Annotated in this window: 52 protein-coding genes and 2 pseudogenes (2 of these 54 cut by a window edge); 28 read left to right on the forward strand and 26 right to left on the reverse strand. The window is 60.0% G+C overall.

Annotation, left to right across the window (positions count from 1 at the left end; genetic code table 11):
- Window positions 1–165, forward strand: the 3' portion of a protein-coding gene (locus BLU48_RS02175; RefSeq protein WP_057023862.1) for a YciI family protein. 183 nt of this gene lie to the left of the window's left edge; only the last 165 of its 348 coding nucleotides appear in the window; the start codon falls outside the window, past its left edge; its stop codon occupies window positions 163–165.
- Window positions 165–1394: an RNA polymerase sigma factor gene (locus BLU48_RS02180; protein WP_057023863.1), complete on the forward strand. Its 1230-nt coding sequence runs from the start codon at window positions 165–167 to the stop codon at window positions 1392–1394. Before BLU48_RS02175 ends, BLU48_RS02180 begins: the two co-directional genes overlap by 1 nt.
- A 123-nt stretch (window positions 1395–1517) precedes the next feature.
- Here BLU48_RS02180 and BLU48_RS02185 read toward each other — a convergent pair whose 3' ends face one another.
- Window positions 1518–2372 carry a LysR family transcriptional regulator gene (locus BLU48_RS02185; protein WP_057023864.1) on the reverse strand — a complete coding sequence of 285 codons (855 nt, stop codon included), beginning with the start codon at window positions 2370–2372 and terminating at the stop codon, window positions 1518–1520.
- Window positions 2373–2460: 88 nt separating this feature from the next.
- Between BLU48_RS02185 and BLU48_RS02190 the strand changes: the two genes are divergently transcribed.
- Window positions 2461–2898 (forward strand): multidrug/biocide efflux PACE transporter, encoded by a 438-nt coding sequence (locus BLU48_RS02190; RefSeq protein WP_057023865.1) that lies wholly within the window; start codon window positions 2461–2463, stop codon window positions 2896–2898.
- Window positions 2899–2908: 10 nt separating this feature from the next.
- On the opposite strand, the gene BLU48_RS02195 is transcribed toward BLU48_RS02190, so the two are convergent.
- Window positions 2909–3667, reverse strand: a complete 759-nt coding sequence (locus BLU48_RS02195; RefSeq protein ID WP_056847670.1) for an SDR family NAD(P)-dependent oxidoreductase — start codon at window positions 3665–3667, stop codon at window positions 2909–2911.
- Between the two features lie 106 nt (window positions 3668–3773).
- Here BLU48_RS02195 and BLU48_RS02200 point away from each other — a divergent pair, with 106 nt between their 5' ends.
- Window positions 3774–4670: a LysR family transcriptional regulator gene (locus tag BLU48_RS02200; RefSeq protein WP_056847671.1), complete on the forward strand. Its 897-nt coding sequence runs from the start codon at window positions 3774–3776 to the stop codon at window positions 4668–4670.
- Here the strand turns inward: BLU48_RS02200 and BLU48_RS02205 are convergent.
- Window positions 4667–5584: a LysR family transcriptional regulator gene (locus BLU48_RS02205; protein WP_056847672.1), complete on the reverse strand. Its 918-nt coding sequence runs from the start codon at window positions 5582–5584 to the stop codon at window positions 4667–4669. The genes BLU48_RS02200 and BLU48_RS02205 overlap by 4 nt on opposite strands.
- Window positions 5585–5689: 105 nt before the next feature.
- Between BLU48_RS02205 and BLU48_RS02210 the strand changes: the two genes are divergently transcribed.
- The 3 genes from BLU48_RS02210 to BLU48_RS02220 are packed head-to-tail and all read left to right on the forward strand — an operon-like array spanning window position 5690 to window position 8354.
- A complete protein-coding gene (locus tag BLU48_RS02210) occupies window positions 5690–6448 on the forward strand; it encodes a 5-oxoprolinase subunit PxpA (RefSeq protein ID WP_057023866.1) in 759 nt (252 codons plus the stop codon).
- Window positions 6449–6504: 56 nt separating this feature from the next.
- Complete coding sequence (locus BLU48_RS02215) at window positions 6505–7383, forward strand: 5-oxoprolinase subunit B family protein (protein ID WP_057023867.1); 879 nt, start codon at window positions 6505–6507, stop codon at window positions 7381–7383.
- Window positions 7380–8354 (forward strand): 5-oxoprolinase subunit C family protein, encoded by a 975-nt coding sequence (locus BLU48_RS02220; protein WP_057023868.1) that lies wholly within the window; start codon window positions 7380–7382, stop codon window positions 8352–8354. Before BLU48_RS02215 ends, BLU48_RS02220 begins: the two co-directional genes overlap by 4 nt.
- Window positions 8355–8392: 38 nt before the next feature.
- On the opposite strand, the gene BLU48_RS02225 is transcribed toward BLU48_RS02220, so the two are convergent.
- The 3 genes from BLU48_RS02225 to BLU48_RS02235 all read right to left on the reverse strand — a co-directional run bounded on the left by BLU48_RS02225 (window position 8393) and on the right by BLU48_RS02235 (window position 11727).
- The gene (locus BLU48_RS02225; protein ID WP_057023869.1) at window positions 8393–10006 is read right to left on the reverse strand and encodes an inorganic phosphate transporter; all 1614 of its coding nucleotides are present in this window, start codon (window positions 10004–10006) and stop codon (window positions 8393–8395) included.
- A 238-nt stretch (window positions 10007–10244) separates the two neighbouring features.
- Window positions 10245–11267 carry a transporter gene (locus tag BLU48_RS02230; RefSeq protein WP_057023870.1) on the reverse strand — a complete coding sequence of 341 codons (1023 nt, stop codon included), beginning with the start codon at window positions 11265–11267 and terminating at the stop codon, window positions 10245–10247.
- A 151-nt stretch (window positions 11268–11418) separates the two neighbouring features.
- On the reverse strand, window positions 11419–11727 hold the full coding sequence (locus BLU48_RS02235; protein WP_046069216.1) for a PepSY domain-containing protein: 309 nt from the start codon (window positions 11725–11727) through the stop codon (window positions 11419–11421).
- Between the two features lie 154 nt (window positions 11728–11881).
- Here BLU48_RS02235 and BLU48_RS02240 point away from each other — a divergent pair, with 154 nt between their 5' ends.
- Window positions 11882–12745 (forward strand): sterol desaturase family protein, encoded by an 864-nt coding sequence (locus tag BLU48_RS02240; protein WP_057023871.1) that lies wholly within the window; start codon window positions 11882–11884, stop codon window positions 12743–12745.
- On the opposite strand, the gene BLU48_RS02245 is transcribed toward BLU48_RS02240, so the two are convergent.
- Window positions 12737–13402, reverse strand: coding sequence for a helix-turn-helix domain-containing protein (locus tag BLU48_RS02245; protein WP_057023872.1), 666 nt, complete (start codon window positions 13400–13402; stop codon window positions 12737–12739). The two genes, BLU48_RS02240 and BLU48_RS02245, sit on opposite strands and share 9 nt — an antisense overlap.
- Window positions 13403–14530 (reverse strand): glycerophosphodiester phosphodiesterase, encoded by a 1128-nt coding sequence (locus BLU48_RS02250; protein ID WP_057023873.1) that lies wholly within the window; start codon window positions 14528–14530, stop codon window positions 13403–13405.
- Window positions 14531–14762: 232 nt separating this feature from the next.
- Between BLU48_RS02250 and BLU48_RS02255 the strand changes: the two genes are divergently transcribed.
- Window positions 14763–15086, forward strand: a complete 324-nt coding sequence (locus tag BLU48_RS02255) for a DUF2025 family protein (protein WP_034115661.1) — start codon at window positions 14763–14765, stop codon at window positions 15084–15086.
- Between the two features lie 41 nt (window positions 15087–15127).
- Here BLU48_RS02255 and BLU48_RS02260 read toward each other — a convergent pair whose 3' ends face one another.
- Window positions 15128–15448 (reverse strand): antibiotic biosynthesis monooxygenase family protein, encoded by a 321-nt coding sequence (locus BLU48_RS02260; RefSeq protein WP_057023874.1) that lies wholly within the window; start codon window positions 15446–15448, stop codon window positions 15128–15130.
- Window positions 15445–16152, reverse strand: a complete 708-nt coding sequence (locus tag BLU48_RS02265; RefSeq protein WP_057023875.1) for a CTP synthase C-terminal region-related (seleno)protein — start codon at window positions 16150–16152, stop codon at window positions 15445–15447. Before BLU48_RS02265 ends, BLU48_RS02260 begins: the two co-directional genes overlap by 4 nt.
- 80 nt (window positions 16153–16232) lie before the next feature.
- On the opposite strand from BLU48_RS02265, the gene BLU48_RS02270 reads away from it, so the two are divergent.
- Entirely contained in the window at window positions 16233–17117 is an 885-nt protein-coding gene (locus BLU48_RS02270) for a LysR family transcriptional regulator (protein ID WP_057023876.1), read from the forward strand.
- Here BLU48_RS02270 and BLU48_RS02275 read toward each other — a convergent pair.
- From BLU48_RS02275 to BLU48_RS02290, 4 genes are all read right to left on the reverse strand, one after another.
- On the reverse strand, window positions 17114–17632 hold the full coding sequence (locus BLU48_RS02275) for a DUF1003 domain-containing protein (protein WP_057023877.1): 519 nt from the start codon (window positions 17630–17632) through the stop codon (window positions 17114–17116). The genes BLU48_RS02270 and BLU48_RS02275 overlap by 4 nt on opposite strands.
- A gap of 75 nt (window positions 17633–17707) precedes the next feature.
- On the reverse strand, window positions 17708–19027 hold the full coding sequence (locus BLU48_RS02280; RefSeq protein WP_057023878.1) for a methyl-accepting chemotaxis protein: 1320 nt from the start codon (window positions 19025–19027) through the stop codon (window positions 17708–17710).
- 262 nt (window positions 19028–19289) lie between these two features.
- On the reverse strand, window positions 19290–20348 hold the full coding sequence (locus tag BLU48_RS02285) for a diguanylate cyclase (protein WP_057023879.1): 1059 nt from the start codon (window positions 20346–20348) through the stop codon (window positions 19290–19292).
- Window positions 20349–20535: 187 nt separating this feature from the next.
- Window positions 20536–21162 (reverse strand): TetR/AcrR family transcriptional regulator, encoded by a 627-nt coding sequence (locus tag BLU48_RS02290; protein ID WP_057023880.1) that lies wholly within the window; start codon window positions 21160–21162, stop codon window positions 20536–20538.
- 122 nt (window positions 21163–21284) lie between these two features.
- Between BLU48_RS02290 and BLU48_RS02295 the strand changes: the two genes are divergently transcribed.
- The 4 genes and pseudogenes from BLU48_RS02295 (at window position 21285) to BLU48_RS02310 (ending at window position 25513) form a co-directional block, all read left to right on the forward strand.
- The gene (locus BLU48_RS02295) at window positions 21285–22343 is read left to right on the forward strand and encodes an MBL fold metallo-hydrolase (RefSeq protein WP_057023881.1); all 1059 of its coding nucleotides are present in this window, start codon (window positions 21285–21287) and stop codon (window positions 22341–22343) included.
- A 136-nt stretch (window positions 22344–22479) separates the two neighbouring features.
- The gene (locus BLU48_RS02300; protein ID WP_371851107.1) at window positions 22480–23175 is read left to right on the forward strand and encodes a hypothetical protein; all 696 of its coding nucleotides are present in this window, start codon (window positions 22480–22482) and stop codon (window positions 23173–23175) included.
- 201 nt (window positions 23176–23376) lie between these two features.
- Window positions 23377–24827: pseudogene (locus tag BLU48_RS02305) on the forward strand (amidase family protein).
- A gap of 125 nt (window positions 24828–24952) precedes the next feature.
- Entirely contained in the window at window positions 24953–25513 is a 561-nt protein-coding gene (locus BLU48_RS02310; protein WP_057023882.1) for an AAA family ATPase, read from the forward strand.
- Here the strand turns inward: BLU48_RS02310 and BLU48_RS02315 are convergent.
- The 7 genes from BLU48_RS02315 to argH all read right to left on the reverse strand — a co-directional run bounded on the left by BLU48_RS02315 (window position 25443) and on the right by argH (window position 32301).
- Window positions 25443–25823 (reverse strand): helix-turn-helix domain-containing protein, encoded by a 381-nt coding sequence (locus BLU48_RS02315; RefSeq protein ID WP_082636679.1) that lies wholly within the window; start codon window positions 25821–25823, stop codon window positions 25443–25445. The two genes, BLU48_RS02310 and BLU48_RS02315, sit on opposite strands and share 71 nt — an antisense overlap.
- A gap of 106 nt (window positions 25824–25929) precedes the next feature.
- Window positions 25930–26877: a hypothetical protein gene (locus BLU48_RS02320; protein ID WP_057023884.1), complete on the reverse strand. Its 948-nt coding sequence runs from the start codon at window positions 26875–26877 to the stop codon at window positions 25930–25932.
- Window positions 26878–26930: 53 nt separating this feature from the next.
- On the reverse strand, window positions 26931–28100 hold the full coding sequence (locus BLU48_RS02325; protein WP_057023885.1) for an MFS transporter: 1170 nt from the start codon (window positions 28098–28100) through the stop codon (window positions 26931–26933).
- Window positions 28101–28251: 151 nt separating this feature from the next.
- Window positions 28252–29073, reverse strand: coding sequence for an ABC transporter substrate-binding protein (locus BLU48_RS02330; protein ID WP_056846849.1), 822 nt, complete (start codon window positions 29071–29073; stop codon window positions 28252–28254).
- A gap of 25 nt (window positions 29074–29098) precedes the next feature.
- Entirely contained in the window at window positions 29099–29863 is a 765-nt protein-coding gene (locus BLU48_RS02335; RefSeq protein WP_034108897.1) for an amino acid ABC transporter ATP-binding protein, read from the reverse strand.
- A 24-nt stretch (window positions 29864–29887) separates the two neighbouring features.
- Window positions 29888–30766, reverse strand: coding sequence for an amino acid ABC transporter permease (locus tag BLU48_RS02340; RefSeq protein ID WP_057013616.1), 879 nt, complete (start codon window positions 30764–30766; stop codon window positions 29888–29890).
- 107 nt (window positions 30767–30873) lie between these two features.
- Window positions 30874–32301 (reverse strand): argininosuccinate lyase, encoded by a 1428-nt coding sequence (argH, locus tag BLU48_RS02345; RefSeq protein ID WP_057023886.1) that lies wholly within the window; start codon window positions 32299–32301, stop codon window positions 30874–30876.
- 193 nt (window positions 32302–32494) lie between these two features.
- Here argH and BLU48_RS02350 point away from each other — a divergent pair, with 193 nt between their 5' ends.
- Window positions 32495–33454 (forward strand): LysR family transcriptional regulator, encoded by a 960-nt coding sequence (locus BLU48_RS02350; RefSeq protein ID WP_057023887.1) that lies wholly within the window; start codon window positions 32495–32497, stop codon window positions 33452–33454.
- Between the two features lie 92 nt (window positions 33455–33546).
- Here the strand turns inward: BLU48_RS02350 and BLU48_RS02355 are convergent, their stop codons facing one another.
- From BLU48_RS02355 to BLU48_RS02365, 3 genes and pseudogenes are all read right to left on the reverse strand, one after another.
- On the reverse strand, window positions 33547–34194 hold the full coding sequence (locus BLU48_RS02355) for an HAD-IB family hydrolase (RefSeq protein ID WP_057023888.1): 648 nt from the start codon (window positions 34192–34194) through the stop codon (window positions 33547–33549).
- 72 nt (window positions 34195–34266) lie between these two features.
- Window positions 34267–34440 (reverse strand): annotated as a pseudogene (locus BLU48_RS02360) (HNH endonuclease); the annotation flags it as partial.
- Window positions 34441–34502: 62 nt separating this feature from the next.
- The gene (locus BLU48_RS02365; protein WP_057023889.1) at window positions 34503–35753 is read right to left on the reverse strand and encodes a ribonucleotide-diphosphate reductase subunit beta; all 1251 of its coding nucleotides are present in this window, start codon (window positions 35751–35753) and stop codon (window positions 34503–34505) included.
- 478 nt (window positions 35754–36231) lie between these two features.
- Here BLU48_RS02365 and vapB point away from each other — a divergent pair, with 478 nt between their 5' ends.
- Window positions 36232–36462, forward strand: coding sequence for a type II toxin-antitoxin system VapB family antitoxin (vapB, locus tag BLU48_RS02370; protein WP_043050337.1), 231 nt, complete (start codon window positions 36232–36234; stop codon window positions 36460–36462).
- Window positions 36459–36872, forward strand: coding sequence for a type II toxin-antitoxin system VapC family toxin (locus tag BLU48_RS02375; protein WP_043050338.1), 414 nt, complete (start codon window positions 36459–36461; stop codon window positions 36870–36872). Before vapB ends, BLU48_RS02375 begins: the two co-directional genes overlap by 4 nt.
- A 157-nt stretch (window positions 36873–37029) precedes the next feature.
- Here the strand turns inward: BLU48_RS02375 and BLU48_RS02380 are convergent, their stop codons facing one another.
- The gene (locus BLU48_RS02380) at window positions 37030–37299 is read right to left on the reverse strand and encodes a DUF2790 domain-containing protein (protein ID WP_046069194.1); all 270 of its coding nucleotides are present in this window, start codon (window positions 37297–37299) and stop codon (window positions 37030–37032) included.
- 397 nt (window positions 37300–37696) lie between these two features.
- Here BLU48_RS02380 and acs point away from each other — a divergent pair, with 397 nt between their 5' ends.
- The 7 genes from acs to BLU48_RS02415 all read left to right on the forward strand — a co-directional run bounded on the left by acs (window position 37697) and on the right by BLU48_RS02415 (window position 45631).
- Window positions 37697–39652: an acetate--CoA ligase gene (acs, locus tag BLU48_RS02385; protein WP_057023890.1), complete on the forward strand. Its 1956-nt coding sequence runs from the start codon at window positions 37697–37699 to the stop codon at window positions 39650–39652.
- 681 nt (window positions 39653–40333) lie between these two features.
- Window positions 40334–41119, forward strand: a complete 786-nt coding sequence (locus BLU48_RS02390) for an ABC transporter substrate-binding protein (RefSeq protein WP_057013611.1) — start codon at window positions 40334–40336, stop codon at window positions 41117–41119.
- 91 nt (window positions 41120–41210) lie between these two features.
- Complete coding sequence (locus tag BLU48_RS02395; protein WP_010208305.1) at window positions 41211–41900, forward strand: ABC transporter permease; 690 nt, start codon at window positions 41211–41213, stop codon at window positions 41898–41900.
- The gene (locus tag BLU48_RS02400; RefSeq protein ID WP_034119440.1) at window positions 41897–42595 is read left to right on the forward strand and encodes an ABC transporter permease; all 699 of its coding nucleotides are present in this window, start codon (window positions 41897–41899) and stop codon (window positions 42593–42595) included. The genes BLU48_RS02395 and BLU48_RS02400 overlap by 4 nt, the downstream gene beginning before the upstream one ends.
- A 1-nt stretch (window position 42596) precedes the next feature.
- Window positions 42597–43709: a succinylglutamate desuccinylase/aspartoacylase family protein gene (locus BLU48_RS02405; RefSeq protein WP_057023891.1), complete on the forward strand. Its 1113-nt coding sequence runs from the start codon at window positions 42597–42599 to the stop codon at window positions 43707–43709.
- Window positions 43710–43736: 27 nt separating this feature from the next.
- Window positions 43737–44501 carry an ABC transporter ATP-binding protein gene (locus tag BLU48_RS02410; RefSeq protein WP_046069190.1) on the forward strand — a complete coding sequence of 255 codons (765 nt, stop codon included), beginning with the start codon at window positions 43737–43739 and terminating at the stop codon, window positions 44499–44501.
- A gap of 149 nt (window positions 44502–44650) precedes the next feature.
- Complete coding sequence (locus BLU48_RS02415) at window positions 44651–45631, forward strand: GlxA family transcriptional regulator (protein ID WP_057023892.1); 981 nt, start codon at window positions 44651–44653, stop codon at window positions 45629–45631.
- Here the strand turns inward: BLU48_RS02415 and BLU48_RS02420 are convergent, their stop codons facing one another.
- Complete coding sequence (locus BLU48_RS02420) at window positions 45632–50656, reverse strand: leucine-rich repeat domain-containing protein (protein ID WP_057023893.1); 5025 nt, start codon at window positions 50654–50656, stop codon at window positions 45632–45634.
- Window positions 50657–50957: 301 nt separating this feature from the next.
- On the opposite strand from BLU48_RS02420, the gene BLU48_RS02425 reads away from it, so the two are divergent.
- From BLU48_RS02425 to astD, 4 genes are all read left to right on the forward strand, one after another.
- Window positions 50958–52178 carry an aspartate aminotransferase family protein gene (locus tag BLU48_RS02425; protein ID WP_057023894.1) on the forward strand — a complete coding sequence of 407 codons (1221 nt, stop codon included), beginning with the start codon at window positions 50958–50960 and terminating at the stop codon, window positions 52176–52178.
- Between the two features lie 198 nt (window positions 52179–52376).
- A complete protein-coding gene (aruF, locus tag BLU48_RS02430) occupies window positions 52377–53396 on the forward strand; it encodes an arginine/ornithine succinyltransferase subunit alpha (RefSeq protein ID WP_043050346.1) in 1020 nt (339 codons plus the stop codon).
- A 59-nt stretch (window positions 53397–53455) separates the two neighbouring features.
- Complete coding sequence (gene astA / locus BLU48_RS02435) at window positions 53456–54481, forward strand: arginine N-succinyltransferase (protein ID WP_005790626.1); 1026 nt, start codon at window positions 53456–53458, stop codon at window positions 54479–54481.
- Window positions 54478–55889, forward strand: the 5' portion of a protein-coding gene (gene astD, locus BLU48_RS02440) for a succinylglutamate-semialdehyde dehydrogenase (protein WP_164484857.1). It continues 58 nt past the right edge of the window; 1412 of the gene's 1470 nt are visible here — the first part of the coding sequence; its start codon is at window positions 54478–54480; its stop codon lies off the right edge, out of view. Before astA ends, astD begins: the two co-directional genes overlap by 4 nt.

Below are 55889 nucleotides of genomic sequence, written 5' to 3' on the forward strand. Positions count from 1 at the left end.
TCGATCACCGACGGGCCATTTGCCGAAACCAAGGAGCAGCTTGCCGGGTTCTACCTGATCGAGGCCAAGGACCTCAATGAAGCGTTACAGGTGGCCGGCGGCATTCCAGCGGCCCGGGTCGGCAGTGTGGAAGTACGCCCCGTACGTGAATTGAACCTAGCTTAATGACGCTCAATGGCCAGGTCGAAGCGGTTTACCGCAGCGAGTCACGGCGTGTGCTTGCGACGCTGATTCGTGTGCTGGGTGATTTCGACTTGGCCGAGGAGGCGCTGCACGAGGCATTTTTCGTCGCCGTGCAGCGCTGGCCCGAGGATGGTGTGCCGGATAATCCACGGGCCTGGCTGGTATCAACCGGTCGCTTCAAAGCCATCGACCGTCTACGTCGCCAGGCGCGGTTTACCCCGTTGCTGCAAGAGCAGGCCGACACACTGGAAGCGGCGCAGTGGAGTGATGAAGACGTGGAAGACGATCGCCTGCGCTTGATCTTTACCTGCTGCCACCCGGCGTTGGCGCCCGATGCCCAGGCGGCGCTGACCTTGCGCGAGATCTGCGACCTGAGTACCGAGGCCATTGCCCACGCGTTTCTCGCCACACCCACCACCATCGCCCAGCGCATCGTGCGTGCCAAGGGCAAGATCCGTGAAGCGAAAATCCCCTATCAAGTGCCGTCCCGTGCCGAGTTGCCCGAGCGCCTGGACAGCGTGCTGCGGGTGATTTACCTGGTGTTCAACGAAGGCTACTCGGCCTCCACAGGCACCGATCTCACCCGTGAAGACTTGACCGCGGAGGCCATTCGCCTGGGCCGCTTGCTGATGGAGTTGCTACCGGAGCCGGAAGTCATGGGCTTGCTGGCGTTGATGCTGCTGCACGAATCGCGCCGCCCGGCACGCACCTCGGCCAGCGGTGAGTTGGTGCTGTTGGATGCCCAGGACCGTGCGCTGTGGGACAGGGCATTGATGGCTGAAGGTTGCGCATTGGTGGAGCGGGCGCTGACCACGCGACGCTTCGGGCCGTATTGCCTGCAAGCAGCGATTGCGGCGGTGCACGCCGAGGCGCCGAGTGCCGAGGAGACTGATTGGCGGCAGATTGTGGGGCTTTACGATGTATTGCTCAGGGCCATGCCATCGCCGGTGATCGAGTTGAACCGTGCGGTAGCGGTGGCGATGGAACAGGGACCGACGGCTGGATTGACGTTGGTGGACAGCATTTTGCAACGCGATGAGTTGCAGGATTATCACTTGGCGCATTCGGCGCGTGGGGAGTTTTGCCGGCAGTTGGGGCGGGTTGAAGAGGCCCGTGCAGCTTACGAAAAAGCCCTGTCCCTGACCCAGCAAACCCCGGAAAAACGCTTCCTGGAGCGACGCCTGGCCGAACTCAAATCCCCCAGACAATGAAGCTCCAAATGTGGGAGGGGGCTTGCCCCCGATTGCGGTGTGTCAGGTAAAGATTAGCTGACTGACACTCAGCTATCGGGAGCAAGCCCCCTCCCACATTTGGACATCATTGTTCTCACTGGCTCAATCGAGCATCTGTCCCAGCAACCAACTCCCCGCCGGCCCCGGCGGATGCTGGCGCGACCACAATGCATCCACCGTCACCGACCGCGGCCAGCCACGCACCCTCAGTTCCTGCAGGCTGCCATTGCCAAAACGTTCCACCAGCCAGCGTGGCAGGGGCGCCCAGCCGAAACCCAACTGCGCCATTTCCATCAGCATCAGGTAACTGGCTGCCGACCAGACCCGCCCGGCAGCGCGATTGTCATAGGGTTTGACGATGCTCGCCAGGCGTAATTCCCGATGCTGTTTCAATGCCTGCTGGTCAACCTTTTCCAGCCTGGCCAAGGCATGCTGGGGGGAAACGAACAGGGCCGTTTCGGTACGTTCCTCGACCGGCGAATGGGTCAAGTCCGGCGGGTACTCCTCCTGCTGCTCGATAAATGCGATTTGCGCCCGGCCACTTTGTACAAGGTCGATCAGGTCATCGCACTCGGCAATCAGCCATTCCAGTTCCAGGTCCGGATAACGTTCGGCAAACGCGATGATGGTGGTTTCGAAGCGCTGCGATTGGTAGGTGTCTGACATGGCGATGGTCAGCTTCGGTTCCAACCCCGTGGCCAATTGGCTCGCCGTCAATTCCAGGCGGCTGCTGGCCTCCAGCACCTGCTCGGCGCGTTGCAGCAGTACATGGCCTGCCGGGGTCAATGTCGGTTTGCGGCTGCTGCGGTCAAACAGCACTACATCCAAGTCAATCTCAAGGCTGGCCACCGCCGCGCTGACGGTGGACTGGCTCTTGCCCAGCTTGCGCGCTGCTGCGGAAAACGAACCTTGGGTAGCAGCCTGGACGAACGCCTGGAGCACTTCATGGGAGGCCACGACTATCGCCCTGATCGATGGTTATTGGTTATGAAGTATCGAGACAAAGCCTGATCATGGCAACCCTCGTCACTCACGGAGCCGGGTCATGACCCCTACCAAATCCATTACTGAACGTGTTTTCCAAGCCCTTGGGTTCGAAGGGCTGGCCTTGTTGATCTGTACGCCGTTGCTGATGTGGGTCACCGGCAGGCCGGCGCTGGAGATGGGCGCCGTTACCTTGGGCATCAGCCTGCTGGCCTTGAGCTGGAACGTTATTTTCAACAGCCTGTTCGACCGCCTTAAAACACGCCTGCAACTGGTCAATGGCGGTTGGACCCGGGTGTTGCACGCGCTGCTGTTCGAAGGCGGCCTGATCCTGATGGCGGTGCCGTTGATTGCCGCCTTGATGAAGATCAGCCTGCTGGAGGCGTTCATCCTCGACATCGGCGTGCTGTTGTTCTTCCTGCCGTATACCTATGTGTATCACTGGGGTTATGACGTACTGCGTGAAAAAATCGTCAACAAAACCCCAGTCACCCAATAGGCGCCGCTGCCTACAGGAACATCCCCCCCGACGCCTCGATCCGCTGGCCGGTGATCCAGTTGCTGCCATCGGCCAGCAAGCTCGAAATCGCCCCGCCAATATCGTCCGGCAAGCCGACACGGCCCAGGGCGGTATTGTTGGCGACCATCGTATTCAGATCGGTGTTATCGCGCACTGCGCCGCCGCCGAAGTCAGTGGCAATCGCGCCCGGTGCCAGGGTGTTCACGGTAATACCGCGTGGGCCCAGCTCCTTGGCCTGGTAGCGCGACAGCACTTCAATGGCGCCCTTCATCGACGCGTACGCGGCATAGCCCGGCAGGCTGAACCGCGCCAGGCCGCTGGAAATATTGATGATGCGCCCACCATCGCTGATCAGCGGCAGCAGTTTCTGCGTGAGGAAAAACGGCGCCTTCAAGTGGATCGCCACCAACTGGTCGAACTGTGCTTCGGTGGTCTCGGTAAAGCTGGCGTGGGCACCGATCCCGGCGTTGTTGATCAGGAAGTTGAAGTGATCCTGGGCGAAAACCTCCTTGAGCAGCGCGCCGACCTGGGCGACGAAGCCATCGAAGCCTGCGCTTTGGCTGACGTCCAGTTGCAGCATGGCGGCGCGGCCACCCAATGCCTGCACTTGGGCAATCACCGCTTGGGCTTCGGCCGCTGCGCTGTGGTAAGTGCCGATGATGTCTACGCCTTGCGCAGCCAGGTGCAGTGCGGCGCTTTTGCCCAGGCCGCGGCTGGCGCCGGTAATAAGTGCGATTTTACGGGTCATGGTGCAGTCCTCAGGTGGGGTCAGTGGGACTGAGTGTATTTGTCCGGCCATAACGTGATAAACAGGCGGATATCGGAATCACTGGCCGGATAAGGCGAACAATCTCATGAACAAGCTTGAGTTACTGCGCACCTTCGTGCGCGTCACTGAGTTGTCGAGTTTTACCCAGGCCGGCCAGAGCCTGGGCCTGCCGCGCTCTACGGTGTCTGAGCACGTGCAGGCGTTGGAGGAACTGCTCGGTGCGCGGCTGCTGCAACGCACCACACGCAAGGTGCAGGCGACCCAGGATGGTCGTGTGTTGTACGAGCGCAGCAAGGATCTGCTGGCGCATATGGAAGAGCTGGAAGGTTTGTTCCGCCAGGACGAAGCCCAATTGGCCGGGCGCATACGGGTAGACATGCCCAATGTCATGGCGCGGGGCTTGATCCTGCCGAACTTGCCCACATTCATGGCACGCCATCCTCTTATCGACATGGAGATCAGCGGCTCGGATCGCCAGGTGGACCTGATCGCCGAAGGTTTCGACTGTGTTGTGCGCGTCGGGGCCCAGCCCGATCAAACCGTGGTGGCGCGACGGGTGTGCAGCATGCCGATGGTCAACTGCGTGAGCCCGGTGTACCTGCAACGTTATGGCGTGCCGCAGACTCTGGCTGACCTGGCAAATCACCAGTTGGTGCATTACGTACGGCCCCTGGGCGCACGCTCGGCAGGGTTTGAATACATGGTGGGCAACAAGGTGCAACGGTTGCCGATGGCAGGAAGGGTGACCGTCAACAGCACCGATGCGTACCAGTCGGCGTGCCTGGGTGGGTTTGGCATTACCCAGGTGCCCCAACTGGGGATCCGCGATCTATTGGCCAGCGGCGACTTGGTGGCGGTGCTGCCGGATTACCAGGCACCGCCTCTGGACGTGTATTTACTGTACGCCGGCCAGCGGCATTTGCCGCTGCGGGTGCGGGTGTTCATGGACTGGTTGACTGCCACCCTGCAAGCCCATCTTTAACGGCGCGCCGACAACTGCTGCGGCGCCAGGAATGCATCGTGGAAGTAATCGCGGAACGCCTGCATCGCCGGGGTGAATGCGCGCTCGCGGTGCCAGGCCAGGCCGACGCTCATGGGCGTCACCGGGTCGGTCACGGTCAGTGTCTCGATACGCTTGCCTTCCAGGGACCAGGGCCGGTGTACCAGGTCCGACAGGATCGCCACGCCGCTGCCATTGGCAACCATGCTGCGTACCGCCTCTACCGAGCTGGTGCGCAGGCGCACCTTGGGTGTTTGCCCGGCCTGTTCCCAATAGCGCATGGCGCTGTGTTCGGCCTCATCGACGGTCAGCAGGATGTACGGTTCTTGCGCCACATCCGCCAGGCTCACGGCACCGCGTTCGCACAATGGGTGATGGCTGGGCAGCCATAGGCGGCGTTCGGAGTTGAACAGGATTTCAGAGACGATATCCGCGTGGGTGAGGTTGGCGGTGAGCACCACGGCCATGTCGAACTGGCCGTCAAGCAGGCCGTGTTCGATGGCCTGGCGTTCCTGCTCGAACACTTCGATGGTCACGTCCGGATGCCAATGTTCCATGCGCTGCAAATGGTGCGGCAGGAAATAACCCAGCACCGTGTAGCTGGCCGCTACGCGCAATACGCCGCTGGCGCGGTAGTCCGGCAACGGGCTGTTGAGGGCGTCATCCACGCTGCGCACAATCACGTAGGCGCGGTTGAGAAAATGCCGCCCGGCGTCGGTGAGGTTCATGCCCTGGGCCGAGCGCACGAACAACTGTACGCCAAGCATGGCTTCCAGCTCCTTGATCGCCGTGGTCACCGCCGACTGGGAAATATTCAAGTGAATCGCCGCCTGGGAAATCTGGCCTATTTCCGCAGTGGCGACGAAGTAGCGAACCTGGCGCAAGGTGAGGGACATGGGTGATATCTGATTTTCAGAAGATGGGTCATCTGATAATAGATCTTCCCAAGGGGTCAAGCCCCAGCCTACTTTCCTGGCATCACCTTTGGCGGAGCAACTTCGATGCAGGCAGTGGATTTCAATTCAGACATGGGCGAAGGCTTTGGCCCCTGGACCATCGGCGACGGCGTCGATGCAGAACTGATGGCCTATATCAGCTCGGCCAACATCGCCACCGGCTTTCACGCCGGCGATCCCGGCACCATGCGCCGCACCGTCGAGCGCGCCAAGCAACTGGGGGTGGCCATCGGCGCGCACCCGGGCTTTCGTGACCTGGTGGGTTTCGGTCGTCGGCATATCAATGCACCGGCCCAGGAGTTGGTGGACGACATGCTCTACCAGCTCGGCGCCCTGCGCGAAATTGCTCGTGCCCAAGGCGTCCACTTGCAACATATCAAGCCCCATGGCGCGCTCTACATGCACCTGGCTCGCGATGAAGAAGCCGCACGGCTGCTGGTGCAGAACCTGCAGATCCTCGAGCCGACGCTGTTGCTGTATTGCATGCCCAACTCGGTGATCTGGCGCATTGCCAAGGAACTGGGCCAGCCTGTGGTACGCGAGTTCTATGCCGACCGCGAGTACGATTTGAGCGGCTCCATCGTCTTTACCCGCCAGGTTCGGGCGCTGGATCCTGCCACTGTCGCAGCGCGTGTCCTGCGTGCCTGTCAGACCGGGCTTGTACGTACCGTGGAAGGCGAAGACCTGTTGATCGAATTTGATTCCATCTGCCTGCACAGCGACACCCCCGGTGCCCTGGAACTTGTGGAAGCGACCCGTGAAGTCTTGGACCGTGCGGGCATCGACGTCAGGCCACCCCAATAAGATCGCCTCATCACTTTTTTGCCTGCCTTTCTACAATGATTCCAAGAGGAACAGACATGGCTGAAATGTCCCCCATCCGCTACAGCTTCGGCGCTGATGAACACCTGTTTGCCGAGGTCAGCGACAGCATGTCCCTGCAGGCCTTCTTCAAGGGCATGGCGGTAACCCGCGCCGTGAAGCGTATGGCACTGGAAGGCGTTCTGGATGTGTGCCTGGCCAATGCATCGTTCCAGATTCGTTTTGACCCCGACCGCATCGCGCCCCATGTACTGCTCGACGCGGTACAAAGCGCCGAGGCCCAGGCCGTGACCGAGCGCACCTTGCACACGCGCATCATCGAAATCCCGGTGCTCTATAACGACCCCTGGACCCATGAAACCCTGATGCGCTTTCGTGACCGCCACCAAGACCCCAGCGGCACTGACCTGGAGTACGCCGCACGCATCAATGGCCTGGCCGACGTGGACGCGTTTATCACCGCCCACAGTGGCGCACCGTGGTTTGTGTCGATGGTCGGCTTTGTCGCGGGCTTGCCGTTCATGTTCCAAATGGTCGAGCGCGAGCGACAATTGCAAGTGCCCAAGTATCTGCGGCCACGCACCGACACGCCCAAGTTGACCCTGGGCCATGGCGGCTGCTTTGGGTGTATCTACTCGGTGCGCGGCGCGGGGGGCTACCAGATGTTTGGCGTCACCCCTGCACCGATCTACGACCCGGCCCAGCAACTGGCGTACCTCAAGGAACACATGGTGTTTTTCCGGCCCGGCGATATCGTGCAGTTCAAGCCGATGGACCGTGAGGCTTACGACCTGGCCGTCGCCGAGGTGGAAGCAGGGCGTTTCGATTTGCGCATCCGCCCGGTGGAGTTTTCCCTCGATGCGTTTCTTGCCGACCCCATCGGCTATCCGAAAACCCTGCAGGAGGCGCTGGCATGATCAAGGTCCTCAAACCCGGCCTCGCCACCTCCGTGCAGGACCTCGGCCGCGAAGGCTATTACCACCTGGGCATTCCGCCCTCGGGTGCGCTTGACCAGTACGCGCTGAGCGCGGCCAACCACCTGGTGGGTAACCCCGTGGGTGCGGCTGGCCTGGAATGCACGCTGATTGGGCCTGAGCTGGAGTTCCAGCAGGACGCGTTGGTGGCGTTGAGCGGCGCCTTGATGTCGCCGCGCCTGGACGGTGAAGTGGTGCACCAGGACACCGCCTTCGCCGTGCGTGCCGGGCAGGTGCTGCGCTTTGAGTTTCCCAAGGCAGGCGCGCGTACTTACCTCGCCGTTGCCGGAGGCATCGACGTGCCGTTGGTGCTCGGCAGTCGCTCCACTTATACCCTTGGCGCCCTCGGTGGGTTTGACGGGCGGCGCTTGCAGGAGGGGGATCAGTTGCCCATCGGCACGGCCAGCGGTAATGGACGTGCGGGTAACAGCTTGCCGATGGCGTTGCGTCGTTCGGTGGGCGGCGATGTGACCTTGCGCGTGGTGCCGGGCCTGTATTACGAGCGCTTGACCGACGGCGCGAAAAGCAGCTTTTTTGCCGAGCCGTGGACGGTCGGCTCCGAGGCGGATCGCATTGGCTATCGCTTCAAGGGCGGCAGCGCGTTGAGCTTCCAGCCGCGGGAGCAGCCCTTTGGCGCTGGCTCCGATCCGTCGAATATCGTCGACAGTTGCTACCCGATTGGCTCGATTCAAGTGCCTGCTGGGCTTGAACCCATTGTGCTGCACCGCGATGCGGTGTCGGGCGGTGGCTACGCGATGATTGGCACGGTGATCAGCGCCGACCTGGATTTGATCGGGCAGATGCAGCCGAACCAGCGGGCAGGGTTTGTGGCGGTGACACTGGAGCAAGCGTTGGAGGCGCGGCGGGTCTACAAGAAGCGCTTGAAGGCCATGGCTGGACTCTTCACACCCTGAAGAAACACCGCCCCTCCTACATTTCGACCTTCTGTGTGTCAGAACAGCTGGGTGAACAGCCAGTACAGGCTACCCGACAGTAAAATCGCCGCCGGCAATGTCAGCACCCACGCCATCAGCAAATTGCGGATGGTCTTCATCTGCAAACCCCCGCCGTTGGCCACCATGGTCCCGGCCACCCCCGAGGACAGCACATGGGTGGTCGACACCGGCAGCCCGAACATATCCGCCGCGCCGATGGTCAGCATCGCCACCGTCTCGGCCGACGCGCCCTGGGCGTAAGTCAGGTGGGTCTTGCCGATCTTCTCGCCCACCGTTACCACGATGCGCCGCCAGCCGACCATGGTGCCCAGGCCCAGGGCAATGGCCACGGCGATCTTCACCCACAGCGGGATAAAGCGCGTGGCGTTGTCGATCTGTTGCTTGAACAGTTGCAGCTTGCCTTGGGTATCGGCGTCGAAGTTGCCGACCTTGCCCTTATCCATCAGGCGAATGGTTTCGCTGGTCAGGTACATGTCGTTACGCACGTTGCCGACGGCTTCGGCGGGTACGGCGGCGAGGGAGCCATAGCTTTTCACTTCTTCGCCGATATGGCCGGTAATGGCGGCGAGGGCGGGCACCAGTTCCGGCGTGGCTTCCTTGGTGCGCACGTAGGTCGACAAGGTGGCGCGAGAGTCGCTCGGTGCCGGCTGCGGTGCTGCCTTGACCAAGGCAACCTGCGTCACTTGCGCAACTGCCGCGAACTGCAGCGACTGGTCCGCAGGCATGGTGCGGTTCAGCGCATAGGCCATCGGCAAAGTACCCACCAGGATCAGCATGATCAGGCCCATGCCTTTTTGCCCATCGTTGGAGCCGTGAGCGAACGACACACCAGTGCAGGTGGCGATCAGCATGCCGCGAATCCACCAGGGCGGCGGCGTGTCGCCTTTGGGTGCCTTGTACAGCGCGCGGTTTTTCACGAAGGCGCGCAGGGCCAGTAACAGCAAGGCGGCGAACGCGAAGCCGATCAACGGCGACAACAGCAAGGCATAGCCGATCTTGATCGCCTGGCTCCAATCCACACCGCTGGTGCCGTCACGCCCGTGCATCAGGGCGTTGGCCACGCCGACGCCGATGATCGAGCCGATCAGGGTGTGGGAGGACGAGGCCGGCAACCCCAGCCACCAGGTGCCGAGGTTCCACAAGATTGCGGCGATCAGCAAGGCGAAGATCATGGCGAAACCGGCGGAGGAACCCACCTGCAAAATCAGCTCCACCGGCAGCAGGGCAATGATGCCGAACGCCACCGCGCCACTGGAAAGCAACACCCCGAGGAAATTGAAAAATCCCGACCACACCACCGCAAACTGCGGCGGCAACGAGTTGGTGTAGATCACCGTCGCCACCGCATTGGCGGTGTCGTGGAAACCGTTGACGAATTCGAAACCCAATGCGATCAACAGCGCCACGCCGAGCAACAGGAACGGCGTCCAGGTGGTGAGCTGGGCGCCCATTTCGTGCACGTCGTGCATCAGGCTGTAGGCGGTGAACAATAGACCCATGGCAAGTACGGCGAAGAACATGATCACCGTCAACAAGCCTGGTTTTGTGTCCGACCGGGGTTGGGAGGCGGGTGAAGCGTGGGGGGAGGCAGTCAGGGAAGGGGTGGCCATGCCGGAGCATCCAGTGTGAGGAGGATGGCCTTAATGATCATTGCAAAATATTACAGCGATGCTGCGGCAGGTCAGTGTTTTCGGAAATCGAGTGCACCGCCGGTCTACCAAACGCAGAAGAACCAATGTGGTAGGGGGCTTGCTCCCGATGGCGGAGTGTCAGTTAATAAATTATTGACTGACCCACCGCTATCGGGAGCAAGCCCCTTCCCACATTTTGACCGCATTTTTTTTCAGGTCAGTAGTCTTTGCGCTTTCGGAACGCCCAGCGCCCGGCAATCACGGTAAAAGTCGCGACCAGCGCAACCAATATCCAGAAACCTTCCGGGTCTTGGGACAGCGGCACACCCCCCACGTTCATGCCAAAAAAACCGGCAATGATATTGATCGGCAACGCCAGCACCGTCACCACAGTAAGAGTGAACAACGTGCGGTTGCTTTGCTCATTGAGGTTGGCGGCGATTTCTTCCTGCAACAGCTTGATGCGTTCGCCCAGGGCAGTCAGGTCGTTGATGATCAGCGCAAATTCCTCGGTGGATTTGCGCAACTCCTTCACGTCTTCCTTTTGCAGCCATTGCGGCGGGCGGTTGAGCAGGCGCAGCAACGAGCCCGGCTCCAGCGCCAGCAGGCGTTGCAGACGCACCAGCACCCGGCGTGCGGCTCCGAGTTCGGCGCGGTTTGTGGATAGGCGCGAAGACAGCAACTGATCTTCGATATGGTCAACGCTGATACTGGTCTTGCGTACGATCTGGGTCAGCACTTCGCCTTGGTCCCGCAGCAGGTGCACCAGCAGTTCCAGGGGCGAGCGAAAGTGCTCACCGGCTTTCACCGATGAGCGCAATTTATCCACTGAGTGCAACGGTTGCAGGCGCGCACTGACCAGCAAGCGGCTGCGGGCACACACCCACAGCGTGGAAATATCCGACGAGACCATGCTGCTGAAGTTGAACACCACGTCGTTGACCACGGCCAGCAAGGCCGAATCCACATGTTCAATCCGCGTGGAGCGCGAGCCTTCATGCAGGGCTTCGAAAAACTCCTCCGGCAGCGACAGGTGCGCCTGCATCCAGCGCTCGCAGGCGGCGTGGGCCAGGTTCAGGTGCAGCCACAGGAATTCTTCCGGGTCTTGCGGCTGCTGCAAGGCGGCGAGGGCGGCGGCTGAGTCAATCTGCAGACCTTTTTCACCAGGGCGAAAACGAAAACCGTAAAGCAGGCCAAACAGGTCGGGATCCTGATGGGCGTGGTCGATGCTGTGGTTCATGGCGGCTCGCAGAGAAAGGGCCTGTAGGACGTTTCACAGGCACTCAGGCGCGAATCATTGCAAGGCGGGATGACGGTTATGTGACGGTTTCTTACTGCGCAAAAAAAACGCGCCACCCGAAGGTGGCGCGTGTGTTTTATAGAGTGTGGTCTCAAGTATCGAGCTTGTCTTCCAGTACAGCGCCGGTCTTGGCGTCGAGCTTCACTTCAAATTGCTTGCCGGCGGTATCGGTCAGTTCAACTTCGTACACCAGCACGCCGCTGTTGTTGTGGTCCAGCTCGGTGTCGTTGATGGTGGCACCGGCGTGTTTAGCCACGGCGGCAGCGTTGAGTTTGTCGAAAGGCATCACCGCACCGGACTTGAGCAGGCCTTCGATATGATCCGGACGAACATCGGCTTGGGCCAGGCCGGCGGTCAAGGTCAGGGCAGTGGCAGCGAAAAAGGCAGTCAGAGTTTTCATGGTGTGTCTTTCTGGGTTGAGCTGTTTAAGTGGCCTCAGGTTATCCCGTGCAACTTAACTCACCCTTAATTATTTCAAACAGTTGCGCAGTTTATTCAATCCAGGACGGATGCAGGATTTCATGCTGAGGCCTCACCAAAAAAGGGAAACTCGGATGAAACGGTTAGTCAGTTGGCTCTATGCGCCTGCATGCTTGTTGGGGTTTGTCGGATGGGGGCTCTACCAGCCCCGATGGCTACTGGTGATATTCGCGGTGGCGGTGGCGGTGTCGTTTGTGGTGGAACTATGGCTGCCCTACGAGCCGCAGTGGAATCGCAGCCTGGGCGATCGCTGGCGCGATACGTTGCATGCGTTGATCAACGAAAGCTTGAATGTTGTGGGTTTGTTGGTCCTGCCGGGCCTTACGGTGCTGCTGGCATTCGAGGGGCTATGGCCGCGAGGCTGGCCGCTGTGGGAGCAACTGTTGATGGCGATCTTCCTGGCCGATGCCGGGATCACCTTGATGCATTACGCCAGCCACCGCATCGCGCCCCTGTGGCGGTTGCACGCGGTGCATCACAGCGTGCAGCGGCTTTATGGTTTCAATGGTTTGATGAAGCATCCTTTGCACCAGTTGCTGGAAGCAACGGCGGGCCTGCTGCCACTGATCCTGCTGGGGATCCCACTGGAGGTCGCGCAATTGTTGGCCCTGGCCATCGCCATTCAGTTGCTGCTGCAACATTCCAATGTGGATATGCGCCTGGGGCCGCTGCGCTGGGTATTCGCCTGGGCGCCGGTGCATCGGTTCCACCACATGAAATACGGCCGCGCAGGGGATGTGAATTTCGGCCTGTTCTTCAATTTGTGGGATTGGCTGTTGGGCACGGCGTTTTATCGCAAAGGCTATCGCATAGGGCCGGGGGACTTGGGCATTGGCAGTCGACCGCATTTCCCCGTGGCCTATGCGGCACAGTTGCGTGACCCGTTTCTGGTGGTACGCCTGGCCAAGGAGCCGCCGCTGCCTGACGATCTACACTAGAAACTGCACCTGCAGTTGGCGCAAAGACGCGCCCGCCGTCACCCCGAACAAGTGCTTCATGGTCCGCGAAAAATGCGCGGAATCAGCAAACCCCGCGCCGTGGGCTGCCTCAGTCAGCGTGCTGCCGGCAAGGGCCAGTTGCAGGGCAATGCGCAACCGTCGCCACAACACGAGGCGGCGTATGGGAACGCCCAGTCGATCATTGAACAGACGCTCCAGTTGGCTCAATGACAGATGCGCCGCTGCGGCCAACGCCTGGGCCGATACCTTGCCGACCAGATGCTGATCAAGGGCGGCCAGTGCGCGTTCGATACGTGGGTCGTCAAGGCGTCGTCGGGGCAGCCTGAGCAGGGCCTGCGGGGATAAATCGCCGTCTGCCAGCAGTTGCTGCAATGGCTGGATGTCAAAGATCATGGGCTCGGCATACAACGCCCACACCTCACCCTCTGTCTCAAGGATGGCGTGGTTGTGACGCGAAGGAATAAACAGGCGATGGGCCGTGGTGACATGACCATCAAGGCTGACCGTGATCGGTGCGCCGGGGCAGAACATCAATTGGTGTGCGTAGTGTGCATGGGGCGCGGTGCGCCCCAGCTCGCCGAGCACCAGCCCGTGGTCACGCCCCAACCACAGGCGGCCTGACCATTCGGGCTTCACTCAGTACTTATGGTCGTTGAGCAGGTCCTGCACGCTGGACGACGGCCAGCGCTTGTAGAACTTCAACAGTTCGGCGGCGCGGTTGGTAAAAATACCGTCGACGCCAGCCTTCATCACTTTTTCGAAGTCCACCGGCTCATCCACGGTGTACACATGCACCAGCAGGCCCTTGTCGTGGGTCAGCTTGTTCATTTCAGGTTTGACCAGGTCGGTATAGCTCTGGTCGCCGTGGTCGGTCAGCTCAGCCGACGGGCCGGTGCCGATGGCGCCCAGGCTCTTGGCTTGGTCGACCCATTTTTCGAACTCGGCGGCATCCTTCGGCTCTTGCTTGGCGTAGTAGGCGGCCTTGGTCGGTTCGCCGGATTCGGCGAAGGTCACTTTGGACTTGGGTTCGATGCTGCCTTCGCCGACCCACAACAGCAGGATTTTCGGCGTGTTCGGCATTTCCTTCTGCAGCTCCTTGAGGCTGGCTACCTCGAAGGTTTGCAGCACGACACGGCCCTTGCCCTGGCCGACACCGGTGTTGCTCTTGCCCAGCTTGGAACCGGCGGAGCTCAGCCAGCCCTTGTCCAGCAGCTTGTTTTTCAGGTCGGCTTCGATACCCGGGAATTGCTTGGGCTCCTTGGTCTCGATGTACAGGCCGGGTTTGTGCGAGGGGTTGCCTTCGGCGATCTTGATGATGTCGTCCAGGCTGAGGATTTTCAGGCCGACGAAGCCTGGGCGGGCGCGGTCCGGGTAGGCCGCGTTGAACCAGCTGCCGGCGTCGAGGCTTTGCAGTTCTTTCCAGGTGAATTCGTTGGCTGGCGCATCTTTGCGCTCGGGGAACTTGGTGGCCACGTCGGTGGTGCGCTGCAGGTTGTTGTCGTGCAGGGCAAACAGCACGCCGTCCTTGCTGCGTTGCAGGTCCAGTTCCAAATAGTCGGCGCCCAGGTCGCGTGCAACTTTGTAGGCGGCGGCGGTGGACTCCGGCGCGTCGTAGGAAGCGCCACGGTGAGCGATTACGGCAGGGTAGGGAATGCCTTCGTTTGTCGCCAATTCAGCCGGGCTGACTGGGTCGGCAGCCTGAGCCTGGTCGAGGCCGAGCATCAACGCCAGCAGCAAGGCGCTCTTGGTAAACGTGACAGGCATATGCGAAGTCCTTTCGTGGAGGTAACTTTGAGAAGACGTCCTTTTTAACAATTGATTGCGAAAGGCGCTATCACCAAACCGACATTAACGTGCGCGCAGTCCAATTTTGTCGGTTTTTTTTAGGGGCATTGCAGTATTCTTGGCCGTAGCTGCCCCATTAGAGGACGGTATTTTTTGCCACGCGTGTAAACCATCTTTCCAGTCCCTGTGGGACTTTTCAGTGAGGTTTACCATGCGCATCACTTCCGAGCTTATCTGCCAGGCCGCCGACCAACTCCATGGCTTTGTCGGCCTCAATCGCAAGACTGGCCAGTACATCGTGCGTTTCAGCGAAGATGCCTTCGGCATGGACGTGGCCGATGACGGCATTATTCCCACCGCCGAATTCGTCTGGCTGCCCGCCGCCGACCACACCATGACCCTGTGCCGTGAACGCCTACAGTTGCTGCTGGACCAGAATATCGATGACCGCATCAACATCACCGAACCGTTGCGGGTGTACATGCGTCGGGTGGAGATCCCGCAGATCAGTGCGTTGCGCAGTTTGGTGAGCTGACCGGTCAAACTGCCCGGGCGCTTTTACCGGATGGAAACCTCTCAATTTGAGAATGAGTAGGCCCGCTCCACCTTGCACACCCGTGTATGAAACGCTGTGTACCAGGTGGCGCGTCCTTGCTCACGTACCTGTCGATGTTCGGCCTGTTGTTTCCACGCCTGGATCGCCGCCTCGCTGGCCCAGTAGGACACGGTGATGCCCAACCCCTCTTCCCGCGCCGACTCCACGCCGAGAAAACCCGGTTGTTGCTGTGCCAGTTCCAGCATGCGTGCGGCGGCTTCGCCATAGCCCAGGTCGCCTTCGGTACGCAGTGAGCTGAAAATCACCGCGTAATAAGGCGGGGCGGGTGTCTTGGCGATCATACCGATGCCCCTCGGCAAGCCTTCAGCAGGGCCAGCGCCAACGGCGGGGTGACGCCCTTCAGCGCGGCGCGTTCGGGCTGGAACAAGGTGGCGACGAAGAACGGATGGTCGAGCAATTCCACAGCGCGCAGGTCGCCCGCCGAATCATGAGCGCTGGGAATCAGGTCGCCTTCCAGCAGTGCGTCGGCAAACGTTGGGTTGATGCCGTAGCGGCATCGATAACCTTCGTCGATGTCCACGCTGGCGTAGGCTTGGGCAATGCGCGTGTAAGGGGCCAGGCGCACTGTGTCGTTCACCTCTACCAGTGTGCAGCTCAGTGGCGTAATGACGGCGCGTTCAGCGTCCGGAGCCAGCTCGCCATGCTCGGCATCTGCCCAGCCAAGTACGTTGCGGGCATATTCCAGCACGGCATGTTGAAAGCCACCGCAAGTGCCGAGGAAAGGGCGTTTTTGCTCGCGGGCAAAACGGATCGCCCGTAGTGCGCCCTCGGTGTCGCGATAGGGGCTGGCGGGTACGCACCAGAAACCGTCAAAACCCTGCAGGGCAGAGGTGCAGGTGAGTGTGTCGGTGTCGAGCCATTGCACATGGACGCTCAGGCCCAGTGCGGCGGCGGCCTGCTGCAGTGCCACCGGGATAGCCTGGTGGGCGATCACATCAGGGTTGTAGTCGCCGATCAGGGCGAGGTGCAGAGCGGGGGTTGTCATCGTGTACGTCCCTTGGCTTGTGGTGGGCTGATACGCACTATAGATTGGCGTCCACGCAATCAATATTGGCGTTTGCCCATATGCTCAATGCAGCCACGCACTATCAAATCGACTACCCCGACCTGTCATTGATCCTTGCCCTGGTGCGTGGCGGCACCCTGGCGCGGGCGGCTGCGTTATTGAAGGTAGACGTGTCCACGGTATTCCGGGCGATGCGGCGGCTGGAGGCGGCACTGGGCCAGACCCTGTTTGAAAAAAGCCGCGCCGGTTACTTGCCCACCAGCCTGGCGAGCAACCTGGCGCAACAGGCCGAACGGGCAGAACTCGCACTGGAGGCTGCGCGCATAGGGGTGGAGCAGGGCGGCGAGGTAATCAGCGGCACCGTGCGCCTGACCTGCACCGACGCGGTATTGCAAGGCTTGCTGCTGCCGGCCCTGGCGCAGTTCATGCCGGCCTATCCAGCGTTGACCCTGGAACTGAGCACATCCAATGACTTCGCCAACCTCAGCCGGCGTGATGCGGATATCGCTCTGCGCCTGACCAGCAAGCCGCCAGAGCACCTGGTCGGACGTTGCCTGGGGACCGTGGCGTACCAAGTGTGTGCCAGTGCCGACTATGCACGTCGGCATGCAGGCCAGGATCTAACCGACCTGGCCTGGATCGCACCGGATGACTTTTTGCCCGACCACCCCACCGTGGCCTGGCGCCGTGAGCATTTGCCGGGCGTGCGCCCCAGTTACCGCTGCAACAGCATGCAGTCGGTGACTGAACTGGTGCGTGCCGGGCTGGGCGTGGCGGCGTTGCCGGATTTTCTAATGGGCGATGGCTTGCAACCACTGGGCCCTGCGTTGGCGGGGCACGACACCTCGCTGTGGCTGTTGACGCGCCCTGATTGCCGGGCGTTGCGTTCGGTGGTGACGCTGTTTGATGAGCTGGGGCGGCATGTGCGCGGGTTGCGACCTTAGGCTTTACGCACAAACTGTTCATGCATTTCACACGTCAGGGTTTCGATGCGCTCGGTCAGTTGCTTGGTCATTTCCGTCAACCGGGTGTTCTGCTCCAACAATTCCATCAGCTGTTTGGTGGTTTGTGCTGCCTGGGCCTGACGTTCGGTATTGGCGGTGGCGAGGGCTTCACGGTGTTGCGCGTCGGCGTCGGATTGGGCTTTGTCCCGGGCGGCCTGGCGTGTCTGGGCGAGCAGGATCAGCGGCGCGGCGTAGGCCGATTGCAGGCTGAAGGCCAGGTTGAGCAGGATGAAGGGGTAGACGTCAAAGTGAGTAACGCCGGTTATGTTCAGCACCACCCACAACACCACGATCGCGGTTTGTGCCCCGAGGAAGGTCGGCGTGCCAAAGAAGCGCGCAAAGGCCTCAGCCTTGAGGGCAAAAGTGTCGTTGCCGAAGGTCGGTGCCAGGTGCGCGTGACCTCGGTGGAAACGCAGGTGGTCAGTGGGGGTGGCGTCTGGCTTGTCTGGGGTCATGGCGAGCTCGGATCCTTGGCGTAAAGACAGCCAACACTATAGACCGAGCTCCCAGGCGCGCACATGAATAACCGGTCAGCGATTGCCCCGCTCATTGGCAAAGGCGCTCACCGCCTGCACCGCTTCGCCGGTGCCCTCGCGAATCTGCAGGATCACCGTGCCCGCCTGGTTGGCCAGGTCTACGCCCTGAGCCGCGCGGTCGCGAGTGGCGTCCATGCTGTCGATGGCTTGGCGGGTTTCATCCTGGATCATGGCGATCATCCCGGAAATCTGCGCAGTGGAGCCGCTGGTGCGCGCCGCCAATTGCCGCACTTCATCGGCGACCACGGCAAAGCCACGGCCCTGCTCGCCAGCGCGGGCGGCTTCAATGGCGGCGTTGAGCGCCAGCAGGTTGGTCTGGTCGGCGATGCCGCGGATGGTATTGACGATGGTGGTGATCTCTTGCGAACGCTCGCCGAGTTTGGCGATCAGCTGCGAAGAGGTATCGATATCCTGGGCAATGTCGCGCATGCCACTGGCTGTTTTCTGAATCACCTCGGCGCCTTTTTCGGCCATCTCCTGGGTGTTCAAGGACAGGTGATAAGCCTGTGCCGCGCTCTGTGCGTCGGTGGCATGTTGTTGCACGCGGGCGGTAACGTCCGAGGCGAACTTCACCACTTTGCACAGGCGCCCGCTGGCGTCGTACACCGGGTTGTAGCTGGCTTCGAGCCACACCACCTGGCCGTTTTTATCCACCCGCTCGAACTGGCCGTTGAACAGCTCGCCCTGATTCAGGCGTTTCCAGAACTCGCTGTAGGCGGCACCGTTGGCCAACTCCGGTTTGCAGAACAGGCGGTGATGCTTGCCCTGGATCTGCGCCAGGCTGTAGCCCATGCGCTGCAGGAAATTCGCGTTGGCGCTGATGATGGTGCCGTCGAGGTTGAATTCGATCATTGCCATGGCGCGGTCGATAGCTGCAAGCTTGGCGTTGGCCTCACTTTCGGCCTGCAGGCGTGGGGTGACATCCATGGCGTACTTCACCACTTTAATCACGCGACCGGCTTCATCCCGCACCGGGTTGTAGCTGGCTTCCAGCCACACCGATGCGCCATTGGCGCCCACCCGCTCGAAGGTGGCTGACTGGAATTGGCCGTTGCGCAAGTGCGTCCACAGCTGGTTGTACTCGGCGCTGCGGGCGAATGCGGGGGGGCAGAACATCCGGTGGGGCTGGCCCAGGATCTGTTCGGCGCGATAACCCATGGTCTTGAGGAAGTTGTCATTGGCCCGCAGCACGTTGCCTTGCAGGTCGAATTCGATGACGGCCATGGAGCGTTCGATCGCATCCAGCAGGCTGGCTTGTTGGGCGATACGGTGTTGCAGGGCATTGATGGTTTTCTTGTGGGCGTTGAATAGCATGTTAGAGGCTCGGGCATGCAAGCATATGCGGTATCCATGTATTTGCGCCTGACCCCGTAGGGCTCCTGGCCGTACGGTTGACTTGCTCATTGCCAGCTTCCTGGTGCTGACAGAGGGGGTGGAACAACGGTTTCAGAGTAATCAGCCTGCCAAGAAGTTCGCCCGTTGGGCAGGACCATTATTGGGCAGGCGACCAATGGCGGCATTATGCTATTGCGGCAGGTGGGCGGCGTTGGATTCGGACGAGGTGTTATCGGACAACTCAGGCTGGAGAGGCGGCTATCCAGTCGCTGGTCTTGACGCGGTCGCGGCCGCTGTCCTTGGCGGCATACAGCGCGAGATCCGCGGCGTTGAGCCACGCGACCGCATCGTTGAAAGAGGGATGGAAATCCGCCAGGCCAATGCTCAGGCTGACGCGCAGCTCAGGGATTTGCGGATGCCGATAGTTACCGAAAGTTTCGCGGAGCCGCTCCATGACTTGCGCCGCTTCTTCCAGCGGCATCCTCGGAAGGATCACACAGAACTCATCGCCTCCATAGCGACCAGCCAGGTCGTCTTCCCGCAGGCGTTGGCGCAGCTCGTGGCTCAACTGGCGCAGTACCGTATCTCCGACGGTGTGGCCGTGGATGTCATTGATGTTTTTGAAGTGATCGATATCGATCAAGGCGATGGTCGCCTGGCCTTGTTGCTGCTGGCATTTATGGAACTTGAGATTGAGCAGGTCTTTCCACGAACCATGGTTGAGCAGGCCGGTAAGGCTATCGATGCGGCTCAGGGCGCTGAGGGCGCGTTTATGGTCCGACAGTTTAATCGCCAGCTGATAGCAGACCATGCCGATGGCCATCGGGTAGAGCGTCAGCATCGGCAAACAGGTGTAGACCTCGATGAGGCTGACACTGGGGTCGAACTTGATCCCGAACAGGCCCCAAGCCACCGCGATACCGGCCGCCTGCGCCGGCAGCCCGAGCAGGAACAGGCGTTTGCCGCCGGCGGCGACATTGTTCATGGCCATCATCGACAGAATGGTGACGGTCGTCAGTGGTGAGAACTGGGTGGCAGCCGCCCAGAAACCGCCGGCCAACGAGTCATACAACAGGTTGCGTTGCTCGGCCTGGTAGGGGAACGGCGAGCGAGTTGAGAGCTGGTGCGCCACATGCGCCCAGGCCAAGCCATTGAACAACAGCAACGCCCAGACCCAAGCGGGCATGGACAAGGGGTACAACGCGCCAACCACGCTGATGCTGCCGATGCCAAGGCCGATAATCCTTGGCTTGTAGATACGCCTGGCAAATGAAAGCCCTTTGCCTCGTCTGTTTTCCATAGTGTCCTGGGTCAGCTGTTTTGTGCGGGTACGGTCGCGTGCGTCAGCGGGCGGAACCGCTGATCGACAAATGCGAGCGATTGTCGATTATTCCTGTGGGAATAATCAGTGTCCTTCTAGGCCATTTGCGCAAAACAGCGGGTGAATGCGCCAAATACGACTTGCAATGTCGCCCAGGCAACAGGACTTAGTGCGCACGCGGCGCGCTGACTTCGTAGCCGGCGAGGAACAGGTCGATGGCCGACTCGATGACACCGGCTTGGGCGGCAGCGTCAAGGGTGGGCTGGCCGAGGGTTATCTGCGGCCAGAATGCGAAAGCCTTGAGCAGGCTCTGGATCTGGTGGGCAGCGAAAGCCGGATCGGTACAGGTGAGGCGGCCGTCTTCCTGGGCGGCGCGTACCCATTGGGTAAAGCCTTCCTCCCGTGCGCTCAGGCGGTTGACCATATCTTGCGCGCGGTCCGGCGAATGGATGGTGGCAGCGATAGCCACACGTGCCAGGTCGAGGAAGTTGGTGTCCGACATCATCTTCATTTTCGCTTCCAGCAACCTGCGCAGTTGATCGCGCAAAGGACGGTCGCAGGCGTAGTTCACGTCCAGTTGCGCAACACTGCTGGCCCATAGCTGGTGGAGGATCTCGGCGAACAGCTCTTCCTTGCTGGGGAAGTGGTTGTACACCGTGCGCTTGGAAACACCGGCAGTGGCGGCGATTTTGTCCATGCTGGTGACCTCGAAGCCGTTCTCGCGAAATTCGGCGATCGCCGCAGCCACGATGGCTTCGCGTTTACGCTCGGTGAGGCGCTTGGGGGCAGTCATGGATAGCATTCGACTCAAAATGGAAATTACACTCGGCAGTTTACTTGCTCCGGCTTTTGTTGCAATCTAGAAACTACACTGTGCAGTGTAATTTTTGAGCGGACCGTAGGAGTCACTCTGTAATGGCCACGATTTCAAACCGTCTGAACCCTGCGCCTGTGGCGCTCAAGCCTGTCGCGCAGGGCCAGGAGCATTTCAGCAATGACGCCCCGGTGCAGCACGGCGGCTTGGGCAAGACCCTGCGTATTTTCTGGAACATGCTGTTCAACAAGCCGCGCACTACACGGCCGGTGGGGCAGATTCCGGTGCAGCCCCTGACCCGTGAACAGTTGTTGGCCGCACCCGATCACAGTGTGTACCGCCTCGGGCATTCGACCGTACTGCTGAAAATGCGCGGTAAATTCTGGGTCACCGACCCGGTATTCGCCGAGCGTGCCTCGCCATTCAGTTGGGCCGGCCCCAAGCGTTTCCACCAACCGCCCATCAGCCTTGAAGAGTTGCCACCCCTGGAGGCGGTTATTCTTTCCCACAACCATTACGACCATCTCGACCATAAGGCGGTGGTCCAATTGGCCGACAAGACAAACTACTTCCTGGCACCCCTGGGCGTCGGCGACACGCTGATCAAATGGGGAGTAGACGCCAGCAAAGTCTGCCAGCTGGATTGGTGGCAGGGCACCGAGGTGGACGGCATTCGTTTTATCGCCACCCCGGCGCAGCACTTTTCCGGACGTGGCTTGTTTGATAGCAACCAGACACTGTGGTGCTCCTGGGTAATGATCGACGATGCGCGCCGAATTTTTTTCAGTGGCGACACCGGCTATTTCGACGGTTTCAAACGCATCGGCGAGCAATACGGTCCGTTTGACCTGACCCTGATGGAAACTGGCGCTTACAACGTCGATTGGCCCCACGTACACATGCAGCCGGAGCAAACGCTGCAGGCGCATATCGACCTCAAGGGGCGCTGGCTGCTGCCGATCCACAACGGCACCTTCGACCTGGCATTCCACGCTTGGCACGAACCCTTCGACCGCATCATGGCCCTGGCCTGGGAACGCAACGTATCGATCACCACCCCGGCGATGGGGCAGGCGTTCCGCTTGAGCCTGCCCGAGCGCGGGCATGCCTGGTGGTTGGAGGTGGAGCCTCAACTTGTGCAGGAGCGGGCACCAGGCTGAGCCAAGTGGATTAAGGAAAAGAGCTTTTCAGAGGATTTCAGCCCTGCGACAAACGTCAGACGAGAGTGCGATGATCTCCGGGAATTATTTCGGGGAAGATATTTCGATGGATAGCCATTGTAAGAAACTTTGGAAGATGGGTTTGCCTTGCGCCATCGGCCAGCCTTCACTCGGGCCCGTCAACGCTGCCGACGTTCCTGCCCCATTGTTCAACGCCGCTCCGGTTTCTATCGTTTTTGGTGCCGGGCAACGCACGGGCGCTGCACCCGTGCCAGGGTATAACGCCCTGGCCCCCCAGATAAACCCGGTGCGTGACCCCGCGCTATCCCTTATCGCCATCAGTGGCATAGACCCTACCGAACCGGTGATGGTGGAGGTTCCCCTGGTATTGAATAACACCACATTCACCGCTTCACTGGAGCTGGCGGGGTATCGTCTCGGCTACGCCGAACGGTATGTGCAGGGCAAGCAGGCTGAGCTCGTCGAACACAGTGCAGCCTTGCGCCGAGTCTTCGACACCTTGCGCCAGGCCGGTGCGCAATGGGTGGCGGTAGACGTGCAGCGTGACAGCGACAGCGGCCAGGCGGGTCACGAAATTGACGAGCTGGTGGCTGGCCTTCGCCTTGATGCCTTGGTATCAGACGATCCGAATGCCGGGTTTCATAACGCGTGCAGAAGCGGGTATCCCAGTGTCTGTGAAACGCTGGAGGATGGATCGAAAGTCTGGTTTTACGGCGCCCGTTGGGCGGGTGATCGCTTGACGGCCCTGTTGCGCGCTTACCGCCACCTACGGCCAAAGGTTGTATCGGAGCCTACGCCAGGCGGGGAATGATAGGACGGCGTGGCAGGATTCGCCTGAAATAGTGCGCAGGCGGCGCTTCTTAGACTGGTGTGGGGTTATCGACCGATAACCCTCACACTCAGTCACGTAGAGAGGCACTTCATGATCGGACCCGTGTCGGCAGGCGGATGGGGGACAGACTTGTTCCAGGAGCTTTCAAACCCACCGCAAGGCTTTAAGAGCGCCTGTCAAATGTCAGTGGAAATGGCCCAGGGAAGCGGTGTCACCGCGCAGTCGCTGTTGAAGGATTCGCTCAAGCAAATAGCCAGCATTGATCGTGGGCTACAGGGCGGCAACGCGTTTTTGGAAACAAACCCGGATGCCCTCCGTGAGGCGAAGGCGCGTGATCAGGAGCGTGCCAACGGCCACGTGCGCGGGCATTTGCACGGCGTACCGATAGCGCTCAAGGATGTATTTGAAACCAATGATCGTATGCAGACCAGCGCAGGCTCGAAGGCCTTGGTTGGAGCGCCCGCAACTAGAAACGCCAAGGTTGTCGACAATTTGTTGAAGGCCGGGGTGGTGATTGTGGGTAAAACCAATATGAGCGAGTTGTCCAACTTTCGCTCTGAATCACCGGCTGATGGGTGGAGTTCCCGCGGCGGCCAGACGCTGAACCCGCATCGCCTGGGAGGGCAGGTGGCGGGCTCTAGTTCGGGTTCAGCAGTCGCTGTTGCCCAAGGGCATGTGCCTTTGGCCTTGGGGTTGGAAACCAACGGGTCGATTATCAGCCCAGCAGCCTACAACGGCGTTTTTGGTCTGAAAACCACGGTAGGCCTGCTCAGTACCGAGGGCGTCATGACCAGTACGCGCCTGGATGCGATTGGTACTTTCACCCGTAATGTCTGTGATGCGGCGGAAGCGCTCAACGCAATGACCGGAACCAATGCCTATACCGATGGCCTGCATGCCGACGCCCTGAAAGGTAAGCGAATTGGCTACACGCCTTTGCCTGAATTGTCCGAGGAGGCGGCCAAGGACCCGGCCAAACGCGCAGATCGCAAGCATTACGAAAAGGCGCTCGATGTGTTGAAGGACCAAGGTGCGATCCTGGTGCCGGTGAGGCCGTTGGAGGAGGGTGTCGCTGATGAGACCTACGAGCGTTACACCGAAGTGCTGTTCGCAGAGGTCAAGCAACAACTGGAAGACTACCTGGCTGGGCGAGAAGGTTTGCCGGTCAAATCACTTTCGGAGCTGATTGCTTTTATCAAGCGCAACCAGCAGCCCGGTGAGCCTGACCAGAAGCTGTTGGAGCTGATCAACAGCCTGGAAACGACTTCGGAACAGCGCGACAAGTGTGGGAGGAGATCCTTCCCATCTTTCAGAAAACCGTCGACGATCCAATAAAGGAACACAAACTCGACGCCATGGTGTCGAACTTCCTATCCCATAATTATTTCTTCAGTGCGGCAGCCGGCTATCCAGGCCTGTCGGTTCCGTCTGGAATGGATGATGAAGGCATGCCGACCGCACTCTACTTTTATGGTTCGGGCAACAGCGAAGCCACCTTGCTCTCAGTCGCCTATGGTTATGAGCTAGCCTCGCAAGCGATCCAGAAACCGGCTTTTCTGCCAGGGGCTCCCTTCACGCCGGCCCCGATAGGCGCAGATAAAACCGTTGAGGTCCCCGCCACTGACGCGTGAGTTTGAATCAACCTCTGCTGGCTGATGCCCGCAGAGGTCGCCTAAGGGGTAACTTCAATTTCTCCGTCTCGCCATCGCAGGCATGACGCGGCCAGGGGCTACACTCCATGCCAGGGGGGAAAGCCATGGACAGTTACAGAATCCACATCCTCGGCGCTGCGGGAGCCGGCACTACTACCTTGGGCAAGGCCCTGGCTGAACATTTGAACATTGCCTATTTCGACTCGGATTTCTATTACTGGCAGCAAACCCCGGAACCCTTCACCATCGCCCGACCCCGGGACGAACGCATTCGGCTACTGCAGGAACACACTGTCGGCCATGAAAGCTGGGTGCTCTCTGGCTCTTTGTGCGGCTGGGGCGACGCCATGATCCCGCAGTTCACCCACGTAGTGTTCCTGCGCCTGGACCCCGAAGTGCGCCTGCACCGCCTGCGCTTGCGGGAGGTGGAGCGCTACGGCGAGCAGATACTGGAAGGTGGCAGCCGTCACCAAAACAGCGTCGCATTCCTCGCCTGGGCGGCGCGTTACGATGCTGGCAATCACAGCCTACGTAGCCTGCGCCGGCACGAAACCTGGTTGAAACCATTGCGTTGCCCGGTGCTGCGGCTCGACTCTACGCACCATTCGGTTGAGGCGTTGCTGAGTCAATTGTTGCCGTTGTTGTGCCCAGCAACCGAGACATGAGGCCTTGGGATGTGGGTTCGGCTGTGGGTGTGTCAAACCGGCGCGCAGTCATGCCCCATCCCGGCGCGAACCCCGGGAAAAATACCAGCCCTTCAGCCTCGAGGCGAAACGCCAGGATCAAACGGGTTTGATCGTCGATGTCGCCGTGGCCTTCCAATTGTTGAATCGCCTCCACCGCCACGCCAGCCTGGCGAGCCAGTTCTTCGCGGCTCCAGCCCAGCATGACGCGCGCCTGCGCGCAGTGTTTGGCGGTGAATTGATGCAGCACGATCTGCTGTTCTACGAAAGAGCTCATTGCCAGAGAGGACATGGGGGTTCTCCAGGTTCGACGGTTGAAGCGCAACTATACTGTGTTTTTGTACAGTTGTTTATACCGCTCATCATCTGGATTATTTCGCGGGCGTTTCAGCCCCCCTTCACTCCATTCCTGGCGCTTCCCGGATGATCAAGTGATCCAGGTTCTCGATATTCGCGCTGAATACCCCGAACGTTTGCTCGGGGTTTTTCTTGCTGGGCACCTGCTTGAGTTGCGGCGTAACCCCGTAGAAGAAGCAATACAGCGGCCGTTCGCTGCTGGCCGCCGCCTTGATCTGCTCCAGGAATGCGCTGCGCTTGCGATAGTTCTCGATGAGTTTTTTGCTCAGGTAGACGTTGACCGAGTATGGCTTCTTGTCGAGCCACACCTTCTTTTCGAAATCGATGCGAAAGCTGCTGGTGTAGTCTTTGATTTCCTTGATCTTGCCCCAGTAGATCAAGCCCTTGTTGTCTTGCAGGTATTCGATCTTCTTGAAAAACGCCCAGTAGGTCGCCGTGTGCTCACCGATCTTCAAGGGCATGGCTTTGAGCTTGTCCTTGTCATCAATGTTCGATACATAGCACTCCACCGGGTGGGCGAACACGCTGGTTTTGTCCGGGGTTGTGTCGCCGTCGTTGTGGGATGTCGTAAAACGGTTTGAAGGCGCTTTCGTTGGCTCTTGTGGGACGCTTTCATCGATGCCGACAACAGGCGTTTTACGTTCGTACTGACGGCGTGTCAGTACAAATTCCGATGGGAAATTGTCCTCGCGCTCGTCGTCATTTTCACCGGTCGCGGTCTTTTGGCTGCTGGCATAGCGGCAGCCGTCGATATGCCGGGTGCCGGGTTTGTTCTTGAAGTGCGGCGTGCGCAGGTAGTTGACGTTCTTGGCGTTGAACGTACTCAACACATTGTCCGCATCGAACACGGCGCGGCAGGCATCGTTGGGGCAGAGGAAGCTGTCCTTGTCGGAATCGAAATCGGCGGTTTCGTCGAAATTCAGGTCTCGAACATCGTAGATCGACAATTTGTCATCGAGACTCAGGCTGTAGGCCGTGTCGAATTTCATGGGCTCGGGTCCGTGAGAAGTTTCGCTATTAATAGCGGGATCCTAGTTAAATATCAGCAAGAACCTGCTACGCGTCGGCCACTCAAGAAACACAGGGTGCCGCCAATGGCGGTGAGCGAGGCCAGGACATAGAACATGCTGGTGGGTGCAGCGTTGATCAGCAGATAGCCACAAATCACCGGGCTCATCGCCCCGCCGAACGCTGCCAGGTTCTGAGCACCGTAGTAACTACCCCGTAGCGCATCCGGCGCAATGGTGTCGATAAACAGGAACTCAGAAGGGTAGATAATCATCTCACCCAAGGTGAACACGAACATCGCCAGGCACCAGGTGACCAGGCTGTCGGCCTGGCTGAACCCCATCAACCCGCCGATAAACAGCAAGGTGCCCAGCACGATCCAATGGCGCAACTGCTCACGCTTGAGGAACCGGCCGATCTGGTATTGCATCAAAATCACCGTTATCGCGTTGCAGGCCAGCACCGCAGACAGAATCTTCAACGCTTGCGCAGGTTTGTAGGCGACCAGCAAAAACTGCGACAGATACAGGGTGTAGCGGCCATGGACAATGGTGCTCAACAGGCTGCCGCCAGTGAACAATATCAATGTGCGGTCGTTGCGCAACGTGCGCAGGGTGCTGAGGAAACTCTGGGGTTTATGGCTGTCATCCCGTTGGGTCGGTGCAATGCCGATCATCAGGAACAGGCTGCCAAAGGCAATGGCGCTGGCGATCAGGAACGGCGCCCAGGGTAACTGTCCGGCGATTACCACCCCCAGCATCGGGCCGGTTGCGTAGCCGACATTGGTCAGGGTGTAGCGCAGGGAAAATACCTTGGCACGCTCACCCACTGGCAGGTTCTCGCTGATGATCGCCTTGGAGCCGATCAGGAACAGCGCCGATGCGGCTTCAGTGATCACCAGGGTCAGGGTGGTGAGGTAGAGGTTGCTGGCAAAGGTCAGCAATAGAAAACCGATGGAGCTGGAGAGCATGGCCAGGATCAGCAGCTTGCGCTTTTCCAGGCGGTCGATGATGTAGCCGCCGTACAAACCCAGCAATGTGGCGATGAACACGGCGGTGCCCATCAACAGGCCGATGTCCTGCTGGTCAAGGCCCAGGCGTGTGCTCAGCCAGAGGGCCAGCAACGGGCTGGTCATGGCGCGGCTGACCACGATAGTCACCGAGCAGATCAGCAGGCGGCGGATTACCAGGGAATAGGTGGCCACGATGGGGAGAGCGTCCTAGTTATTACTTAAAGACAATACAGGTCAAATGTGGGAGGGGGCTTGCTCCCGATGGCGATACATCAGACAAGTGTCAGGTGACTGAACCATTGCTATCGGGAGCAAGCCCCCTCCCACATTTTTTGACCGTGGTTTACTGGCCGGAATTGATGGTGATTTTTTCCACCGCACCCTGCTCCAGATCCCACTTCTTCAGGATCTTGCCGTAGGTCCCATCGTCAATCATCCCCTGTAACGCCTCACTGATCGCCGTGACCAACTCGGTATTGCTCTTCTCAATCCCAAGCCCGGTGAATTGCTTGGAAATCGCCTGTCCCACCGGCTTGTACTTACCCTTATCCAGTGACATCAGATAAGGAATGGTCTCGCTGCCCTGCATCGCCGCATCCAAACGGTTCTGCTGCAACTGCGCCCGCGCATCCGCCGAGCCTTCAGTGCCGATCACCACAATCGCCGGCTTGCCCGCTGCTTCGCAGTTTGCCTTGCTCCACGCGGTAATTTCCGACGGCCAGGTCGTACGGCGGCTGGTGCCGACTTTTTTACCGCACAGGTCGGTCAGTTCCTTGAGGTCTTCACGTTTGGCCAGTGTGTAGAGCTGCGGGCCGCTGGTGAAGTAGTCGATGAAGGTCACCGCCTTCTGGCGTTCGGCGGTATCGGTCATGCCCGATAGCACGATGTCCACGCGCTTGGTGGTCAGACCGCTAAGCATCTGCTCGAAGCCGGTTTCCTGCCACTTGATCTTCACGCCCAGACGTTCGGCAAGAGCGTTCCCCAGGTCAAAGTCCAGACCGGTGAGTTTGTTGGTGGCCGGGTCCTTGAAATCCATCGGCGGATAGTTCGGCACGATGGCCGCGCTGATCTCGCCTTTGTCCTTGATGGCCGCCGGCAATGCCGCAAAAACAACGGTGGAGGCCATCAGGCCTGCGAGCAAGGTGGGGATAAACATTTTTTTCATGGGGGCGTTCTCGTTAGTTTTTTAGTTAAGTGCGAACGGCAGAAATAAAGCTTTGGGTACGCGGGTTTTGTGGGCTTATTAGAATTTCTTCCGGGCTGCCGGCCTCCACAATCTGGCCAGCATCCATAAACACCATGCGGTTGGAGACTTCGCGGGCAAAGCCCAGCTCATGGGTGACCACGATCATGGTCATGCCAGTGGTAGCCAAGTCGCGCATTACCGACAGCACTTCGCCTACCAGTTCCGGGTCGAGGGCTGACGTGGGTTCGTCAAACAACATCAGCTTGGGGCGCATCGCCAGCGCACGGGCAATCGCCACGCGTTGCTGCTGCCCGCCGGACAACTCCACCGGGTAGGCATTGCGCTTGTCCGCCAGGCCGACGCGGGCCAGTAGCTCCAGGGCATCTTCGATGGCTTCCTTGGGTGAGCGCTTGAGCACTTGGCACGGGCCTTCGATGATGTTTTGCAACACGGTCATGTGCGGGAACAAATTGAAGCGCTGGAACACCATGCCGGTGGCCAGGCGTTGGCGGGCGATCTGCACTTCATTCATCTCATGCAGCTTGTTGCCGACCACCCGGTAACCGACCAGCTCGCCATCGACCCACAGGCCGCCCTTGTCGATTTTTTCCAACTGGTTGACGCAGCGCAGCAACGTGCTTTTACCCGAGCCGGATGGGCCGATGATGCACATCACCTCGCCTTGCTCGACTTCGATATTGATGTCACGCAGCGCGTGATACTGGTCGTAATACTTGTTCAGGTTGACGGCCTTGACGATGCTTCTCATGGGGCAAATCTCCTCAACCCAGGCTTACGAACGCTTGCCGGCGCCGCGGGCAAAACGACGCTCGAGGCGGCTTTGACCAAATGAAAGAACGGTCACCACCGCCAGGTACCAGATACCCGCCACCATCAGCAGCTCCATGACCCGCGCGTTGGCGTAGTAGATGTTTTGCGCGTTGTGCAGCAGCTCCGAGTACTGAATCACGCTGGCCAGGCTGGTCATTTTCACCATGCTGATGAACTCGTTGCCTACCGGAGGAATGATCACCCGCATGGCCTGCGGCAGAATGATCCTGCGCAGCGCCTGCAGGCTCGGCATGCCGATGGACTTGGCGGCTTCGTACTGGCCGGTATCCACCGACAGCAAACCGGCGCGCACCACCTCGGCTGTATACGCGCCCTGGTTGATACTCAAACCGAGCAGGGCGGCCACGAACGGCGTCATCAAGTCGACGGTGTCGATGCTGAACAGGCCGGGAATCGCGATCACCGGGAAAATCAGCGCCAGGTTGAACCACAGCAGCAACTGCAGAATCAGCGGCGTGCCGCGAAACAGCCAGGTGTAGGTGATAGCCACGTAGCGCAGGATCGGGTTGGCCGACATGCGCATGATTGCCGTGATCACGCCGATTACCACACCCAGCGCCATCGCCAGGATCGACATGATGATGGTATTGGCCAAGCCCCACAGGATCGCTTCAGACGTCAGAAACTGCCCGATGTAGGACCATTCGATCTGGCCGTTGGCGAATGCGCGTAGCAGCGCTGCCAACACGATCACGATCAACGTGGCAAAAAACATCCGCCCGTAATAGCGCCGCGGCACGTGTTCATACTGGGTGATATCGAACTGGTTCTCGGACAACTTGCGCTCTATTTCCAAGCGCTCGGCCGGGGTTTGGTTCATGGTGATTCTCCAAAACTATTAACGCTCTAACTGCTGTAACGCGGTCCAAATGTGGGAGCTGGCTTGCTCGCGAAAGCGCCAGCCCAAACACCACAAATCTCTCTGCCTTAAATTCTGAATCCCTGATAACGCTCAACCCATTCCTGCTGAGCCGCCAACGCCACCTTCAACCGCCCAATCTGCTCGCGAACCCGCTCCGGCGCCGTCCCACCCCAGCCACTGCGCGCCGCAATCGCCGCCTCCAGGGTCAAGCAGTCGCGCACCTCGGGCGTGAGCCGCGCATCCACCTCCGCCAACATCGCCGGCGAGGCTTCCCACAACTCAATTTCATGCTTCTCACAGGCTTGCACCAAGGCGCCGGTAATCTCGTGCGCCTCTTTGAACGGCACGCCACGGGTCGCCAACCAATCCGCCACTTCCGTCGCCAAGGTAAAGCCCATCGGCGCCTGACGCCGCAGCTCGTCGACCTGCACCTTCATGGTCGCCACCATCCCGGCCATAGCCGGTAACACCAGCAGCAAGGTGTCCACACTGTCCAGCACACTGTGCTTGTCTTCACTCAAATCGCGGTTGTACGACAGCGGCAAGGATTTAAGCGTCGACATCAACCCGGTCAGGTTGCCAATCAAGCGGCCGGCCTTGCCCCGTGCCAACTCGGCAATATCCGGATTCTTCTTCTGCGGCATGATCGAACTGCCGGTGGCGTAGGCATCGTCCAGCACCACCCAGCGAAACTGCTGCGATGACCACAGGCAAAACTCCTCCGACAGCCGTGAAATATTCACCCCGAGCATGCCCGCTACAAACAGGAACTCCGCCACATGGTCACGGCTGGCGACCGCGTCAATGGAGTTTTCGCACGGCCCGGTATAGCCCATTTCCTTGGCCGAATGCTCCGGCTGGCGGGCAATCGCTGACCCTGCCATCGCCGCTGCACCCAACGGCGACAATGCCGTACGCGCATCCCAGTCCACCAAGCGCTGCACATCCCGCAACATCGACTGCGCATGGGCCAGCAAGTGATGGGCGAATACAATCGGTTGCGCCTGCTGCAAGTGGGTAAAGCCGGGGCAGATACTCTCGATATGCTGCTCGGCCTGCGCCACCAATGCTTGCTGCAAACCCAACACCTCGGTGGTGATGGTGCGCGCATGGTCGCGTAGGAAAAGGCGCAAATCGTTGGCCGTCTGGTCATTGCGCGAACGTCCGGCCCGCAACTTGCCGCCCAGGGCGCCCAGGCGCTCGGTCAATACGCGTTCGATAAAGGTGTGCACGTCCTCGTCATCCAGGGTCGGATGCAGGCGGCCGGCGGCGAAATCATCACCGATACGGTCCAGGGCTTCGAGGGTCCGCAGGGTCTCCGACTCATCCAGCAACCCGGCGCGCTGCAACTCTCGGGCATGGGCACGGGAGCCGGCCAAATCGTAGGGCGTCAGGCGAAAATAGCGCTCAGGGCAGCGCGACAACGCCGCCAAGGCGGCAGACGGACCGGTCTTGAAACGAGCGCCCCAAAGGCGGTCGGTGGGCTGGGACATGGGTGTTCCTCACGCTTGTTTTTAGAAGAGTCGGAGGCAGTAACAACAGAATTTCATCGATGCAGAACCAGCGTCTGACGCGCCGTATTCAAGGTTGCCAAGGGCGGATGTTTATGTTCATTATCGCCGCCTGGCTATGTTCAAGGATTGGGTTGAAGCCTGTTGAATATGGCACTTGAGGTCAACGCGTATTATGGAAACTCCACTTTCCACTTCTGGAAACCTGCCACCCAAACCCGGTACAAGGCCGCCCCTGCAACTGAGTGGTTTGGACTTCAAACTGCTGCGGGTATTTATGGCCGTGGTCGAAGCCGGTGGTTTCAGTGCCGCGCAAAACGAACTGAATGTGGGCCTGGCGGCGATCAGCAAACAGATCTCCGACCTCGAGATTCGCATCGGCATGCGCCTGTGTACACGGGGCCGGGAAGGCTTCGGGCTGACCGAAGAAGGCAAGTTGGTGTATCAAGCGTCCATCGAGTTATTCACCTCGGTGGACAGTTTTCGCGACAAGCTTAGTTCAGCTCAAAATGAGCTGATTGGCGACCTTAGTGTCGGCGTTATTGATAACACCGTTTCTGACGTTAATTCCCCGCTGATTACCGCTTTGGGTAACTTACATCGGCAATCGCCAAAAATAAGATTACGCCTACATGCCTCGCAACTGGACGAAGTGGAACGCGGCGTCGTCGAAGGCCGCCTGATCGTCGGCATCGTCCCCGTGTACCAGCGCCGTGAAGAATTCGACTACTTCCCGCTCTACGAAGAAAAGGCCCACGCCTACTGCGCCGTAGGGCATCCGTTGTTCACTGCGAGCGATATTACGCCCGAGGTCTTGCGCCACTATGAGGTGGTGAACCATCGGTATGCGATCCATCGCGACAAGGCCACCTTCGTCAACTACGACAGCCAGTCAGCCTCTGCCTCCCAGGTTGAAGCCGTCGCCATCCTGATCCTCACCGGCCGCTTCCTCGGCTTCCTGCCGGAACACTACGCCGCGCCACTGGTAAGGGAAGGGCGCCTGCGCGCACTGTGCCCGGAGCAGGTTCACCTGAGCACCGTGTTCAACCTGATCCTGCGCCACAACGCGCCGAGAAGCCCGATGGTCAAAGCCTTCGCCACAGCCTTGGGCGTGGACCTAAAGGCGCCGATCTAAGCCCCGCCAAAGATCAAATGTGGGAGGTGTCGAGCTTTAGCGAGGCTCCGATGGGATCGCCTCGGTCCCCCCGCCAACCCCACCCACCCGCGTCACCGCTGCAACCGAGCCCGCTTTTTCTTCTTCGCATGAAAATGCCGAAAATGCGCATCCTGCGCTGCCGCCAACAACTCCCGATCCCCCCGCGTATCGCCCCAGGCCCGCAGCCGATACTCGCCCAAATCCCCATACACCGCCTCAAGCCGCAGTACCTTGTTCTCACAACGGCAATTATTCCCGGTGAGCTTGCCGGTCAACACCCCGTCGACCACCTCAAGCTCAGTCCCAATCAACTTGATCCCAAGCCGATCGGCAAATGGCTGCAACACCAACGCCGGCGACGCCGAGCACAGCGTCACCACCGCCCCCGAGCCCAACTCCTGCTCCACCGACAACACCCCCGCCGGGCGCATCAACCGCGCCCAATTACGCTGGCAATACTCCTCGGCCTTCTGCTGCACCCACGTCTTCTCCACCCCGGTCATAAAGGTGCGGATCAACTGCGCCTTCAACTCATCCCGGCTGATCTGCCGCACCAAAAACCGCAGTCCAGGTACCGCCAGCTTGACCATCCGGCCATAAAACTCACCGGGGCCAAAGGCAAACTTGAGGAAGGGCACGAAACTGTCGTGGTGGGTGAGGGTGCCGTCGAAGTCAAAGACGGAGAGTACTTTGGCGTCAACGGGGCCGGCTTCGAGCATGTCTGGGTTCACGGGTTGGCCTCGGTCCTATCTAGTATTTTTTGTGCATGCATCAGGTGTGACAGCAGGAGTCTACTCCCGTGCCAATCTTCCGATCTTGGCGTAAAGCCCTTCGGTGAAAGCGTCCCGATCACTCGACCGGTGACAACGCTGATGGCAGTTGGGGCACAAGGCTACAGCATTGGTGATGCGATCCGAACCCTTCTGGACGAGGTGCTTGACGTGATGTGCTTCAAAAAGTGGCAATTGAACGCGCATAAAAAAGCCCTGAGCGAGTCAGGGCTTTATGGTGTTGCTCGGCTCAGGAATCAATCCCAGCTCAACGCCCCACCCGTCTGATACTCAATCACCCGAGTCTCAAAGAAATTCTTCTCTTTCTTCAAATCCATAATCTCACTCATCCACGGGAACGGATTCGTCGTCCCTGGGTACTCTTCCTTCAAACCAATCTGCGACAACCGACGGTTAGCAATGAACTTGAGGTAGTCCTCCATCATCGCCGCGTTCATGCCCAACACGCCGCGAGGCATTGTGTCACGAGCGTATTCAATCTCCAGCTGCGTCCCCTGCAAAATCATCTGGGTCGCTTCTTCTTTCATCTCGGCATCCCACAGGTGTGGGTTTTCGATTTTGATCTGGTTGATCACATCGATACCGAAGTTCAGGTGCATCGACTCATCGCGCAGGATGTACTGGAACTGCTCGGCCACGCCGGTCATCTTGTTGCGACGGCCCATGGACAGGATCTGGGTGAAGCCGCAGTAGAAGAAGATGCCTTCCAGTACGCAGTAGTAGGCGACCAGGTTGCGCAGCAGTTCCTTGTCGGTCTCGACCGTGCCGGTTTCGAACTTCGGATCGGAGATCGAACGGGTGTATTTCAGGCCCCAGGCGGCTTTTTTAGCGACCGATGGAATCTCGTGGTACATGTTGAAGATCTCGCCTTCATCCATGGCCAACGATTCGATGCAGTACTGGTAGGCGTGGGTGTGGATCGCTTCTTCGAAGGCTTGGCGCAGGATGTACTGGCGGCATTCCGGGTTGGTGATCAGGCGGTACACGGCCAGCACCAGGTTGTTGGCGACCAACGAGTCGGCGGTGGAGAAGAAGCCGAGGTTACGCATGACGATGCGGCGTTCGTCGTCGGTCAGGCCTTCGGGGGTTTTCCACAGGGCGATGTCGGCGGTCATGTTGACCTCTTGCGGCATCCAGTGGTTGGCGCAGCCGTCGAGGTACTTCTGCCAGGCCCAGTCGTACTTGAAGGGTACGAGTTGGTTGAGGTCGGCGCGGCAGTTGATCATGCGTTTTTCGTCAACGGCGACGCGGGCGGAGGCGCCTTCGAGTTCGGCGAGGCCTTCGGCGACGTCGAGTTTGTCCAGGGCAGCCTTGGCGCGCACGATGGCGGCCGAGTCACTGGCGGTGACGGCGCGGGCTTCGATGGCGGCAGCGGCGCCGGCACCGTCGAGGCGGTCCATGTTGGCTTCGGTGGCGTGGCCGGCGTTGGCGCCTTTAGCGGCTACTTCGCCTTCTTCTTCTTTGTCGAATTCGTCCCAGCTCAGCATGACGTGTCGTCTCCTGCGTGAGGGCTCAAAGGTGCCCGTGTGAAACCGGATGGTTGGGTGTTCACACGGCCCAATGGCCGCGGTGGATCTTAAGGAATCGTTTGTTGCAGCTAGCGCACGCATTAAACGGAATAGGGCTACGGGTGCTCTGCGTGAGGCTTGAGGTGCGCAGCGGTAGGTGCAAGCTCGCGCGGGATGCCTCAGGTCTGGCTCTTCATCCCAGTGTAAAGGGATATTGCAGGCCCGATTTACCCGCGCATTATAGGGAAAAATTTGGGTTTGTGTTGTGGCGGATGGTCACTGATCAGAGACAAAAAGGACGCTTTTTAAGTCGGGGTGAGAGTTTACGGGGTGTTGCTGCCGCAAGTTTTTTAGCAACTGGCACACATCTCCGATTGTCGGCGAATTGCCATATGTCTTGCATAGGCTTCTACGTATCTCTACATTGCATATGTCAGGCATAGGTAGGAGCTGAATCATGCGCACAGTCTCGATTTTTAAAAACGGAAAGAACCAGGCTATTCGATTCCCAAACGACATGGCCTATGAGGGAGTCGGCGAACTCGAAATCACCCGCAACGGAGATACGATTACGTTGCGACCTGTACGACCTAGCTGGGGGTCGTTGCGTGAACTGCCCAAGGCGGACGAAGATTTTCTACAGGAGCGTCAGGACGTTATTGGCGATGAAGGCAGGTTCAATCTGTGACGACATACATGCTGGATACCTGCATTTGCTCATTCATCATGCGTGAACGGCCAGAGTGTGTGCTTGAGCGACTGGCATTGGAGGTCGCGAGGAGCAATCGAATCGTGATTTCGGCCATAACCTATGCCGAAATGCGATATGGACAGATTGGGAAAAAGGCTTCGCCCAAACACAAGACGTTAGTCGATGAGTTTGTGAAGCGGCTCGATGAGGTATTGCCTTGGGGCTTGGCAGCGGTGGACGCGACGGTTGAGGTGAAGCGAAGCTTGACTGGGCAAGGGTCGATCATCGGTCAAAATGACACGGCGATAGCCGGGCATGCAATTGCTGCGGGATGTACGTTGGTAACCAACAACGTCCGGGAATTCAGTCGTGTAGCGGGGTTGTCTTACGAGGACTGGGTTCACTGAAAGATCGGATGGCATCGGTACGGCTGGCGCCGCTATCGGGAGCAAGTCGAATCGTCTCACCGCCCCTCCCACAGTTTGATCGCGGAGGCGTCAGGAATCGAGCCTTTGCCGCAAGAACGATTTCTTGCGGCGAATAAGCTTCCAACTTGAATCGCTGTTATCCGTTAGAACAACCATTGCCCATCACGTGATAATTAAGAATATGCCGCTGACCTTGTGAGTCTTCATATTCCATCTTCACCGGTACAACTTCGCATACTTCCGGGATGTTGCTCATGGATAATACTTTGGCCACATCCAAGTGAGTGCTATAGGTGTAGTCCTCAACGATCGGTGCATTCTGGCCAGCCAGCTCAGTCGGGGCCTCGTCGGCCAAGGCGGCGGTGGCGCACAGGCTGCTGAGGGCCATAACTAATAAAGCTTTCATTTCTTAATTACCTTCTTCAGGGCGAAAGGGGTCACGGGGCCCTTGTGAGGCCGCGTGTGTAACTTAAAAGTTGGGAAGTTCGGATTAACGTGCCTTCGTGGGGGCTGTTACGTTGTTAATCACAGTGCCTTGGTTGGCGGAAGTGATTCTAAGCCTGCGGGTTATATTCATATACCCGTGCTTTTGATAAACACCTTTGGCGGTTTTTGTAACAATCGGTCAATCAAAGTTTTTTCAATCACCCGCAAAGCGCCACAGGCTGCGGGCCAGAGCGGTAAACCGGCATAGCAGGGCAATTTGTAGGGTCTTGTTACTACCATCGTCGAATGGTTCTATAGGCCCACCCCGGCTACAACAGGGGCCATACAACAACAACTATGTCACCGAGGTAAGAAAGATGAGTGCGGCTTCCCTGTACCCCGTTCGCCCCGAAGTAGCAGCCAACACGCTGACCGACGAGGCAACCTACAAGGCCATGTACCAGCAGTCGGTGGTCAACCCCGATGGCTTCTGGCGTGAGCAAGCCAAGCGCCTTGACTGGGTCAAGCCTTTCACCGCGGTGAAGCAGACCTCGTTCGACGACCACCATGTCGACATCAAGTGGTTCGCCGATGGCACCTTGAACGTTTCCTACAATTGCCTGGACCGTCACCTGGCCGAGCGTGGTGACCAGATCGCGATCATCTGGGAGGGCGATGACCCTGCCGAGAGCCGCAATATCACCTACCGCGAGTTGCATGAAGAAGTCTGCAAGTTTGCCAACGCCCTGCGTGGGCAGGATGTGCATCGCGGCGACGTGGTGACTATCTATATGCCGATGATCCCCGAAGCCGTGGTCGCCATGCTGGCCTGTACTCGCATCGGTGCGATCCATTCGGTGGTATTTGGCGGTTTCTCCCCGGAAGCACTGGCCGGTCGCATTATCGACTGTAAGTCGAAGGTGGTGATCACCGCCGACGAAGGCATCCGCGCCGGTAAGAAGATTCCGTTGAAGGCCAATGTCGACGACGCCCTGACCAACCCGGAAACCAGCAGCATCCAGAAGGTCATCGTGTGCAAGCGCACCAACGGTGCGATCAAGTGGAACCAGCATCGCGATATCTGGTACGAAGACCTGATGAAAGTGGCGGGCACCGTGTGCGCGCCCAAAGAGATGGGCGCAGAAGAAGCGCTGTTCATCCTCTATACCTCTGGCTCAACCGGCAAGCCTAAAGGCGTACAGCACACCACCGGCGGCTACTTGCTGTATGCAGCTCTGACCCACGAGCGTGTGTTCGACTACCGCCCAGGCGAAATCTACTGGTGCACCGCCGATGTCGGCTGGGTCACCGGTCACACCTATATCGTCTACGGCCCGTTGGCCAATGGCGCGACCACCCTGTTGTTCGAAGGCGTGCCGAACTATCCGGACATCACCCGGGTGGCGAAGATCGTCGACAAGCACAAGGTCAATATCCTCTACACCGCACCGACGGCGATCCGCGCCATGATGGCCTCCGGCACCGCCGCCTGCGAAGGCGCCGACGGCAGCAGCCTGCGCCTGCTCGGCTCAGTGGGCGAGCCGATCAACCCGGAAGCCTGGGACTGGTACTACAAGAACGTCGGTCAATCCCGTTGCCCGATCGTCGACACCTGGTGGCAGACTGAAACCGGCGGCAACATGATGAGCCCGCTGCCGGGCGCCCATGCGCTCAAGCCGGGTTCTGCGGCACGCCCGTTCTTTGGCGTGGTGCCGGCATTGGTGGATAACCTGGGCAACCTGATCGAAGGCGCCACCGAAGGCAATCTGGTGATCCTCGATTCGTGGCCGGGCCAGGCGCGTACGCTGTACGGCGACCACGACCGCTTCGTCGATACCTATTTCAAGACCTTCCGTGGCATGTACTTCACCGGTGACGGTGCCCGTCGTGACGAGGATGGTTACTACTGGATCACCGGGCGTGTGGATGACGTGTTGAACGTGTCCGGCCACCGCATGGGCACCGCCGAGATCGAAAGCGCCATGGTCGCTCACCCGAAAGTCGCCGAGGCGGCGGTGGTGGGTGTGCCGCATGACATCAAGGGGCAGGGCATTTATGTCTACGTCACCCTGATCGGTGGCGAGGAACCGAGCGAGCAGTTGCGCCTGGAACTGAAGAACTGGGTGCGCAAGGAAATCGGCCCGATTGCTTCGCCGGATGTGATCCAGTGGGCGCCGGGCTTGCCAAAGACGCGCTCGGGGAAAATCATGCGGCGCATTCTGCGCAAGATTGCCACGGGTGAGTATGACGGGTTGGGGGATATCTCCACCCTGGCCGATCCAGGGGTGGTGGCGCATTTGATTGAGACGCACAAGACCATGAACGTCGCGTAAGGCGCAGTTGGTGGGAAAGAGCCCCATTCGGTGTGAGCCGGGTGGGGCTTTTTAATGAGGTCTTGAAACTAACAAGAAACCAATGTGGGAGGGGGCTTGCTCCCGATTGCGGTGGGTCAGTGCCAGATATACCGGCTGACCCGCCGCTATCGGGAGCAAGCCCCCTCCCACATTTGGATTGCACTCCATGGCGAGCATTGATGACGCATAACCACCAAACCAATAAATATCGATTTCCACGGTAGGACGTTTCAGAATGTTACCGCCAGGCGCAAATGTGTAACCTCCCGGCCAAACCTGGGGCATTGCACCACGCCTGCGCTCCTAAAAACTGCGTTTTAGACACCCTGATAAATAAGATTAAACGCCACACTTGCCGTGCCAGAAGGGTTTGCGAATAATAGGCCCGCAATTTGCAGTACCAATGGGTTTAATATCTTTTGTCTCTGCACAAAATCCAGAGGCTGTCAATGTGCTGGAACCGCTTTCTCAGTGCTTCTGTAAATTGTTGTCGCATTGAGGAAATATCGGCTTCCGGGCTGTCGTTAGAATGCCGATCACTCGCTCGTCGTCGCAGGTGTTGCCCGCGCAGGACGCAGCACCGCTATTCGGTTACACCTTCGCCGCATCGTGGGCCATGGCTCATACTGCTGTTTTGCCCCATACCGATGGAGTCCCAAGATGAAGAAACTCGTGCTGTTGGGCGCCCTGGCGCTGTCCGTGCTGTCCATGCAGGCTTTCGCCGAAGGCAAGCCACTGAAAATTGGTATCGAAGCGGCTTACCCTCCGTTTGCCTCGAAGGCGCCGGATGGCAGCATCGTCGGTTTTGACTACGACATCGGCAACGCCCTGTGCGAAGAGATGAAGGTCAAGTGCACCTGGGTCGAACAGGAATTCGATGGCCTGATCCCGGCGCTGAAAGTGCGCAAGATCGACGCGATCCTGTCGTCCATGTCCATCACCGAAGACCGCAAGAAATCCGTGGACTTCACTAACCGCTACTACCTGACCCCTGCGCGCCTGGTGATGAAGGAAGGCACTGCCGTCACTGAAAGCCTGGATGAATTGAAGGGCAAGAAGATCGGCGTGCAGCGTGGTTCGATCCACGACCGTTTCGCCAAGGAAGTCCTGGCCCCTAAAGGTGCCACGGTCGTGCCTTACAGCTCGCAGAACGAGATCTACCTGGATGTGGAAGCCGGTCGCCTTGACGGTACCGTGGCCGATGCCACCCTGCTGCAGGAAGGTTTCCTTGATACCCCAGCCGGTAAAGGCTACGGGTTCACCGGCCCGTCCTTCACCGACGCCAAGTACTTCGGCGACGGCATAGGCATCGCGGTTCGCAAAGGTGACAAGGAAAACTTGGAGCGCATCAACGCTGCCATTGCCGCGATTCGCGCCAACGGCAAGTACAAGGCCATCCAGGACAAATACTTCAACTTCGATATCTACGGCCCGGAAACCAAGTAAGGACTCGCGGCTGTCTGTCCAGAATGGCGCAAGCACCAGAATTCCTGCGGTTTGCGCCATTTTTTCATCCCCCTTTTCGAGGACCTGAATCATGTTGAAAGGCTACGGGGCCGTCATCCTCGATGGCGCATGGTTGACGCTTCAGCTCGCCTTGTCGTCCATGGCCTTGGCCATTGTTCTGGGTCTGATCGGGGTCGCGTTGCGCCTGTCGCCGGTGCGCTGGTTGGCCTGGCTGGGTGACTTGTACTCCACGGTGATCCGCGGGATCCCCGACCTGGTGCTGATCCTGCTGATTTTCTACGGCGGCCAGGACTTGCTTAACCGCGTTGCGCCGATGCTCGGCTACGACGACTATATCGACTTGAACCCCTTGGCGGCCGGTATCGGCACCCTGGGTTTCATCTTCGGCGCCTACCTCTCGGAAACCTTCCGCGGCGCCTTCATGGCCATCCCCAAAGGCCAGGCCGAGGCAGGCCTTGCGTATGGCATGAGCAGTTTCCAGGTGTTCTTCCGGGTGATGGTGCCGCAGATGATTCGGCTGGCAATCCCCGGGTTTACCAACAACTGGCTGGTACTCACCAAGGCCACCGCGCTGATTTCGGTGGTGGGCCTGCAAGACATGATGTTCAAGGCCAAGCAGGCGGCAGATGCCACCCGCGAGCCTTTTACCTTCTTCCTCGCAGTGGCGGCGATGTACCTGGTGATCACCAGCGTGTCGTTGCTGGCCTTGCGTCATCTTGAGAAGCGCTACTCGGTAGGCGTAAGGGCGGCTGATCTATGATCTTCGACTACAACGTCATCTGGGAGGCCATGCCGCTGTACCTTGGCGGTTTGCTGACCACCCTGAAACTGCTCGCCATCTCGCTGTTCTTCGGTTTGCTCGCGGCCTTGCCCCTGGGCTTGATGCGGGTGTCCAAGCAGCCGATCGTCAACGGTGTGGCCTGGCTCTACACCTATGTGATCCGCGGCACGCCGATGCTGGTGCAGCTGTTCTTGATCTATTACGGCCTGGCCCAGTTCGAAGCGGTGCGCGAGAGCTTCCTGTGGCCGCTGCTGTCCAGCGCCACGTTCTGTGCGTGCCTGGCGTTCGCGATCAACACCAGCGCCTACACTGCCGAGATCATTGCCGGCAGCCTCAAGGCCACGCCTAACGGTGAGATCGAAGCGGCCAAGGCCATGGGCATGTCGCGCTACAAGCTGTACCGCCGGATCCTGCTGCCGTCGGCCCTGCGCCGCGCGCTGCCGCAGTACAGCAACGAAGTGATCATGATGCTGCAGACCACCAGCCTGGCCTCCATCGTGACCTTGATCGACATCACCGGTGCCGCGCGCACGGTGAACGCCCAGTACTACCTGCCGTTTGAAGCCTATATCACCGCTGGTGTGTTCTACCTGTGCCTGACCTTTATCCTGGTACGCCTGTTCAAGTTGGCCGAGCGCCGCTGGCTGAGCTACCTGGCTCCACGGAAGCACTGATATGGAACGTATCGATCATCTGTTGCCCTGGGGGCACCTGGGCTGCGAGCGCCAGCTGAGCGTGTTCCGCTTCGGCAGCGGTGAGCGCAAGGCCTATATCCAGGCCAGCCTGCACGCCGATGAATTGCCCGGCATGCGCGCCGCCTGGGAGCTGAAAAAACGCCTCACAGAGCTGGAACAGCAGGGCGCCCTTAACGGCGTGATCGAGTTGGTGCCGGTGGCTAACCCGATGGGCCTGGGCCAGTTGCTGCAAGGCAGTCACCAGGGGCGTTTCGAGGTCGGCAGCGGCAAGAATTTCAACCGTGATTTTGTCGAGTTGAGCGAGCCCGTTGCGGCCTTGCTCGACGGCAAACTGGGGGATGATCCCCACGCCAACGTACGCATGATCCGCCAGGCCATGAGCGATACGCTCTGCGCCTTGCCCGAACCGAGCAGCCAGTTGCAAGGCATGCAGCGCATCCTGCTCAGCCACGCCTGTACCGCCGACATCGTGCTCGACCTGCATTGCGATGCCGAAGCCGCGCTGCACATGTACGCGCTGCCCCAGCACTGGCCGCAGTGGCGCTCGTTGTCGGCACATTTGAATGTGAAGGTCGGCCTGCTGGCGGAAGACTCCGGCGGCAGCTCGTTTGACGAAGCCTGCTCGCTACCATGGCTGCGTTTGTCCCGGGCGTTCCCCGAAGCGCAGATTCCGTTGGCGTGCCTGGCCACGACCTTGGAACTGGGCGGCCAGGCCGACACCGGCCGCGATGAAGCCGTCTTCCACGCCGAAGGCATCCTGGCGTTCCTCGCCGAACAGGGCCTGATCAAGGGTGAGTGGCCTGCGCCGCAACACGAACCCTGTGAGGGCGTGCCCTTCGAAGGCACCGAATTGCTCTTTGCACCCCACGCCGGGGTGATCAGCTACCTGCGTAAGGCCGGTGACTGGGTGGAAAGCGGCGAGCCGATTTTTGAAGTGATTGACCCCCTGGAAGACCGCGTCAGCATCATTTGCGCGGGTACCTCAGGGGTATTGTTTGCCGTTGAACGGCTGCGTTATGCCCAAGCGGGTTTCTGGCTGGCCAAGGTGGCGGGGCGCGAAGCGCTGCGTCACGGGCGCTTGCTCAACGACTGACCACCTGTTTTTGTGAGAACCGACCGCATGTACAAACTTGAAGTCCAAGACCTGCATAAACGCTATGGCAGTCATGAAGTGCTCAAAGGAGTGTCCCTGGCCGCCGCGGCCGGTGATGTGATCAGCATCATCGGCTCCAGTGGCTCGGGCAAAAGTACCTTTTTGCGCTGCATCAACCTGCTGGAGCAGCCCCATGCCGGCAAGATTCTGCTCAATAACGAAGAGCTGAAACTGGTGGCCAATAAGGACGGCGCCATGAAGGCCGCCGACCCCAAGCAACTGCAACGCATGCGTTCGCGCCTGTCCATGGTGTTCCAGCATTTCAATCTGTGGTCGCACATGACCGCGCTTGAAAACGTGATGGAAGCGCCAGTACACGTGCTGGGCATGTCGAAGAAAGACGCCCGTGAAAAAGCCGAACACTATCTGGCCAAGGTCGGTGTAGGCCATCGCAAGGATGCGTTCCCTGGGCATATGTCCGGCGGCGAGCAACAGCGCGTGGCGATTGCCCGTGCCCTGGCGATGGAACCTGAGGTGATGCTGTTCGACGAACCTACTTCGGCGCTGGACCCTGAGTTGGTGGGCGAAGTGCTCAAAGTCATGCAGGACCTGGCCCAGGAAGGCCGCACCATGGTGGTCGTCACCCACGAAATGGGCTTTGCCCGTGAAGTGTCGAACCAGTTGGTGTTTTTGCATAAAGGCATTGTTGAAGAGCGTGGTAATCCGCGGGAAGTGCTGGTCAACCCGCAGTCTGTGCGCCTTCAGCAGTTTCTCTCCGGCAGCTTGAAATAGTCATTCCCTGCTGAAATTGCTGGTGCCTTATGTGGGAGGGGGCAAGCCGCCTCCCACATTGGATCGTCATTGTTTTTGAGATTTGTGTTGGTTTACGGGCTAGCATTGGCCCACGCTTCTTTCACTGTTTTCGCTTCGGATAGCACTCCATGACCGCCCACAAAATTGGTTTCCTGATTTGGCCCAGCACAAAAGCACTCACGCTTGCGCTGGCTGAGGAGGCCTTGCGCGTTGCCCAGCGGGTGCATCCGGACGTGGTCTACGAACTGTCTTTTTTGCTCGCCGAGCCGGCAACCCCGGGTGCCTGGCAACTGCCCGGCGAGCCATGGGGCGGTAAGCTCGAAGGTTTCCAGAAGCTGTTCCTGCTGGCGGACGAACCACCCACCGTCATTGCCTCTCAGCTCAGCACTGCACTCAAGCAGCTGGTCCGGGCAGGCTGTGTCATCGGTGGTTTGTCCGCCGGTGTCTACCCGCTGGCCCAGCTGGGGTTGCTCGACGGCTACCGTGCCGCCGTGCATTGGCGCTGGCAGGACGATTTTGCCGAGCGGTTCCCCAAGGTCATCGCTACCAGCCATCTGTTCGACTGGGACCGTGATCGCCTGACCGCCTGCGGTGGCATGTCGGTACTCGACCTGCTGCTCGCGGTGCTGGCCCGGGATCACGGCGCCGAGCTGGCCGGTGCGGTGTCGGAAGAGCTGGTGGTAGAGCGCATCCGCGAGGGTGGCGAGCGCCAGCGTATCCCGTTGCAGAACCGCCTGGGCTCCAGCCACCCGAAGCTGACCCAGGCGGTGTTGCTGATGGAGGCGAATATCGAAGAGCCGCTGACCACCGACGAGATCGCCCAGCACGTATGCGTGTCGCGACGACAACTTGAACGGATCTTCAAGCAATACCTCAATCGCGTCCCCAGTCAGTACTATCTGGAACTGCGCCTGAACAAGGCCCGCCAGATGTTGATGCAAACCAGCAAGTCGATCATCCAGATCGGCCTCTCCTGCGGCTTCTCCTCCGGCCCGCACTTCTCCAGCGCCTATCGCAACTTCTTCGGCGCCACCCCGCGTGAAGATCGCAACCAGCGGCGCAGCAGCAGCCCCTTCGAGTTGTCCTCAGTGCCTTCCGAGCGCGGTTGATCACTCTTCCATCGGCGGCGGGTTTTCAACCACCAACGGCACGCCTTGCGCATCGACGGTAGCCTCGGCTACTCGAAAGTCAGTGCCGGTACGCACGTAGTGCTGCCGCAGATAATCCAGGCTTTGGGGTGACAAAGGGTTACTGCTGAAATCGCATTCCTCGCTGTAGGGCGTGGTGGATTCCAGCAGGGCGGCCGGAATGTCGCGAATCAGGTTATTGCTCAAGTCTATTGTGTGCAGCTCGGGGAGTTGGAACAGCCCCTGCGGCACTTCATTGATCTGTGTGTTGCCCAGATAAAGTGAGCCCAAGTGGTTCAGGGCGCTGACATCCGGGGCGACCACCAGGCTGTTGTCTCTCAGGCTGAGAAATTCGAGATTGAGTGCGTTGCCCAGTACGTCCATGTCCGCCGGGGTCAGGGTGATCTGGCAGTCTTCGAGGCTCAGGGTGGTGAGCCCGGGCATCTGACCAATGGCGTCGGGGATCTTGCCCAGGTTGCACCGGCTGAGTATCAGGGTTTGCAGTTTAGGGAAGCAGCGCAGGGTCCCTTCGACACCATTGGTCAGACCGTTGCCGATAAGCTCCAGGGAGGTCACATGATCAAACCGGGCATGCAATTGCGGCAGCGGGCCCATGGTGGTGGTCTCGATCACCACGGAATGGGTGAATTGCTCATCCAGGTTTTCTTCGTCCTGCTCACTTTCGCGGCGCCAGGCGTCTTCCAGCAAGCTTTTAAAACGTTGGCGCGCCAGTTGCTCCTCGGCGGCGGTTTGTTCGTCGAGGCTGATGTCGAGAATTGGATGGCGAGCCGGTACGTCCAGGGCCCACTGCTGCAGGTCGGTGCCCAGTTGCGCGTATTCGGCCTCCAGGCGGGTCAGGGCTGGGGCGATGTCGGCCATGGTGCCGGGCAGGCGAAAGATAAAGTGATCGGCTTCGGCGTCGAGAAAGGTCGGGTACAGCTGCATGACTCTGGCGCGCTCCTCGTCGGGCGCTCGGGCGGTGAACGACTCATTGTAGTTCTGGGCATAGCGCTTGATCTGTTCCAGGGCCGGCAATTCCAGCGCGTTGCCGGACAGGTCGAAACCATGTGCAACGTCGGGCGTCAGGCTGAACAGGCCCAGGGGCAACTCGGTGATACGGTTGTCGTTCAGCCACACGGCCTTCAGATGAGGACGGCTCAGCAAGCCGTTGGGCAATTGCTCGATCTGTGTGGCGGACAGGTCCAGCAGCGTCAGGTCGGGCATGCCCCCGACATCCGGTATCAGCCCCAGGGGGTTGTTGTGCAGGTCGAGCGAATTCAAGCTGCTCATTGCGTTCAACCGCGTACGGCTGGGCTCGGTCAAGGTGATGTTGCAGTTGCTTAGGATCAGGCTGTTCAGCCTGCGCATGCTGCTGATCGGCGACGGCAGGTCGCCCAACGGGATATCGCGCAGTTCCAGGTGGCGCAGCCAGGGAAACCCGCGCAAGAAGACTTCGACACCCTGCAGGCCTGCGCCGCCGGTCAGCGATAACAGTGACACATGACCAAAGGCTGTGCCCACCTCAGGCAGATTGGTCAGCTGCGGGGCGTGAAGCCTCAGCGTAGAACCGTTCAGTTCGGTATCCGTGAAGTACTCATCCCTCTCGGTGTCCCGGCGCCAGCACTGTTCCAACTGCTCGGCGATCAGCCGGCGCGTATGGGTTTCGTAATAGCGTTGCTCGGCAGGCAGTTGCGCCGGAATGGCGGCCTGCCAGGCTTGCAGGTTGTGGCGCAGCGCCTGGCGCTCTTGGCGCAACACGGCGAGCTGGTTGGCGACACCGCCTGGCCGTGTTTGCATCTGTTCGAGCACGGCCTGTATCTGCCCGTCGTCCAGTTGAGGAAACAGGTCGCGCAATCGCTCGGCGGCTGTGGGTAGCCTGTCGCCCAGGGCGGGCTGGGCGCGATAGCCGTCCATACCGCCCAGTAGCTTCATGGTTTGCGGGTCATAGAAAGGTTTGCGCACGGGGTCGGCGGCGAGCAGCTCGCGTAATGCGTCACGCATGATGGGATGGCGCAGGAGGTGCTGGCGCAGTCGTGAGCCCGAGCCCGCATCCATTTGTATAGCGTTGCGTTGTGTCTCTGGCAGGGCGCCCAGGATGGCGGAGTACAGGTCGGACGCCGGGGACAGCGCCCCGCTGTCGTCGTAGGGCGTGTATTGGCCATTTTCGTTGCGCACCAGGGTGCGCACCTGCGACGCCTCGGGATCGCCGATCCGGTCGCGCACGGTGCCCTCCACGCTGTAGTCGCGCACCTCCAGGCGAAGTGAATGCAACCAGCCCGGCAGCTTGGTTAATGAATGCAAGGCCAGGCGCTCGCTGTCCCAGGTCGGTGTGCCGAGATGCCAGGCTTCGAAGGCACGGCACACGCGCACTTGCGCCTGCGCGCTGCGGGCCAGTATCCGCAGGCGCAACGGTGTCTGCTGGTTGCCCAGCGCTTGCAGTTCCTCGACCGTAGCGTGGCTCAGCAATGCCTGTGCAACTTTGGCGGGCAGCCCCGGTGCGGCATCGATCAGGCGATGGGCGCGTGGGTCATAAGTGGCCTGCAGGGTGCCATAGTGGGACTCGAACAACCCCGCACGGTTTTCCTCGGCGATGGCCGCGAGTTTGTGGCGCAGGTGGCTGGCGCGTGCCTCCAGGCTCAGGCGCGTATCGCCGACGCTGGCGCCATAGGCCTCGCCGGCTTCCTGGGCAGGTAACAGCTTGAGGATGGTCTTGAGCAGGTCACCGTTGTTCAACTGGCTTTCGGGCACCTGCATGGCGGGCAGATGCTCTTCGCCAAAGGACCAGGCCACATTGCCTCGCCCATCGATAAATTGCAGGCGCCGGGTTGGCGGCCATTCGCCGTAGCTGGTGAGCAATTGCACGATGGCTTGCGGGTCAACGCGGCTGTACTGCGCGGGGTCATCGCTGGCGAGTCGCGTGATCAGGCTTTGAATCTCGCGGTCGACCCGCAGCCGGTCAAGGGTATCGATCAGCAGTGCCGGTGGTGCCTCGCCGTTGACGTGCATTTTGCGCAGCACGTCCGGGTCCACGCCGCTGATGTTCAGTGCCAGGGCCTGATCGGCTTCGCTGAGCCCATCTACCGGGTGACCCAGGCGTTGCAGCAGGGTTTTTTTGTCCCATTGCAGCGGCTGTTCCAGCTCTGTATGCCAGGCGCCGTGGCCGTTGTGGCGCACCCATGGGCGATAAGCGTCGGGGCGGGACGGGTGTTGCAGGTGCAAGGTGGACGATACCGGGTCTTTTTCCACCGCATAGATTTTGCCATCCAGCGCCAGCAGGTTTTTACGTTGGTACGGGTACAGGCCTGTCGGCTCGCGATAGCTGCCGGACGGTATGCTGATGGCGTGCTCATAGGCGCTGAGGTCGGGTTTCCAGTAGCGGGTCTGGCCTTTGGGCAGTCGCACTGGCTTGAAGCGGTCAATGAAGTCGATGACGCTCTGGGGCAGTATTTTGCGCAACTCCACGGTGGCGATCTGGCCGCCCACCGCGAAGGCACCCAATTGCACCAGCGCCTCGACCACTCCCAATAGGTGCCCCGCAGCCTCGGTGCCCAAGCCTTCGGCCCAGTCGATGACGCCTTCGAACACCTCATCGAGCAATTGGTAGGCCATGTAGCCCATCATTAATTCACCGGCGAAGGGCACGAAGGGGGTGATGATCAGCGCGGCCGCATTCAGGATCGAGGACGCGACATTCACGAATGAATCCCACAGCGCCCAGCGCGCCTTGCGATCGGCGCTTGCCGTGCTGACGGCGGTGCTGCGCGCGTCGTTGAGTATTTGATTGAGCTTGCGCTGGTACTGATGCTGCCAAAAGTCGTGGCCGCCGGGGGTCGCGACGAAACGCACGCGGGGGTTGTCGGTTGGGGTCTGGCGCCAGCTTGGCTGGCTGCTGCCGGCCTCATGCGGGTGCCAGGTGACCTGGCCGAGCAATTGGCTGAGGTTGGCGAAGAAATGCCCGCGTTGTTCATGGGGCACAAACCGGCTGAAAAAGCGTTGGTACTGTTCATCGCGCAGTTGGCGCACCAGTTCTTTTTGCATCGCCTGGGACGAGGAATATTCCTTTATCGGATGCTCGGGGTCCCCCGGCACATAAGCCACCAGTCGCGTCGCGGTGCGGGAACGCTCAAGGTCAGGGGCGAACACGATGATGCCAGGCAGGTTTGCATCCATCAGTTTCAGGTCGTGATAACGCAGGAGCTGGCCGTTCAAGCGCAGCCCGCTCACGCCGTCGAGCAGGCCTTGGATCAAGCGCTGGTAGCCGGGCTGGATGTCACCTGTGATCAACGCCCAATGCAGGGCGGCCTGCAATTCGGCTTTCTGGCTGCGCTCGACCTTCAAGCGCAAGGCGGCTTCGGCCACAGGTTCGTTCAGGCCCAGTTGTTCTTGCAGGTAAACCTCATACAGCGCACCGATGTCGAGGTCGCGGCACAGCTGGATAAAGGCGCTGATGGACAATGCACGCTTGATCGCCGGCAAGGTGTCGAAGTGGCCCCGGGCATCAGGACGGGTGATGAAGGCCGATACGGCTTCATGGGCGTCGGCCTGGGTTTCCGGTTGTTCGAAGTTGTGCAACGCGGCTTCCAGCAGGGACACGGTCCAGGTGCGCGCCGCCCCCGAGCGGATCGCAAATCCCGGAATGGTTTGCGGGATATACAGGCGCAGGAAGGTTTCCCGAACGTCCAGTTCCAGGCCGAATTGGGCCTTGAGGGCCAGGGTGAGGATCGGGTTGGCAAAATCCTCGGCACTCAGCAGGCCGGCCAGTGCCTTGTCGACGGTGTTTTGTGCCTCCCAGTGGGCGGTGGCCAGTTGCTTGAGTTCGCCCTGGCTGACCGCGGAGGCGTCGCGCAAGGCCGGCGGCAGGTTTGGAGGTACCCGTCCCAGGGCTTCGCGACGGCGTAGAGAGGTGTCGCCCAGCCAGCGGGGAATCGCGTTTTTCAGCGGCTCGTAGTGGCTGTCGGGTTGGGACGAGAGACTGGTGTGCGATGTGTATTCTGCAGAGTCAAGCATGGTGCCGATCCTTGAGCGTGGTAAAGCTCCAGTAAATCGGCGCAAGAAGAGGTGGGGGGACTACTGGGTTATTGCAAAGGGCTCGGCATAATCAGTTTGGGGGCGTCCTGCCGAAACAGGCGGTGCTGGTTTACACTGCGCCATTGCGACGCAATTTGTCGCATTGCCGTAAACCCGCATAAAACCGGGGTTGGCGCTATAAGAAGTTGTCGCTTGGCGACAAGGTGGCGCTGAAAACTGTCCTTACAATCCCTGCATCGCCCGCCAGTTCCAGGCAGGCGTTCCTCTTCAGGAGACTCCGATGTCCGTTGAGCAAGCCCCGGTGCAACGTGCCGATTTCGACCAGGTCATGGTGCCCAACTATGCACCTGCTGCCTTCATCCCCGTGCGTGGCGCAGGTTCACGCGTTTGGGACCAGGCCGGTCGCGAGCTGATCGACTTTGCCGGCGGCATCGCGGTTAACGTATTGGGCCACGCCCACCCGGCGCTGGTCGGGGCACTGACCGAACAGGCCAACAAGCTGTGGCATGTCTCCAACGTGTTCACCAATGAGCCGGCCCTGCGCCTGGCGCATAAGCTGATCGACGCCACCTTTGCCGAACGTGTGTTCTTCTGCAACTCCGGCGCCGAGGCCAACGAGGCCGCGTTCAAGCTGGCACGTCGCGTGGCGTTCGACCGTTTCGGCACTGAAAAGTACGAGATCATCGCCGCGCTGAACAGCTTCCACGGCCGTACCCTGTTCACCGTCAACGTCGGCGGTCAGTCGAAGTACTCTGACGGCTTCGGGCCCAAAATTACCGGGATCACCCACGTTCCTTATAACGACCTGGCTGCGTTGAAAGCCGCCGTGTCGGACAAGACCTGCGCCGTGGTGCTGGAGCCGATCCAGGGCGAGGGCGGTGTACTGCCGGCCGAGTTGGCCTACCTGCAAGGCGCTCGTCAGCTGTGCGACGCCAACAATGCATTGCTGGTGTTCGACGAAGTGCAGACCGGCATGGGCCGCAGCGGCCACCTGTTTGCCTACCAGCACTACGGCGTGGTGCCGGACATCCTCACCAGCGCCAAGAGCTTGGGCGGCGGTTTCCCGATTGCGGCCATGCTTACCCGTGAAGACCTGGCCAAGCACCTGGTGGTCGGCACCCACGGCACCACCTACGGCGGCAACCCGCTGGCATGCGCGGTGGCCGAAGCGGTGATCGACGTGATCAACACCCCCGAGGTGCTGGCTGGCGTCAACGCCAAACACGACCTGTTCAAGGCGCGCCTGGAGCAGATCGGCAAGCAGTACGGCATCTTCACCGAGGTTCGCGGCATGGGCCTGTTGATCGGTTGTGTACTCAGCGATGCGTTCAAGGGCAAGGCCAAGGACGTGTTCAACGCCGCCGAGAAAGAGAACCTGATGATTCTGCAAGCCGGCCCGGACGTGGTGCGTTTTGCGCCGAGCCTGGTGGTGGAAGAGGCGGACATCAACGAAGGCCTGGACCGTTTTGAACGTGCTGTAAAAGCATTGACGCAAGCCTGATTGGCTTGATCGGATCAAATGTGGGAGGGGGCTTGCCCCCGATAGCGGTGGATCAGTCACTGGATTCATCAACTGACACACTGCTATCGGGGCCAAGCCCCCTCCCACATTGAAATTAGCCCTACATGGGGATAGGTGTTGTTTTCAGGCCTGTCCGGTATTTTTTTCTATGAGTTTTTCGAGTTAAGGAGTGACACCATGCTGGTGATGCGCCCCGCGCAAATGGCTGATCTGGGCGAGGTACAGCGTCTGGCTGCGGACAGCCCGATTGGTGTCACCTCCTTGCCCGATGATGTGGAACGCCTGAGCGACAAGATCGCCGCCAGCGAAGCCTCCTTCGCGGCCGAGGTAAGCTTCAACGGTGAAGAGAGTTATTTCTTCGTGCTTGAAGATACCGAGACCGGCAAGCTCGCCGGCTGTTCGGCGATCGTCGCCTCGGCGGGTTACTCCGAGCCGTTCTACAGTTTCCGTAACGAAACCTTCGTGCACGCCTCCCGCGAGCTGAAGATCCACAACAAAATCCACGTGCTTTCCCAGTGCCACGACCTTACCGGCAATAGCCTGCTCACCAGTTTCTACGTCGTGCCGGAACTGGTCGGTTCGCCGTGGTCGGAGCTCAATTCCCGTGGTCGCCTGTTGTTTGTCGCCAGCCATCCCGAGCGCTTTGCCGACTCGGTGGTGACCGAGATTGTCGGCTACAGCGACGAGAACGGTGATTCGCCGTTCTGGGACGCCATTGGGCGCAACTTCTTCGACCTCAACTATGCCGCCGCCGAGCGCCTGTGCGGGCTGAAAAGCCGTACCTTCCTCGCCGAGCTGATGCCCCATTACCCAATCTACGTGCCGCTGCTGCCGGACGCAGCGCAGGAAGCCATGGGCCAGGTGCACCCGCGTGCACAGATCACCTTCGATATCCTCATGCGTGAAGGCTTCGAGACCGATCACTACATCGACATCTTTGACGGTGGCCCGACCTTGCATGCAAAGGTTTCGGGCATTCGCTCGATTGCCCAGAGCCGCGTGGTGCCGGTGAAAGTCGGCGAGATGATCAAGGGCGTCGGCCGCCAGTACCTGGTAAGCAACGCGCAGTTGCAGGACTACCGTGCGGTGATGTTGGAACTGGATTACGCGCCGGGCAAACCGGTGATCCTGGACCTTGCAACCGCTGAAGCCCTGGGCGTCGGCGAAGGCGCGAGTGTGCGCCTGGTTGCAGTTTAAGCGCCGGTATAAACAGAGTTTCGCGGGTGGCTGTAAAGCGACCCGTTCGAGGAGATAGCATGATCGTTCGTCCCGTACGCAGCAGCGATTTACCGGCCCTGATTGATCTGGCGCGCAGCACCGGCACCGGCCTCACCACCTTGCCGGCCAACGAAGAGCGCCTGACCCACCGGGTTGGCTGGGCGGAAAAAACCTTTCGCGGCGAAGCCGGGCGCGGCGATGCCGACTACCTGTTCGTGCTGGAAAACGACGAAGGCCGCGTGGTGGGAATTTCCGCCATTGCGGGTGCCGTTGGCCTGCGTGAACCCTGGTACAACTTCCGGGTCGGGTTGACCGTCAGCGCGTCCCAGGAACTGAATATCTACCGTGAGATTCCGACGCTGTTCCTGGCCAACGACCTCACCGGCAATTCCGAATTGTGCTCGTTGTTCCTGCACGCCGATTACCGCAATGGCCTCAACGGTCGCATGCTGGCCAAGGCGCGCATGTTGTTTATTGCGGAGTTCCCGCAGTTGTTCGGCAACAAGATCATTGCCGAGATGCGCGGTGTGTCCAACGACGCCGGGCGCTCGCCGTTCTGGGAAAGCCTGGGCCGGCACTTCTTCAAGATGGAGTTCAGCCAGGCCGACTACCTCACTGGCGTGGGCAACAAAGCGTTTATCGCCGAGCTGATGCCGAAGTTTCCGTTGTACAGCTGCTTTCTTTCCGAGGATGCGCGCAATGTGATCGGTAAGGTGCATCCGGACACCGAACCGGCGCTGAGCATGCTCAAGAGCGAAGGCTTCAGCTACCAGGGCTATGTCGACATTTTTGACGCCGGCCCGGCGGTGGAGTGTGAGACCAGCAAAATCCGCGCGGTGCGCGACAGCCAGTCACTGGTATTGGCCATCGGCACGCCGGGGGACGATGCCACGCCGTTCCTGATTCATAACCGCAAGCGTGAAGAGTGTCGTATTACCGCCGCTCCAGCTCGCCTGGCCGCAGGCACCCTGGTGGTCGATCCGCAGACCGCCAAGCGTCTGCAACTGGTGGTGGGGGATCAAGTGCGTGCTGTTCCGTTGTCCGCTGCTCGGGAGTCGAAATAATGAATTCGTTGTATATCGCAGGTAGCTGGCTGGCCGGCCAGGGTGAACTGTTTGAATCGCGCAACCCGGTGACCCAGCAGGTGCTGTGGGCCGGCAATGGCGCCACCGTCGAACAGGTCGAGTCCGCCGTGCAGGCCGCGCGCCAGGCATTCCCGGCCTGGGCCAGGCGCCCGCTGGAAGAACGCATCAGTGTGCTGGAAAGGTTCGCCGCCACGCTTAAAAGCCGCGCCGATGAAATCGCCCGTTGTATCGGCGAGGAAACCGGCAAGCCGCTGTGGGAGTCGGCGACTGAAGTTACCAGCATGGCCAACAAGATCGCGATCTCGGTACAGAGCTACCGCGAACGTACCGGCGAGAAGAGCGGCCCGCTGGGCGACGCCACCGCCGTGTTGCGCCACAAGCCTCACGGCGTGGTGGCGGTGTTTGGCCCTTACAATTTTCCCGGGCACTTGCCCAACGGCCATATTGTCCCGGCGTTGCTGGCGGGCAATACCGTGCTGTTCAAGCCGAGCGAGCTGACCCCGAAGGTCGCCGAGCTGACCGTACAATGCTGGGTCGAAGCCGGCTTGCCGGCGGGCGTGCTGAATTTGCTGCAAGGCGCGCGGGAAACCGGCATCGCCCTGGCGGCCAATCCTGGCATCGACGGCCTGTTCTTCACTGGCTCCAGCCGCACCGGCAATCACCTGCACCAGCAGTTCTCTGGGCGCCCGGACAAGATCCTGGCCCTGGAAATGGGCGGTAATAACCCGCTGGTCGTGGACGAAGTGGCCGATGTGGATGCGGCGGTCTACACCATCATCCAGTCGGCGTTCATCTCGGCGGGCCAGCGTTGCACCTGCGCCCGTCGCTTGCTGGTGCCGGAAGGTGCCTGGGGCGATGCGTTGCTGGCGCGGCTGGTGGCGGTCAGCGCGACCATTGAAGTGGGCGCATTCGACCAGCAACCGGCACCCTTCATGGGCTCGGTCATTTCCCTTGCGGCGGCCAAAGCGCTGATGGAAGCGCAGGAACTGATGCTGGCCAATGGCGCCGTGGCGCTGCTGGAGATGACCCAGCCACAGGATCAAGCGGCTCTGCTGACCCCAGGCATTATCGACGTGACTGGCGTGACCGAGCGCGAAGACGAAGAACTGTTTGGCCCGCTGTTGCAGGTGATCCGCTACGCTGATTTTGCCGCGGCGATCGCCGAGGCCAACAACACTCAATACGGCTTGGCCGCTGGTTTGTTGTCGGATTCCGAAGCGCGTTACCAGCAGTTCTGGCTGGAAAGCCGTGCCGGCATCGTCAACTGGAACAAGCAACTGACCGGCGCCGCCAGCACGGCACCATTTGGCGGGGTAGGTGCGTCGGGCAACCATCGCGCCAGTGCATATTACGCGGCCGATTATTGCGCGTACCCGGTGGCGTCGCT

It is taken from the genome of Pseudomonas synxantha, from assembly GCF_900105675.1.
In the GTDB taxonomy this organism is placed as follows: domain Bacteria; phylum Pseudomonadota; class Gammaproteobacteria; order Pseudomonadales; family Pseudomonadaceae; genus Aquipseudomonas; species Aquipseudomonas synxantha.

What these genes read in the sequence shown, in the direction of transcription:
- BLU48_RS02180 (WP_057023863.1), top strand. Translation starts at nt 165, where the DNA reads ATGACGCTCAATGGCCAGGTCGAAGCGGTTTACCGCAGCGAGTCACGG.
- BLU48_RS02190 (WP_057023865.1), top strand. Translation starts at nt 2,461, where the DNA reads ATGACCCCTACCAAATCCATTACTGAACGTGTTTTCCAAGCCCTTGGG.
- BLU48_RS02195 (WP_056847670.1), bottom strand. Translation starts at nt 3,667, where the DNA reads ATGACCCGTAAAATCGCACTTATTACCGGCGCCAGCCGCGGCCTGGGC.
- BLU48_RS02200 (WP_056847671.1), top strand. Translation starts at nt 3,774, where the DNA reads ATGAACAAGCTTGAGTTACTGCGCACCTTCGTGCGCGTCACTGAGTTG.
- BLU48_RS02205 (WP_056847672.1), bottom strand. Translation starts at nt 5,584, where the DNA reads ATGTCCCTCACCTTGCGCCAGGTTCGCTACTTCGTCGCCACTGCGGAA.
- BLU48_RS02210 (WP_057023866.1), top strand. Translation starts at nt 5,690, where the DNA reads ATGCAGGCAGTGGATTTCAATTCAGACATGGGCGAAGGCTTTGGCCCC.
- BLU48_RS02215 (WP_057023867.1), top strand. Translation starts at nt 6,505, where the DNA reads ATGGCTGAAATGTCCCCCATCCGCTACAGCTTCGGCGCTGATGAACAC.
- BLU48_RS02220 (WP_057023868.1), top strand. Translation starts at nt 7,380, where the DNA reads ATGATCAAGGTCCTCAAACCCGGCCTCGCCACCTCCGTGCAGGACCTC.
- BLU48_RS02225 (WP_057023869.1), bottom strand. Translation starts at nt 10,006, where the DNA reads ATGGCCACCCCTTCCCTGACTGCCTCCCCCCACGCTTCACCCGCCTCC.
- BLU48_RS02230 (WP_057023870.1), bottom strand. Translation starts at nt 11,267, where the DNA reads ATGAACCACAGCATCGACCACGCCCATCAGGATCCCGACCTGTTTGGC.
- BLU48_RS02235 (WP_046069216.1), bottom strand. Translation starts at nt 11,727, where the DNA reads ATGAAAACTCTGACTGCCTTTTTCGCTGCCACTGCCCTGACCTTGACC.
- BLU48_RS02240 (WP_057023871.1), top strand. Translation starts at nt 11,882, where the DNA reads ATGAAACGGTTAGTCAGTTGGCTCTATGCGCCTGCATGCTTGTTGGGG.
- BLU48_RS02250 (WP_057023873.1), bottom strand. Translation starts at nt 14,530, where the DNA reads ATGCCTGTCACGTTTACCAAGAGCGCCTTGCTGCTGGCGTTGATGCTC.
- BLU48_RS02255 (WP_034115661.1), top strand. Translation starts at nt 14,763, where the DNA reads ATGCGCATCACTTCCGAGCTTATCTGCCAGGCCGCCGACCAACTCCAT.
- BLU48_RS02260 (WP_057023874.1), bottom strand. Translation starts at nt 15,448, where the DNA reads ATGATCGCCAAGACACCCGCCCCGCCTTATTACGCGGTGATTTTCAGC.
- BLU48_RS02265 (WP_057023875.1), bottom strand. Translation starts at nt 16,152, where the DNA reads ATGACAACCCCCGCTCTGCACCTCGCCCTGATCGGCGACTACAACCCT.
- BLU48_RS02270 (WP_057023876.1), top strand. Translation starts at nt 16,233, where the DNA reads ATGCTCAATGCAGCCACGCACTATCAAATCGACTACCCCGACCTGTCA.
- BLU48_RS02275 (WP_057023877.1), bottom strand. Translation starts at nt 17,632, where the DNA reads ATGACCCCAGACAAGCCAGACGCCACCCCCACTGACCACCTGCGTTTC.
- BLU48_RS02280 (WP_057023878.1), bottom strand. Translation starts at nt 19,027, where the DNA reads ATGCTATTCAACGCCCACAAGAAAACCATCAATGCCCTGCAACACCGT.
- BLU48_RS02285 (WP_057023879.1), bottom strand. Translation starts at nt 20,348, where the DNA reads ATGGAAAACAGACGAGGCAAAGGGCTTTCATTTGCCAGGCGTATCTAC.
- BLU48_RS02290 (WP_057023880.1), bottom strand. Translation starts at nt 21,162, where the DNA reads ATGACTGCCCCCAAGCGCCTCACCGAGCGTAAACGCGAAGCCATCGTG.
- BLU48_RS02295 (WP_057023881.1), top strand. Translation starts at nt 21,285, where the DNA reads ATGGCCACGATTTCAAACCGTCTGAACCCTGCGCCTGTGGCGCTCAAG.
- BLU48_RS02300 (WP_371851107.1), top strand. Translation starts at nt 22,480, where the DNA reads ATGGGTTTGCCTTGCGCCATCGGCCAGCCTTCACTCGGGCCCGTCAAC.
- BLU48_RS02310 (WP_057023882.1), top strand. Translation starts at nt 24,953, where the DNA reads ATGGACAGTTACAGAATCCACATCCTCGGCGCTGCGGGAGCCGGCACT.
- BLU48_RS02315 (WP_082636679.1), bottom strand. Translation starts at nt 25,823, where the DNA reads ATGTCCTCTCTGGCAATGAGCTCTTTCGTAGAACAGCAGATCGTGCTG.
- BLU48_RS02320 (WP_057023884.1), bottom strand. Translation starts at nt 26,877, where the DNA reads ATGAAATTCGACACGGCCTACAGCCTGAGTCTCGATGACAAATTGTCG.
- BLU48_RS02330 (WP_056846849.1), bottom strand. Translation starts at nt 29,073, where the DNA reads ATGAAAAAAATGTTTATCCCCACCTTGCTCGCAGGCCTGATGGCCTCC.
- BLU48_RS02335 (WP_034108897.1), bottom strand. Translation starts at nt 29,863, where the DNA reads ATGAGAAGCATCGTCAAGGCCGTCAACCTGAACAAGTATTACGACCAG.
- BLU48_RS02340 (WP_057013616.1), bottom strand. Translation starts at nt 30,766, where the DNA reads ATGAACCAAACCCCGGCCGAGCGCTTGGAAATAGAGCGCAAGTTGTCC.
- argH (WP_057023886.1), bottom strand. Translation starts at nt 32,301, where the DNA reads ATGTCCCAGCCCACCGACCGCCTTTGGGGCGCTCGTTTCAAGACCGGT.
- BLU48_RS02350 (WP_057023887.1), top strand. Translation starts at nt 32,495, where the DNA reads ATGGAAACTCCACTTTCCACTTCTGGAAACCTGCCACCCAAACCCGGT.
- BLU48_RS02355 (WP_057023888.1), bottom strand. Translation starts at nt 34,194, where the DNA reads ATGCTCGAAGCCGGCCCCGTTGACGCCAAAGTACTCTCCGTCTTTGAC.
- BLU48_RS02365 (WP_057023889.1), bottom strand. Translation starts at nt 35,753, where the DNA reads ATGCTGAGCTGGGACGAATTCGACAAAGAAGAAGAAGGCGAAGTAGCC.
- vapB (WP_043050337.1), top strand. Translation starts at nt 36,232, where the DNA reads ATGCGCACAGTCTCGATTTTTAAAAACGGAAAGAACCAGGCTATTCGA.
- BLU48_RS02380 (WP_046069194.1), bottom strand. Translation starts at nt 37,299, where the DNA reads ATGAAAGCTTTATTAGTTATGGCCCTCAGCAGCCTGTGCGCCACCGCC.
- acs (WP_057023890.1), top strand. Translation starts at nt 37,697, where the DNA reads ATGAGTGCGGCTTCCCTGTACCCCGTTCGCCCCGAAGTAGCAGCCAAC.
- BLU48_RS02390 (WP_057013611.1), top strand. Translation starts at nt 40,334, where the DNA reads ATGAAGAAACTCGTGCTGTTGGGCGCCCTGGCGCTGTCCGTGCTGTCC.
- BLU48_RS02395 (WP_010208305.1), top strand. Translation starts at nt 41,211, where the DNA reads ATGTTGAAAGGCTACGGGGCCGTCATCCTCGATGGCGCATGGTTGACG.
- BLU48_RS02400 (WP_034119440.1), top strand. Translation starts at nt 41,897, where the DNA reads ATGATCTTCGACTACAACGTCATCTGGGAGGCCATGCCGCTGTACCTT.
- BLU48_RS02405 (WP_057023891.1), top strand. Translation starts at nt 42,597, where the DNA reads ATGGAACGTATCGATCATCTGTTGCCCTGGGGGCACCTGGGCTGCGAG.
- BLU48_RS02410 (WP_046069190.1), top strand. Translation starts at nt 43,737, where the DNA reads ATGTACAAACTTGAAGTCCAAGACCTGCATAAACGCTATGGCAGTCAT.
- BLU48_RS02415 (WP_057023892.1), top strand. Translation starts at nt 44,651, where the DNA reads ATGACCGCCCACAAAATTGGTTTCCTGATTTGGCCCAGCACAAAAGCA.
- BLU48_RS02420 (WP_057023893.1), bottom strand. Translation starts at nt 50,656, where the DNA reads ATGCTTGACTCTGCAGAATACACATCGCACACCAGTCTCTCGTCCCAA.
- BLU48_RS02425 (WP_057023894.1), top strand. Translation starts at nt 50,958, where the DNA reads ATGTCCGTTGAGCAAGCCCCGGTGCAACGTGCCGATTTCGACCAGGTC.
- aruF (WP_043050346.1), top strand. Translation starts at nt 52,377, where the DNA reads ATGCTGGTGATGCGCCCCGCGCAAATGGCTGATCTGGGCGAGGTACAG.
- astA (WP_005790626.1), top strand. Translation starts at nt 53,456, where the DNA reads ATGATCGTTCGTCCCGTACGCAGCAGCGATTTACCGGCCCTGATTGAT.